Annotated in this window: 54 protein-coding genes (1 of these 54 running past the window's edge); 36 read left to right on the forward strand and 18 right to left on the reverse strand. The window is 68.2% G+C overall.

Annotated elements, in window-relative coordinates; genetic code table 11:
• Window positions 1-709: 709 nt before the first annotated feature.
• Window positions 710-1,471 carry an NPP1 family protein gene (locus ACZ7KI_RS37270; protein ID WP_470277716.1) on the forward strand — a complete coding sequence of 254 codons (762 nt, stop codon included), beginning with the start codon at window positions 710-712 and terminating at the stop codon, window positions 1,469-1,471.
• Between the two features lie 8 nt (window positions 1,472-1,479).
• Here the strand turns inward: ACZ7KI_RS37270 and ACZ7KI_RS37275 are convergent, their stop codons facing one another.
• Window positions 1,480-1,680, reverse strand: a complete 201-nt coding sequence (locus tag ACZ7KI_RS37275; protein WP_470277717.1) for a PspC domain-containing protein — start codon at window positions 1,678-1,680, stop codon at window positions 1,480-1,482.
• Window positions 1,681-1,909: 229 nt separating this feature from the next.
• Here ACZ7KI_RS37275 and ACZ7KI_RS37280 point away from each other — a divergent pair, with 229 nt between their 5' ends.
• Window positions 1,910-2,860, forward strand: a complete 951-nt coding sequence (locus ACZ7KI_RS37280; protein WP_470277718.1) for a hypothetical protein — start codon at window positions 1,910-1,912, stop codon at window positions 2,858-2,860.
• 80 nt (window positions 2,861-2,940) lie between these two features.
• Here ACZ7KI_RS37280 and ACZ7KI_RS37285 read toward each other — a convergent pair whose 3' ends face one another.
• Window positions 2,941-3,618: a TetR/AcrR family transcriptional regulator gene (locus tag ACZ7KI_RS37285; protein ID WP_470277719.1), complete on the reverse strand. Its 678-nt coding sequence runs from the start codon at window positions 3,616-3,618 to the stop codon at window positions 2,941-2,943.
• Between the two features lie 121 nt (window positions 3,619-3,739).
• Between ACZ7KI_RS37285 and ACZ7KI_RS37290 the strand changes: the two genes are divergently transcribed.
• The gene (locus tag ACZ7KI_RS37290; RefSeq protein WP_470277720.1) at window positions 3,740-5,257 is read left to right on the forward strand and encodes an MFS transporter; all 1,518 of its coding nucleotides are present in this window, start codon (window positions 3,740-3,742) and stop codon (window positions 5,255-5,257) included.
• Window positions 5,258-5,329: 72 nt separating this feature from the next.
• On the opposite strand, the gene ACZ7KI_RS37295 is transcribed toward ACZ7KI_RS37290, so the two are convergent.
• From ACZ7KI_RS37295 to corA, 3 genes are all read right to left on the reverse strand, one after another.
• Window positions 5,330-6,169: a chromosome partitioning protein ParB gene (locus ACZ7KI_RS37295; protein WP_470277721.1), complete on the reverse strand. Its 840-nt coding sequence runs from the start codon at window positions 6,167-6,169 to the stop codon at window positions 5,330-5,332.
• Complete coding sequence (locus tag ACZ7KI_RS37300) at window positions 6,166-6,813, reverse strand: metallophosphoesterase family protein (RefSeq protein ID WP_470277722.1); 648 nt, start codon at window positions 6,811-6,813, stop codon at window positions 6,166-6,168. The genes ACZ7KI_RS37295 and ACZ7KI_RS37300 overlap by 4 nt, the downstream gene beginning before the upstream one ends.
• A 175-nt stretch (window positions 6,814-6,988) precedes the next feature.
• Window positions 6,989-8,077: a magnesium/cobalt transporter CorA gene (gene corA, locus ACZ7KI_RS37305; RefSeq protein WP_470277723.1), complete on the reverse strand. Its 1,089-nt coding sequence runs from the start codon at window positions 8,075-8,077 to the stop codon at window positions 6,989-6,991.
• Between the two features lie 248 nt (window positions 8,078-8,325).
• On the opposite strand from corA, the gene ACZ7KI_RS37310 reads away from it, so the two are divergent.
• Complete coding sequence (locus ACZ7KI_RS37310) at window positions 8,326-8,904, forward strand: MaoC family dehydratase (protein WP_016331476.1); 579 nt, start codon at window positions 8,326-8,328, stop codon at window positions 8,902-8,904.
• Between the two features lie 33 nt (window positions 8,905-8,937).
• Window positions 8,938-10,041: a DUF2332 domain-containing protein gene (locus ACZ7KI_RS37315; RefSeq protein ID WP_470277724.1), complete on the forward strand. Its 1,104-nt coding sequence runs from the start codon at window positions 8,938-8,940 to the stop codon at window positions 10,039-10,041.
• A gap of 107 nt (window positions 10,042-10,148) precedes the next feature.
• Here the strand turns inward: ACZ7KI_RS37315 and ACZ7KI_RS37320 are convergent, their stop codons facing one another.
• Window positions 10,149-10,577, reverse strand: a complete 429-nt coding sequence (locus tag ACZ7KI_RS37320) for an NUDIX hydrolase (protein WP_470277725.1) — start codon at window positions 10,575-10,577, stop codon at window positions 10,149-10,151.
• A 138-nt stretch (window positions 10,578-10,715) separates the two neighbouring features.
• On the opposite strand from ACZ7KI_RS37320, the gene ACZ7KI_RS37325 reads away from it, so the two are divergent.
• From ACZ7KI_RS37325 to ACZ7KI_RS37355, 7 genes are all read left to right on the forward strand, one after another.
• Window positions 10,716-10,925: a hypothetical protein gene (locus ACZ7KI_RS37325; protein WP_465504951.1), complete on the forward strand. Its 210-nt coding sequence runs from the start codon at window positions 10,716-10,718 to the stop codon at window positions 10,923-10,925.
• A 23-nt stretch (window positions 10,926-10,948) separates the two neighbouring features.
• Complete coding sequence (locus tag ACZ7KI_RS37330; RefSeq protein WP_465504794.1) at window positions 10,949-11,509, forward strand: PH domain-containing protein; 561 nt, start codon at window positions 10,949-10,951, stop codon at window positions 11,507-11,509.
• 220 nt (window positions 11,510-11,729) lie between these two features.
• Window positions 11,730-12,593 carry a PHP domain-containing protein gene (locus tag ACZ7KI_RS37335; RefSeq protein ID WP_470277726.1) on the forward strand — a complete coding sequence of 288 codons (864 nt, stop codon included), beginning with the start codon at window positions 11,730-11,732 and terminating at the stop codon, window positions 12,591-12,593.
• Complete coding sequence (locus ACZ7KI_RS37340) at window positions 12,590-13,219, forward strand: MarC family protein (RefSeq protein WP_061988327.1); 630 nt, start codon at window positions 12,590-12,592, stop codon at window positions 13,217-13,219. Before ACZ7KI_RS37335 ends, ACZ7KI_RS37340 begins: the two co-directional genes overlap by 4 nt.
• A gap of 545 nt (window positions 13,220-13,764) precedes the next feature.
• A complete protein-coding gene (locus ACZ7KI_RS37345; RefSeq protein WP_470277727.1) occupies window positions 13,765-14,634 on the forward strand; it encodes a RecB family exonuclease in 870 nt (289 codons plus the stop codon).
• A 27-nt stretch (window positions 14,635-14,661) separates the two neighbouring features.
• Window positions 14,662-15,006: a hypothetical protein gene (locus ACZ7KI_RS37350; protein WP_470277728.1), complete on the forward strand. Its 345-nt coding sequence runs from the start codon at window positions 14,662-14,664 to the stop codon at window positions 15,004-15,006.
• Window positions 15,007-15,120: 114 nt separating this feature from the next.
• Entirely contained in the window at window positions 15,121-15,765 is a 645-nt protein-coding gene (locus ACZ7KI_RS37355) for a hypothetical protein (protein WP_470277729.1), read from the forward strand.
• Window positions 15,766-15,804: 39 nt separating this feature from the next.
• On the opposite strand, the gene ACZ7KI_RS37360 is transcribed toward ACZ7KI_RS37355, so the two are convergent.
• Both ACZ7KI_RS37360 and ACZ7KI_RS37365 read right to left on the reverse strand, forming a co-directional pair.
• Window positions 15,805-17,199: an Rv3212 family protein gene (locus ACZ7KI_RS37360; protein ID WP_470277730.1), complete on the reverse strand. Its 1,395-nt coding sequence runs from the start codon at window positions 17,197-17,199 to the stop codon at window positions 15,805-15,807.
• 35 nt (window positions 17,200-17,234) lie between these two features.
• Window positions 17,235-18,872 carry a DEAD/DEAH box helicase gene (locus ACZ7KI_RS37365; protein ID WP_470277731.1) on the reverse strand — a complete coding sequence of 546 codons (1,638 nt, stop codon included), beginning with the start codon at window positions 18,870-18,872 and terminating at the stop codon, window positions 17,235-17,237.
• 432 nt (window positions 18,873-19,304) lie between these two features.
• Between ACZ7KI_RS37365 and ACZ7KI_RS37370 the strand changes: the two genes are divergently transcribed.
• The 3 genes from ACZ7KI_RS37370 (at window position 19,305) to ACZ7KI_RS37380 (ending at window position 21,682) form a co-directional block, all read left to right on the forward strand.
• Window positions 19,305-19,958, forward strand: a complete 654-nt coding sequence (locus tag ACZ7KI_RS37370; protein ID WP_061988445.1) for a ferritin-like fold-containing protein — start codon at window positions 19,305-19,307, stop codon at window positions 19,956-19,958.
• 98 nt (window positions 19,959-20,056) lie between these two features.
• Window positions 20,057-20,287 carry a DUF3107 domain-containing protein gene (locus tag ACZ7KI_RS37375; protein WP_005167610.1) on the forward strand — a complete coding sequence of 77 codons (231 nt, stop codon included), beginning with the start codon at window positions 20,057-20,059 and terminating at the stop codon, window positions 20,285-20,287.
• A 114-nt stretch (window positions 20,288-20,401) separates the two neighbouring features.
• Window positions 20,402-21,682 (forward strand): acyltransferase family protein, encoded by a 1,281-nt coding sequence (locus ACZ7KI_RS37380; RefSeq protein ID WP_470277732.1) that lies wholly within the window; start codon window positions 20,402-20,404, stop codon window positions 21,680-21,682.
• Window positions 21,683-22,582: 900 nt separating this feature from the next.
• Here the strand turns inward: ACZ7KI_RS37380 and ACZ7KI_RS37385 are convergent.
• The gene (locus tag ACZ7KI_RS37385) at window positions 22,583-22,909 is read right to left on the reverse strand and encodes a DUF4873 domain-containing protein (RefSeq protein ID WP_061988315.1); all 327 of its coding nucleotides are present in this window, start codon (window positions 22,907-22,909) and stop codon (window positions 22,583-22,585) included.
• Window positions 22,906-23,685: a TetR/AcrR family transcriptional regulator gene (locus ACZ7KI_RS37390; RefSeq protein WP_465325348.1), complete on the reverse strand. Its 780-nt coding sequence runs from the start codon at window positions 23,683-23,685 to the stop codon at window positions 22,906-22,908. Before ACZ7KI_RS37390 ends, ACZ7KI_RS37385 begins: the two co-directional genes overlap by 4 nt.
• A 52-nt stretch (window positions 23,686-23,737) precedes the next feature.
• On the opposite strand from ACZ7KI_RS37390, the gene ACZ7KI_RS37395 reads away from it, so the two are divergent.
• Together ACZ7KI_RS37395 and ACZ7KI_RS37400 are read left to right on the forward strand one after the other, a co-directional pair.
• Complete coding sequence (locus ACZ7KI_RS37395; RefSeq protein ID WP_470277733.1) at window positions 23,738-24,646, forward strand: AurF N-oxygenase family protein; 909 nt, start codon at window positions 23,738-23,740, stop codon at window positions 24,644-24,646.
• Window positions 24,643-25,566, forward strand: coding sequence for an alpha/beta fold hydrolase (locus tag ACZ7KI_RS37400; protein ID WP_470277734.1), 924 nt, complete (start codon window positions 24,643-24,645; stop codon window positions 25,564-25,566). Before ACZ7KI_RS37395 ends, ACZ7KI_RS37400 begins: the two co-directional genes overlap by 4 nt.
• A 109-nt stretch (window positions 25,567-25,675) precedes the next feature.
• Here the strand turns inward: ACZ7KI_RS37400 and ACZ7KI_RS37405 are convergent, their stop codons facing one another.
• Window positions 25,676-26,212, reverse strand: a complete 537-nt coding sequence (locus tag ACZ7KI_RS37405) for a carboxymuconolactone decarboxylase family protein (RefSeq protein WP_470277735.1) — start codon at window positions 26,210-26,212, stop codon at window positions 25,676-25,678.
• 167 nt (window positions 26,213-26,379) lie between these two features.
• Here ACZ7KI_RS37405 and ACZ7KI_RS37410 point away from each other — a divergent pair, with 167 nt between their 5' ends.
• A complete protein-coding gene (locus tag ACZ7KI_RS37410) occupies window positions 26,380-27,801 on the forward strand; it encodes an amidohydrolase family protein (RefSeq protein ID WP_470277736.1) in 1,422 nt (473 codons plus the stop codon).
• A 73-nt stretch (window positions 27,802-27,874) separates the two neighbouring features.
• Here the strand turns inward: ACZ7KI_RS37410 and ACZ7KI_RS37415 are convergent, their stop codons facing one another.
• Window positions 27,875-28,498 carry a TetR/AcrR family transcriptional regulator gene (locus ACZ7KI_RS37415; protein ID WP_037316399.1) on the reverse strand — a complete coding sequence of 208 codons (624 nt, stop codon included), beginning with the start codon at window positions 28,496-28,498 and terminating at the stop codon, window positions 27,875-27,877.
• Between the two features lie 244 nt (window positions 28,499-28,742).
• Between ACZ7KI_RS37415 and ACZ7KI_RS37420 the strand changes: the two genes are divergently transcribed.
• The 3 genes from ACZ7KI_RS37420 to moeZ all read left to right on the forward strand — a co-directional run bounded on the left by ACZ7KI_RS37420 (window position 28,743) and on the right by moeZ (window position 32,152).
• The gene (locus ACZ7KI_RS37420; protein ID WP_470277737.1) at window positions 28,743-29,600 is read left to right on the forward strand and encodes an alpha/beta fold hydrolase; all 858 of its coding nucleotides are present in this window, start codon (window positions 28,743-28,745) and stop codon (window positions 29,598-29,600) included.
• A gap of 80 nt (window positions 29,601-29,680) precedes the next feature.
• The gene (locus ACZ7KI_RS37425) at window positions 29,681-30,856 is read left to right on the forward strand and encodes a DUF3152 domain-containing protein (protein WP_470277738.1); all 1,176 of its coding nucleotides are present in this window, start codon (window positions 29,681-29,683) and stop codon (window positions 30,854-30,856) included.
• 117 nt (window positions 30,857-30,973) lie between these two features.
• On the forward strand, window positions 30,974-32,152 hold the full coding sequence (gene moeZ, locus ACZ7KI_RS37430) for an adenylyltransferase/sulfurtransferase MoeZ (protein ID WP_470277739.1): 1,179 nt from the start codon (window positions 30,974-30,976) through the stop codon (window positions 32,150-32,152).
• A gap of 129 nt (window positions 32,153-32,281) precedes the next feature.
• Here moeZ and ACZ7KI_RS37435 read toward each other — a convergent pair whose 3' ends face one another.
• Window positions 32,282-33,262 carry a hypothetical protein gene (locus tag ACZ7KI_RS37435; protein ID WP_470277740.1) on the reverse strand — a complete coding sequence of 327 codons (981 nt, stop codon included), beginning with the start codon at window positions 33,260-33,262 and terminating at the stop codon, window positions 32,282-32,284.
• Window positions 33,263-33,368: 106 nt separating this feature from the next.
• Between ACZ7KI_RS37435 and ACZ7KI_RS37440 the strand changes: the two genes are divergently transcribed.
• On the forward strand, window positions 33,369-34,166 hold the full coding sequence (locus tag ACZ7KI_RS37440) for a TIGR02569 family protein (protein ID WP_470277742.1): 798 nt from the start codon (window positions 33,369-33,371) through the stop codon (window positions 34,164-34,166).
• Between the two features lie 59 nt (window positions 34,167-34,225).
• Here ACZ7KI_RS37440 and ACZ7KI_RS37445 read toward each other — a convergent pair whose 3' ends face one another.
• From ACZ7KI_RS37445 to ACZ7KI_RS37455, 3 genes are read right to left on the reverse strand one after another with little or no spacing between them, the layout of a single operon-like run.
• Window positions 34,226-36,466 (reverse strand): FtsX-like permease family protein, encoded by a 2,241-nt coding sequence (locus ACZ7KI_RS37445; protein ID WP_470277743.1) that lies wholly within the window; start codon window positions 36,464-36,466, stop codon window positions 34,226-34,228.
• Complete coding sequence (locus ACZ7KI_RS37450; RefSeq protein ID WP_470277744.1) at window positions 36,463-37,143, reverse strand: ABC transporter ATP-binding protein; 681 nt, start codon at window positions 37,141-37,143, stop codon at window positions 36,463-36,465. Before ACZ7KI_RS37450 ends, ACZ7KI_RS37445 begins: the two co-directional genes overlap by 4 nt.
• Before the next feature lie 26 nt (window positions 37,144-37,169).
• On the reverse strand, window positions 37,170-37,694 hold the full coding sequence (locus ACZ7KI_RS37455; RefSeq protein WP_465504813.1) for a PadR family transcriptional regulator: 525 nt from the start codon (window positions 37,692-37,694) through the stop codon (window positions 37,170-37,172).
• 189 nt (window positions 37,695-37,883) lie between these two features.
• Between ACZ7KI_RS37455 and ACZ7KI_RS37460 the strand changes: the two genes are divergently transcribed.
• Genes ACZ7KI_RS37460 through ACZ7KI_RS37485 form a run of 6 tightly spaced genes read left to right on the forward strand, consistent with a single transcriptional unit; the run spans window position 37,884 to window position 46,743 of the window.
• Complete coding sequence (locus ACZ7KI_RS37460) at window positions 37,884-39,953, forward strand: molybdopterin oxidoreductase family protein (protein ID WP_470277745.1); 2,070 nt, start codon at window positions 37,884-37,886, stop codon at window positions 39,951-39,953.
• Window positions 39,950-41,377, forward strand: coding sequence for an FAD-dependent oxidoreductase (locus tag ACZ7KI_RS37465; RefSeq protein WP_470277746.1), 1,428 nt, complete (start codon window positions 39,950-39,952; stop codon window positions 41,375-41,377). The genes ACZ7KI_RS37460 and ACZ7KI_RS37465 overlap by 4 nt, the downstream gene beginning before the upstream one ends.
• Before the next feature lie 47 nt (window positions 41,378-41,424).
• Window positions 41,425-42,795: a nitrate/nitrite transporter gene (locus ACZ7KI_RS37470; protein ID WP_470277747.1), complete on the forward strand. Its 1,371-nt coding sequence runs from the start codon at window positions 41,425-41,427 to the stop codon at window positions 42,793-42,795.
• Complete coding sequence (nirB, locus tag ACZ7KI_RS37475) at window positions 42,795-45,299, forward strand: nitrite reductase large subunit NirB (RefSeq protein ID WP_470277748.1); 2,505 nt, start codon at window positions 42,795-42,797, stop codon at window positions 45,297-45,299. The genes ACZ7KI_RS37470 and nirB overlap by 1 nt, the downstream gene beginning before the upstream one ends.
• The gene (nirD, locus tag ACZ7KI_RS37480) at window positions 45,296-45,643 is read left to right on the forward strand and encodes a nitrite reductase small subunit NirD (protein WP_470277749.1); all 348 of its coding nucleotides are present in this window, start codon (window positions 45,296-45,298) and stop codon (window positions 45,641-45,643) included. The genes nirB and nirD overlap by 4 nt, the downstream gene beginning before the upstream one ends.
• Window positions 45,640-46,743, forward strand: a complete 1,104-nt coding sequence (locus tag ACZ7KI_RS37485) for a uroporphyrinogen-III synthase (RefSeq protein ID WP_470277750.1) — start codon at window positions 45,640-45,642, stop codon at window positions 46,741-46,743. Before nirD ends, ACZ7KI_RS37485 begins: the two co-directional genes overlap by 4 nt.
• A gap of 77 nt (window positions 46,744-46,820) precedes the next feature.
• Here the strand turns inward: ACZ7KI_RS37485 and ACZ7KI_RS37490 are convergent, their stop codons facing one another.
• Together ACZ7KI_RS37490 and ACZ7KI_RS37495 are read right to left on the reverse strand one after the other, a co-directional pair.
• Entirely contained in the window at window positions 46,821-47,939 is a 1,119-nt protein-coding gene (locus ACZ7KI_RS37490; protein WP_470277751.1) for a DNA glycosylase AlkZ-like family protein, read from the reverse strand.
• Between the two features lie 9 nt (window positions 47,940-47,948).
• Window positions 47,949-48,344, reverse strand: coding sequence for a DUF3224 domain-containing protein (locus tag ACZ7KI_RS37495; protein WP_470277752.1), 396 nt, complete (start codon window positions 48,342-48,344; stop codon window positions 47,949-47,951).
• 62 nt (window positions 48,345-48,406) lie between these two features.
• On the opposite strand from ACZ7KI_RS37495, the gene ACZ7KI_RS37500 reads away from it, so the two are divergent.
• The 8 genes from ACZ7KI_RS37500 to ACZ7KI_RS37535 all read left to right on the forward strand — a co-directional run.
• The gene (locus tag ACZ7KI_RS37500; protein WP_470277753.1) at window positions 48,407-49,375 is read left to right on the forward strand and encodes a helix-turn-helix transcriptional regulator; all 969 of its coding nucleotides are present in this window, start codon (window positions 48,407-48,409) and stop codon (window positions 49,373-49,375) included.
• On the forward strand, window positions 49,368-50,177 hold the full coding sequence (locus tag ACZ7KI_RS37505) for a uroporphyrinogen-III synthase (protein WP_470277754.1): 810 nt from the start codon (window positions 49,368-49,370) through the stop codon (window positions 50,175-50,177). Before ACZ7KI_RS37500 ends, ACZ7KI_RS37505 begins: the two co-directional genes overlap by 8 nt.
• Window positions 50,178-50,232: 55 nt before the next feature.
• Window positions 50,233-51,522: a sensor histidine kinase gene (locus ACZ7KI_RS37510; protein ID WP_470277755.1), complete on the forward strand. Its 1,290-nt coding sequence runs from the start codon at window positions 50,233-50,235 to the stop codon at window positions 51,520-51,522.
• Window positions 51,523-53,286: 1,764 nt separating this feature from the next.
• On the forward strand, window positions 53,287-53,481 hold the full coding sequence (locus ACZ7KI_RS37515; protein ID WP_470277756.1) for a DUF3046 domain-containing protein: 195 nt from the start codon (window positions 53,287-53,289) through the stop codon (window positions 53,479-53,481).
• Window positions 53,482-53,687: 206 nt separating this feature from the next.
• Window positions 53,688-54,728, forward strand: coding sequence for a recombinase RecA (gene recA, locus ACZ7KI_RS37520; protein WP_101606377.1), 1,041 nt, complete (start codon window positions 53,688-53,690; stop codon window positions 54,726-54,728).
• Between the two features lie 26 nt (window positions 54,729-54,754).
• Window positions 54,755-55,282, forward strand: coding sequence for a regulatory protein RecX (locus tag ACZ7KI_RS37525; RefSeq protein WP_470222894.1), 528 nt, complete (start codon window positions 54,755-54,757; stop codon window positions 55,280-55,282).
• A gap of 154 nt (window positions 55,283-55,436) precedes the next feature.
• Entirely contained in the window at window positions 55,437-56,063 is a 627-nt protein-coding gene (locus ACZ7KI_RS37530; RefSeq protein ID WP_470277757.1) for a glyoxalase, read from the forward strand.
• A 50-nt stretch (window positions 56,064-56,113) separates the two neighbouring features.
• Window positions 56,114-56,423, forward strand: the 5' portion of a protein-coding gene (locus ACZ7KI_RS37535) for an iron chaperone (protein ID WP_470277758.1). It continues 137 nt past the right edge of the window; only the first 310 of its 447 coding nucleotides appear in the window; the start codon lies at window positions 56,114-56,116; the stop codon falls past the right edge of the window.

The raw sequence follows: 56,423 nt of genomic DNA on the forward strand, positions 1-56,423 counted from the left end.
CGTGAAGGCCTCCTTGAGGGACCCAGAGTCCCTCAAGGAGGCCTTCACGGACTTACCACCCACCACGCCACCTTTACCTTACCCCTCAATAGAACCCTACTTCGCACTCACGACCCCCTCGCAAAACCACGCATACCGCCCAAGTTGGACACTTACCCGTGCAAATAGAGTCCTTTGTGGACAGACCAGTCGCCGTCCCCGCTTCCGTCAGCCGGTCCGGACCCACGCCGGGGCACGCCACGTTTGGGTTACCTCTCAATAGAACAACCCAAATCACTCACGACCCCCTCGCGAAACCGTGCAAGTCGCCCAAACCGGGTACGTTCGTCTCGAAAAGTGTCCCTTATGGACAGTCAAGAGCTGGGTGAGGCCCCTATGCGTGAGCCCGTTCCCGCCGGGTCCGCCACGACACGCAAGGAAGGGGGCCTTCATGTGCTTCACGACCGGCCGCCGAGGTCACAGCCGTCCCACTGTCACCAGGGCTCACATCCGACGGTAGCGAAAGCCTCCTTCACTACCGTCAGAGTAGGCAAGGAGGCCTTCACTACCAGAAGAACGCGTACACAGGAGCGACACCGGCCCCACGTCCCGACACGTTTGACTTTCCCCTCAAATAACTTCCCCACCTTCGGCGGTTTACGATCACCGGCCGATCCGAGACCCTCAGCGCGACGCGCGGAACACCGCAACCGAGCGAAGGGCGCCTGTCTTGACGAAGAAGCTGCCACGCCGTCTCCTGCAGGGTCTCCTCGGAGCGGTTCTCCTCACCACGCTCGCCCCGGCCGTCGCCTGGGCCGAACCCCCGCAGGCCCTGCCGTCGAACGCGACCGAGGCCGACAGCACCTGGCAGCCCGCGTTCGATTACGACACCGACGGCTGCTACCCGACGCCCGCGATCTCGCCGACCGGCGCGCTCGCCCCCGGGCTCAAGAACTCCGGGGCCCTCAACGGTCAGTGCCGCGACCGATCAGACCTCGACAACACCAACTCCTACTCGCGGTCGAAGTGCAACAACGGCTGGTGCGCGTACCTGTACGACCTTTACTTCGAAAAGGACCAAGCCGTCCCGGGCATCGACTGTTGCGGGCATCGGCACGACATCGAACACGTCGTCGTCTGGGTCAGCGAAGGCCAAGCCCGGTACGTCTCGACGTCCGCGCACGGCAACTACTCCACTTACGACCGCTCCAAGGTCTCTTGGGAGGGAACCCACCCGAAGATCGTCTATCACAAGGACGGCGTGAGCACCCACTGCTTCCGCATCGCGAGCGCGACCGAACCGCCGGAGAACCACTACGGCGCCTGGCAGTACCCGGACCTCGTCAGCTGGGACGGGTTCCCGCCCGGAATCCGCGACACCCTCGTCCGCGCCGACTTCGGCAGCGCGAGCCTGGCGATCAAGGACGGTTCGTTCGCGAACAATCTGGCCAAGGCCAAGCCGGCGGGCATCCCGTTCGACCCCAACGGCTGAGGCCGGGATCAGTACTCGGACTCGGGAAGGGCGAGCCAGAGCACGAGATAGACGATGAACTGCGGACCGGGCAGCAGGCAGGACAGCACGGCGAGCAGGCGGACCTTGCCCGGCGTGGTGCCGAAGCGGTTGGCGATACCGGCGCAGACGCCGCCGATCATGCGGCCCTGTCGCGGGCGGGTGAGGCGGGTGGCTACGGGCTGGCTCACGGGTTCGTCCCTCTCGATCGTCACGGTGGGTTCTGAATCGGTGGATCCGATCCGGTGTGTGAAACCCATTTTCGTCTCGCGGCCGTCCGGCCGCATCCCACCGCGGGACGAAACGCACCCCTAAGGGCGTGAAATCGCGGTAAAGCAGCCACCTGGGAAAACGACGAAGACCCTGTGTTCTTCGCCCGTAAGGGCTGGCGTTCCCGGATCTTTTGACGATACTGCTCCGGTGCCCTCGAAGAGCCTGATCGCAGTCATCTGTGGCTTGTTCCTCGCCGCGGCCTGTGCCACACCGGAATCCGCGACCACACCGCCGCCGACTACGGACCGCGACGAAGCCCTGACCGCCTCCGCGGCGCTCGGGGAATACTCGTCGCTCGATTACTGCAGCCTCGTCGACCAGCGAAAAGTGATCGGCGGCGGAAACGCGGTCAAGCCGCCGCTGTCCTCTTTCGAGTTCTGCCGCCTGGAATTCGTCGAGGGCGCCAATCGCTACACCGTGACCACCGGCCCGATCGGTGCCGGGCAGGATCCGAACAATCAGCCCTACGAATACGGCGGACCACTGCCGGAAGGCGTCAGCGTCCAGCAATCGACGTTCAACGAGAACACCACCTGCACGCGGCTGCTGACCTTCGCCGACGGGATCCGGCTGTCCCTCGTCGTCACCTCCGACAACGTGGACGCGGCCGACCAGGCGAACCGCTGCCGGATCGCCGACGCGGCGGTGGGGAGTGCCGCGGGGGTGATCGCCGAGCACAAGGTCGGGCGACTGAACCTCGACCAGCGTTCGTGGGGCCGGGTCGCCCCGTGTGCCCTGCTCGACCAGCACGAACTCGACGCTTCCGCCGGTCCGGAGAGCAAACCCGCCCCGGAGCTGTCCGGGCACAGCTGCATCCGCGGCAAGGTCAGTGTCTCGCTGTCGGTGGGCGCGGACACCACGCCGGGCGCGACGGAGGCGCTGGGCGGGCGGCAGGTCCAGGTCACCACGTCGGGCGCGTTCTGTCAGGTGACCACGCACCGGCCGATCCCGGGCACCCCGGACCGGGTCGAGCAGGCGACACTCTCGGTGGTCGGCGTCGACGGCCCTGATGACGCTGATGCCACCGGCGACGTCGGGGGAGCGACCTGCTCGGCGGCGCGGGAGGCCGCGGTGGCGGTGTTCCCGAAGCTCCCGTAGCCCGCCACCCCCGCATTCAGAGGACTAAACGCGGTAGTTGCGCGCGCAAGGACCGCATTTAGAGGACTAAATGCGGGGAGTCAGCGGAGCTTGGGCAGCCGGAAGGAGCACATCGCCTCGTCCAGCGCTTCGGCGTCCAGCGGCGGATGCGGCAGCGGGGTGGCGCGGCCGGGTTCGGCGCGCAGGCCGTCCAGCAGCATCGCGAGACACCGGCGCCACAGGTCCGGCTGGATACTGTGCGTGAACTCGATGACCGAGCCGATCATCTGGTGCAGCAGCGGAATGTCCGTCGGTACGAAGTCCGCGCGGAGAGCGCCCGCCGACTGAGCCCGTTCGACGAGCTGTGTGATCAACGGCACCATGCGCGCTTTCGCCTCGGCGACGCGCTCGTGGCCGAAGACGTTCGACAGCATGACTTCCCGTAAACCGCGGTCGCCGGCGTGCAACTCGGCCGCGCGCCAGGTGAAGCTGACGAAGCCATCCCAGGGGTCTTCGGCGCGAAGCGCTTCTTCGGCGAACTGGCGGATCGTCTCGAACTGGTCGACGAACATGGCCTCGACCAGGTGTTCCTTGCTCGGGAACCGGCGATAGACGGTGCCGACGCCGACGCCGGCGTGATGCGCGACGTCATCGAGCGTCGCTTCGAGCCCGCGCTCGCCGAAGACGTCGCGTGCCGCCGCGATGATGCGCTGCCGATTGAGTTCAGCGTCGCGCCGCAACGGCCGCGCCGGTGCGGCGGGAGCGAGGTCCCGAGCCATCGGTCCAGCTTAACAAACAAAGTAGAGGACGCTTCTCCGCTTTTCGGGTACGTTGGCGACGAAAGGGGAGATACCTACTCCACATAGCTTCTTCGTCACTATCGGTGAGGAAACCGCCCGTATGCCTGAGTCATCCACCGCTGTCGCCACGCCGCCGGGGGACGCGGCCGCGCAGCACCCCAACCCACACCACGCCAGGAGATGGCTGATCCTGGTCGTGATCGGCCTCGCCCAGCTGATGGTGGTGCTCGACGCCACCGTCGTGAACATCGCGCTCCCGTCCGCGCAGCAAGACCTCGGCTTCTCGAACGACGCCCGGCAATGGGTCGTCACCGCTTACGCGCTCGCGTTCGGCAGCCTGCTCCTGCTGGGCGGGCGGCTCGCGGACCTCTTCGGTCGCAAACGCGCCTTCCTGGTCGGCCTCGCCGGCTTCGCCATCGTGTCGGCGATCGGCGGCGCCGCCACCAGCATCGAAATGCTGCTCGTCGCCCGCGCCGCGCAGGGTGCCTTCGGCGCTCTTCTCGCCCCGGCGGCCCTTTCGCTGCTGACCACGACCTTCACCGACCCGAAGGAACGCGGTAAAGCCTTCGGTGTCTTCGGCGCGATCGGTGGTGGCGGCGCCGCGATCGGCCTGCTGCTCGGCGGCGTGCTGACCGAATACCTCGACTGGCGCTGGTCGATGTACGTCAACATCATCTTCGCGGTGATCGCGTTCGCCGGCGCGGCTGTACTGCTGAAGAACGCCGAAAGCGAAGGTCCGCGTCCGAAGCTCGACATCCCGGGCACGATCACCGCGTCGGCCGGTCTGTTCGCGCTGGTCTATGGCTTCGCGAACGCCGAACGTGACTCGTGGTCCTCGATCTCGGTCTGGGGTTTCCTCGCCGCCGGTGTCGTGCTGCTCGCCGCGTTCGTCGTGATCCAGCAACGGGCAGCGCATCCGCTGCTGCCGTTGCGCGTCCTGCTCGACCGTGACCGCGGCGGCTCCTACCTCGCCATGTTCCTGCTCGCCATCGGGATGTTCTCGATCTTCCTGTTCCTCACCTTCTACATCCAGCTGAACCTGAAATTCACGCCGGTGCAGAGCGGGGTCGCGTTCCTGCCGATGGTCGCCACCCTGATGGCCAGCGCGACGTCGGCGACCGCCGTGCTCCTGCCGAAGTTCGGTGCGAAACCGTTGGTGTCACTGGGAATGCTGATCGCCGGACTGGGCCTGTTCTGGCTATCGGCCATCGACACCACCAGCACCTACGCCAGCGGCGTGCTCTTCCCGCTGATGGTCATGGGCGTCGGTATCGGCCTGGCCATGGCACCCGCGATGAGCGTCGCGACCTTCGGCGTCGACACGCACGACGCCGGTGTCGCGTCGGCCGCGGTCAACACCGCGCAGCAGGTCGGCGGCTCGATCGGGACCGCGCTGCTGAGCACGCTCGCCGGGAACGCCGCGACGTCGTTCCTGGTCGGTAAGACGCCTTCGCCGCAACTCGCGGCCGAAGCGGCGGTGCACAGCTACACGACCGCTTTCGTTTGGGGCGGGTGGATCTTCGTCGCGGGGGCGGTGATCTGCGGGCTGCTGCTGCGGTCGGGGGCCCCGGCGAAGGCTCCGGAGGGGGCTGAGGCTCCGGTCGCGGTGCACATGTAGGGGATGAGAGGAAGGGTCCTTTCCTTGCAAAATTTGCAAGGAAAGGACCTTTCATGGCGCGCGAGAGGGGTGTCAACGGGACTGTGACCGCACGGCTTCGAAGACCTCGTCGTCCCACCGGTGGGTCCGGATCAGCCGGTACCGTTCGCACGCCACCCACAGGTACGCCTCGGCGTCCGTGCGCGAGCCGATCATGTCGGCCTGCCGCAGCATCGCCACCACCGGTACGTACTCCTCGTCGAACCACCGTTGCGCCAACGTCGCACGGTCCGAGTAGCGGCCTTCGTCCTGCATCAGCCGGAAACCCCACGCCTCCACGTGCTCACCGAGCCGCGCGTAGTCCCACGGATCCGTGAACACCACCGAAGCCCGCGAGGGCCCGGAAAGCGGGACGCGCTCCAGGAACAGCCGCCGGTAGTCCTTCACGATCAGGTCGCCGCGGTACCGGATGCCGCTCGGGTCCAGTTTGGTCCGCACCTCGGTGACCATCGCCTCTATTGTGGACAGTCCCATCGCGTGTCCCACCGAAACGCGGTGATGCCCGTCGATGATGAAATGCAGTTCGCCGACGCGGTACACCTCGATCGGCGGGATCGATTCGCCGCGTCTGGTCGCGAGCGCCAGCCGTTCCCAGCGTTCGCGGACGCGGCCGGACGTCGGGCGGAAGCGGCGGTCGAAATCGCGGCCGCGGTCGACGCTGCCGACGATCGAGTCGAGCCGGATCACCCGCGACCCGATCCTCCGCTCGCCGAGATAGCCGAGCGCGTCGACCACCTCGTGGAACGGCAGCATGATGTTGACGTCGTCGGGCTCGCGGCGCAGCCAGGTCGCCAGCCGGGACAGGACCTGTCGCCGTCGCGCGCGGAGGAAGTCGTGCTCCGCGTCCGCCCGGGGAAAACCGGTGTCCTTCATAAGAACTCCATGATCCGGTGCCCGACCACGTTGCGTACCGTGGTTTCGCCGACCACCCGGTCCGGCACGGGTTCGCCGTGCGGGTGGATGTGCCCGTGCAGCAACCATTTCGGCCGCAGCGACTCGATCGTGCGATGGAGACAGTCGAAGCCGCGGTGCGGTGGATCCTCGCGGTCACCGCAGTGCCGTGGCGGCGCGTGGGTGAGCAGGATGTCGACCTCCCGCCCGTCCCGCCGACGGCGGAAGCGCGCCCGGCGCACGAGCCGCCGCGCACGCCGCGCCTGCTGGCGTTGCGTCCACTGGTTCGGGCCGTCGTTGTAGCGGACCGAACCGCCGAGCCCGGCGACCCGGAGCCCGCAGACGTCGACGATCCGGCCGTCCGCGTTCACCCCGCCCGCCGGGCCCGGCCACTCCGCGGGAAAACCGTCCTTCATGGACAGTCCGCCGTAACGGGTGTAGCCCGACAGGTCGGGATCGTGGTTGCCAGGGACGAACACGCAGGGCACGTCGAGCGCGCTCGCCAGGAACTCCAGGTAGTCGTACGGCAGGTCGCCGGCGCCGATGACGAGGTCGGCCGGGTGGTTGTGGACAGCGGAGGTCCACAATCGCTCTTCGACCTCGTCCGCGACGACCAGCGCCTTCATACGCCCCAGCGTAATGCCGAGCGCGCTATTTGGTGCCGTGCGCGAACGCGGGGTCCTTCGCGATGATCGCGATCACGACGCACAGCCAGACGAGGCAGAAGGCGAGAGCCCAGAACTTGAGGTTGGTCAGGATCCTTGGCATGAGGGAACTCCAGTACTACCGAAGGGAAGGTGCTCAGAGCCAGCGGTTCTTCCTGAATATTCGGTAGAGCAGGATGCAGACGCCGAAGATGACCGTCATCGCCACCGGGTAGCCGAAGCGCCAATGCAGCTCCGGCATGTAGTCGAAGTTCATCCCGTAGATGCCGGCCAGCGCGGTCGGGACCGCGATGATCGCCGCCCACGCGGTGATCTTGCGCATGTCGGTGTTCTGCTGGAGCGTGATCTTCGCCAGCGTCGCGTCCACCAGCGTGGTCAGCAGTTCGTCGAAGTTCGCGACCCGTTCCGCGACCGTCGTGAGGTGGTCGGAGACGTCACGGAAGTACGAGCGGACCTCGTCCGGGATCAGCCGCGTGTAGCCCTCGGCGAGCCGCTGCAGCGGTGTGCCCAGCGGCATGACCGCGCGCCGCAGCTCCAGCACCTCGCGTTTCATGAAGTAGATCTGCTCGGCGCTCACCTTGGAGCGCGGCGCGAAGACGTGCGTCTCCATCTCGTCGATGTCCGACTCGATCGCGGTGGTCACGTCGAGGTAGTGGTCGACGACGTGGTCGGCGATCGCGTGCAGCACCGCGGACGGGCCGAGGTCGAGCCGCTCCGGCTCCTGGTCGAGTTCGCGACGCAGCCGGGCGAGCCCCGAGTGGTTCCCGTGCCGCACGGTGATCACGAAGTCGCGGCCGAGGAACGCCATCAGCTCGCCGGTCTCGACGATCTCGTTCGCCGTCGCGGGCGACTCGTGTTCGACGTAGCGGACCGTCTTCAGCACCATGAACAGCGTGTCGTCGTAGCGTTCGAGCTTGGGCCGCTGGTGCGCTTCGAGCGCGTCCTCGACGGCCAGTTCGTGCAGGCCGAAGGTGTCCGCGATGCCCTGTATCTGGACCGCGTCCGGCTCGTGCAGGCCGATCCAGACGAATCCGGCGTGCCGTTTGCGCACCTCTTTGATCGCCTCGGAGTGCGACCACCGGCCGGGCAGGCGCTTGCCCTCCACGTACACCGCGCAATCGACGACGTACGCCGAAAGGGGGACGGGCAACGGGCGTTCGGGGACGCTCTTGGCGCGGCCGTTGCTCCGGCCGCGAAGGCCGCCGAGCGAGGGAATGGCAGGCATGGGATCTCCTGGGCAGACGTCGTGCGTTGTGCGCGAAGACGACGGGCCAAGCGGTCGGGGGGCCGCTCGGCTAGGCCAGCGTTCCCGGTTTCGTCAGCCCTACCAGGTGGGGAACCGGCGAGACGTGAAAGCGGGAACGCTGCGACTACTAGGAAGCGGACTATCGCCACTGGACATCGGGTTCCTCACCTCCTCGGCTCGGCGGACGGTTACGCAGTGGTGTGGGTCGCGTTGACGACCCGACACCAATGGTCGAGGGTACTCCTCAACACGAAGGCCTGTCGTTCCAGGCTCACGCCGCGTTACTCGTGCAGGAGGAATGGGTGCAGTTCGGTCGCTATTACGAAGAGTTCGAGGTCGGCGCGGTCTACAAGCACTGGCCGGGCAAAACGGTCACCGAGTACGACGACCACCTGTTCTGCCTGATCACCATGAACCACCATCCGCTGCACCTCGACGCGCACTACGCCGAGGAAACCACCGACTTCGGCAAGAACGTCGTGGTCGGCAACTACATTTACTCGCTGCTGCTCGGGATGTCGGTGCCGGACGTGTCCGGCAAGGCGATCGCGAACCTCGAGGTCGAGTCGCTGAAGCACGTGAAGCCGACCTTCCACGGCGACACCATCTACGGCGAGACCGAGGTGCTGGACAAGACGCCGTCGAAGTCGAAGGACGATCGCGGCGTCGTCTACGTCGAGACGCGCGGGTACAAGCAGGACGGCACGATCGTGTGTGTGTTCCGTCGCAAGGTGATGGTGCCGAAGCGGTCCTACGGTGACACCAGGGGCGGTGAACAGCCCGGCCGCCCCGTTCCGCACGAATAATGGGTGTCACGAACGGGAAGAGGGAGCGCGTCGATGCCCATCGGGCTGGATGAGATCAAGAGCAGGCTGCGGAAGTTCGCGACGGTCGAGGCGGCCGGTGTTTCGCCGCTGTACGAGCACCTGGCGGCCAAGGCGGCCGAGGACGACGACGTCGCCGGGCTGCTGACCGACGCCCGCGGCGGCGAGGCGCGCGGGACGCTGCTGATGGCGACCGCGCACCGGCTCATCCAGGCCGACCCGATCCACCCGCTTTCGCGGTACTACCCGTCCGTCGGCGGCTTCGACGGCGTGGACTCGGAGACGTGGCCGCTGTTCCGCTCGTTCCTGCTGGAGCGGGCGGACAAGGCGCGGGCGATCATCTCTTCGCGCTACACGCAGACCAACGAGGTCCGCCGCGCCGCGCTGCTCTACCCCGCCGTCACGACGGCGGCGAAGGAGGCGGGCGGCAAGATCGCGTTGCTGGAGGTCGGCTGCAGCGCGGGGCTGCTGCTCGGATTGGACAAGTACGCCTACCGCTACCAGTGCGACGGCGGCGAGCAGCTCACCGCCGGGCCCGCGAAGGCCGCTGTCGGCCTGCACTGCGCGCTCGACCTCGCCCCCGGCGCCGTCACGCCGAAGGTGCCGAAGAAGCTGGCGATCATCGCCCGCGCCGGTCTCGACCGTGCCCCAGTAGACCTGAGCGACGAAGACGAACTGGCCTGGCTCGAAGCCTGCGTCTGGGCCGACCAGCCGGACCGGATCCGGCTGCTGCGCACGGCCGCGGCCGCGCAGGGCAAGCAGCGGCCGGAGCTCATCACCGGCGACGCCGTCGACGACCTCGCCTCGGCCGCCGCCACCCTGCCCGCCGACGTGCCGCTGGTCGTGCTGACCAGCCACGTGCTGGCGTACTTGGGGGAGCGGCGAGCGGACTTCGTCGACGCGCTCCGGAAGCTGGCGGGGGAACGGCCGCTGTGGTGGGTGAGCGAGGAGTTCTACGGCGCCGCCTTGGAGCCGTTGCTGCCCGGGCGGGCCGAACTGGCCGACACCAACGGGACGGCTGTTCTCGGGCTCGTCCGATGGGAAGGCGACACGCCGGAGGTGCGAGCGCTCGCCAGGACGGCGCCGCACGGGCAGCGGATGACTTGGCTGCCGGTTTAGCCTTTTTGCCTGCTGGAGAAGATGTCGGTAAAGCATCGCGGAGGATAATTTTCACCTCTCGCGCTGCTTTATCCTCACGTCATTTGCCAAATCGAGCACGGCATTTGTCACGCCCGGGAGATATTCCCGGTCGGCAACACACCCCAGTCGCGGAGAGTGACGAACAGGAGTTCGGCCAACCGGCCGTCTTTGTCGAGTTCGATCAAGGTGCGGGCGTCGAACCAGCGGGCGTCGTCGGCGTCGTCACCGGCACGGAGAGTGCCGCCGGTGACCGCGCAGGCGTAGTCGTGGATGTCGTACGGGCCGCGCCGCACGTTGCCGACGAATGTGCCCGGCGTCACGTCCAGTCCGGTCTCTTCCCGCATTTCACGGATCACGGCCGCTTCGTCCGATTCGCCGGGTTCGACCCGTCCTCCGGGGACGGACCAGAGTCCACGTCCGGGTTCATTCGCCCGCCGGATCAGGAGGATTCGCCCGTGTTCGTCGTGGACGATCCCGCCGACACAGCGGACGGTGCTGTCCGAAACGGTGTTCATTCCCGAATGGTAGACGCGGACGTCCTGACAACGACTGTCCTATACACGGAGAGTAGCCGTACGGTACACTTCCCCTCGCCGGCTGACCCAAGCGCGGGACTTCCCTCCCGCGCGGGTGGAAGGTGCGGTACAAAATGAATGGTCAGTATCCGCAGTCAGTCACCGCAAGAGACAGGATTGATCGCTGTGAACGCGAAAAAGCTCCTCACTTTCGCAGGAATCGCGTTGGTGCTGTTCTTCGTGATCGCGCAGCCAGGTCAGGCCGCGGGCCTCGTGGGAAACATCATCGGCTTCCTGCGTGACTCGGCCGAATCAGTGATCACCTTCGTCAGCAACGTCTTCAGCTAGCGGACGGCGGATACTCTATCGGTATGTTCGCCCCACGCGATCCAGACGAGTATCTCCTCGACACCGAGCGGCGGGTCATCAGGATCCGCCGGCACTGGGCTGTGCTGTTGTGGGACACCTTCGAGGCGGTCGCCCTCCTGGCGATCTGCGTCCTGGTGTCCTACCTGCTGCCGCCCGCCGCGTGGGTGATCCAGAACATCCTGTGGTACGCCGCGTTGCTGGTCGTCCTGCGGTTCGCGTACATCGTGATGGAGTGGTGGGTCGAGCGGCTGGTCGTCACCGACAAGCGGTTCGTGATGACCACCGGCGTCTTCACCACGAAGGTGCTGATGATGCCGATCACCAAGGTCACCGACCTCACCTACGAACGTTCGGCGTGGGGCCGGATGATGGGGTACGGCACGATGGTGGTCGAGTCGGCCGGTCAGATCCAGGCGCTGAACCGCATCGACTACCTGCCGCGGCCGGAAGAGTTCTACGACACGATCTCCGAACTCGTCTTCGGCGACAAGCAGAAGCAGGCCGAGCGTTTCTCGATGATCAAGGCCCAGCGTGCCGCCCGCGGCAAGAAGAAGGTCGGCTAGTCGCTGGTACCGACTCAGTCCTGACTCAGGTCTGACCCGGCTGAGCGCAGGTACCGACTCAGCGGTGACCCAGGTCTTTTGATCTTTTGGAGTCGCGCGCCTTTTGGCCGCCAGGCCTCAGGGGTGCGATGGCAGGGCGCCCTTACCGCGATGGCGACGCAGGGCACTTTGTCGCGCCCTGGCAGCGCGGCCCTGACCAGCGCGATAGACAATACAGCTGATGCGCATCGACCTGCACGCCCACTCCACCGCCTCCGACGGCACCGACAGCCCTGCCGGGCTCGTCGCTGCCGCCGCGAAGGCGGGCCTCGACGTAGTCGCGATCACCGATCACGACACCACGGCCGGCTGGGCCCCGGCCGCCGAGGCACTGCCGCCGGGCCTTTCCCTGGTTCCCGGCGCCGAGCTGTCCACGATCTCCGTCGATCCGGTGACCGGGCGGCACGTCAGTGTCCATCTGCTCGCGTACCTCTTCGATCCCGAGTCGGCGGCGCTCGTCGCCGAGCAGACCCGGCTGCGGTCGGAGCGGCGGTGGCGGTTGCGGGTGATGGCCGAACGGATGGCGGCCGACGGTCTGCCCGTCGATCCCGACGAGGTCATGTCGCTGCTGCCCGAGGACGGTTCGGCCGGACGGCCGCATCTCGCGCAAGCCCTGGTGCGCGCCGGGGTCGTCTCGTCGGTGAACGAGGCCTTCGGGAGCTATCTCGGCAACGGCAGCGGGTATTTCGTGGCACGGCAGGACACGGCGGTGGAGGACGCGATCGACATGATCGCGGAAGCGGGCGGGGTCACCGTGATCGCGCATCCCTTCGCCTACACGCGGGGCGCGACCATCACCGTCGACGTCCTCGCCGATCTCGCCCGGCGTGGCCTGACCGGGGTCGAGGTCGACCACCCGAATCACGACGAAGAGACCCGCGTCCAGCTGCACGGGCTCGCGGGGGAGCTGGGACTCGTGCGCACCGGGTCGAGCGACTACCACGGCACGAACAAGACCATCGACCTCGGCGACGAGACCACCGACCCGCTCGCGCTGGAGGAACTCGTCTCGCGGTCGACCGGGTACGAGGTCGTGAAGCGGTGACGATCACGGACTTCTTCGACGCGCGCCTGTTCATGAGCGCGACGATCACGCTGATCGTCATCATGGACCCGCCCGGCACGGTGCCGGTGTTCCTGAGCCTGACCGGCCGCAAATCCGTGGCGTTCCGCGCCAAGGCCGCGCGGCAGGCGGTGCTGGTGTCGCTGCTGGTGATCTCGCTGTTCGCCGTGGCGGGACAGGCGATCCTGTCGTATCTCGGCATCGGCATCCCCGCGCTGCAGGGCGCTGGCGGGCTGTTGCTGCTGCTGATCGCGTTGCAGTTGCTAACCGGCAAGACCGGCGGCGAGGCCGAGGCGGCGAGCGACGACGTCAACGTCGCGCTGGTACCGCTCGGGACGCCGCTGCTCGCCGGTCCCGGTGCGATCGCCGCGACCATCGTCTTCGTACGGCAGGCCGACGGGCACGTGGGCGCATACGTGGCTCTCGCGCTTTCGATCGTGACGGTGCACTTCGTGCTGTACCTGTGCATGCGGTACTCGGGCGTGGTCATCCGGCTGATCAAGGAAAGCGGGATCACGCTGCTGGCGAAGATCGCCGGTCTGCTGCTGGCCGCGATCGCCGTCGAACTGGTGGCGAACTCGGTGAAGGGCTTCATCGCGGGGACCTGACCTGCGGGACGGCCCTCCGGCGATAGCAAAGGTCCCTTGCTCTCTTTTCGGGCTTCCGGTCTCGGTCGCTGTGCCGTGAAGGCCTCCTTCCCTACTTTGAAGGTCAGGGTCCCGGCAAAGTCGAGATCTTGCAGGTCAGGTGACTGTTCCCGCATTGTCGCGTGGGCGCGCACCCCCTGGGGGCCGGTTCGGTTTTGCGAAAGCCTCTTCCGCAACCTTAAACGTTACGAAAGAGGCGGTGTGAGCCGGGAAATCGGGAGCCGGGCATGCCCCCAATGCGGCATTGGGGACGGTGAGCGTCCCCAATGCCGCATTGGGGACATCAGATCGCAGCGCGAGCCGATACCGCACGCAACACGCCACGTTTGAAGGTAGTGAAGGAGGCCTTCACGGACTCTGAGTCGCTCAAGGAGGCCTTCACGGACCGGCGCACGCTCGGCAGGGGGTCGGCGGCCGGGCGATAGCAAAGGTCCCTTGCTCTCCTCCTGGGGATCCCCTCGAAAAGTGTCGGTGGGGGTGCGTAGCGTTGCGGGCGGGGTGATCCGATGGAGCAGATTGGTTTCGACTTCGGCGTCGAGGCGCCGCGCAAGCTGACGAAGGTCTCGCCCGCGCGCCTCGCGACGTTCGAAGATTGCCCGCGCCGCTATCGCATGTCGTACCTCGACCGCCCGTCCCCGACCCGTACCGGGGCGTGGGCGCACAGCACGCTCGGCGCGGTGGTGCACAACGCGTTGCGGGCGTTGTTCGACCTGCCGGTGGTCAAACGCGTGCCGCAGCGGGCGATGGCGCTCGTCGCCGAGCACTGGAAGGACGCCGGGTTCGAAGACACCGACCAGGCAGCCCGGTATCGCGCCCGCGCGAAGGCCTGGGTCGCGGATTACGTCGAGCACAACGACGTCAGCGTCGATCCGGTCGGGCTGGAGCGCTGGGTTTCGGCGCCCGTCACGCTCGAACCGGGCAGCGGGCCCAGCCTCATCATCGAGGGTCGCGCCGACCGTATCGACCAGCGCGGCCGGGAACTGGTGATCATCGACTACAAGACCGGTCGTCGTGAGCCGGACGAGTACGAGGCTCGGTCTTCGCAGGCCTTGGCGCTGTACGCCGTCGCGGCCGCCCGGACGCTGCGCACACCGTGCTATCAGGTCGAGTTGCATCACGTGCCCACCGGCACCATCGCGGCAGCCGAACACACCGAGCAGAGCCTCAAACGGCATCTCCAACGCGCCGACGAGACCGCCGGGGATCTGCGGCTGGCAACGGATACCCTGAGCGCGGGCGGCGACGAGGACGTGTTGTTCCCGGCGCGCCCTGGCCGCCGTTGCGCCTGGTGCGATTTCCGGCCCAGTTGCGCGGCGGGTCAAGAGGCCGGCCCCGCGGCTCAGCCGTGGGAGCTGCTGGCGCCCCTGAAATCCTGAGACCTCGACGATTGGACAGGCGAGGACGTGTCGTCACCGGACACCGAAGAGCTCGCGACCACGCCGCTGCCCGTGAGCCCGGACGAGCCCACGGCGACCCGACGCGGAAATTTCTGGCGCGGCCTGACCGGCTCGCTCGCGGCCGGGATGGTCGTGCTCGCGACGTGCGTCCTGGTGATCGCCGGGATCTGTCTCTTCACCGCCGCGCCAGGGCCGGGTCCCTTGATGTTGATCGGCCATCCGGTCGCGGCGGTGCTCGCCGTGTTCGCACAGCGGACCGCTGATGCGCGGAATGGCCGCGTCGCGGGCTTCGCGGGTCTCGTCGTCGTGGTGAGCGTGACGGCCGCGCTGAGCCTGTTCTGGTGGAGCTGACCGCGGCAGGAAAGTGCCACCCTGCCCAAAAACCCCTTCGGTCCCTGGAAACTCTGTATCACCGGGCACGTCGTGGAAGACCACGCTGTCCAGCGAGGACGAAGGGCACCGTTGATGACCTACCCACCCCAGCCAGGACAGCCCGACCACGGCCAAGGCGGGCAGCAGTACCCAGGGCAGCAGCCCCCACAGCAGCAGTACCCGCAGGGCGGCTACGACCAGAGCGGCGCGTACCCCCAGCAGCAGTATCCCGGCTACGGCCAGCAGCAGTACAGCCAGAACCAGCAGTACGGACCGGGTTTCGGCGGGCCGCCCGCGCCACCGAAGAACGGCAAGACCGGCCTGCTGGTCGGCATCGCCGCCGCTGTCGTCGTGGTACTGGTCACGCTGGGTATCACCGGATTCGTCGCTCCCGGTTTCTTCCTCGGCGACGACAAGGCCGACAAAGCGGCAAGCCCGGAAGAGACCGCGCGGGCGGTCGTCGCGGGCATCAACGCCCACGACAAGACCGCGTTGAGGGCGCTCAAGTGCGTGAACGCCGACAAGGACATCGACCAGGCCATCGATCAGGTCGACGAAACGGCGAACGCGACGCTCGGCGAACTCGCCAAGGTCTCCGAAACCGAGTACTCGGTGGTCGTCGAGGTGAGCGTCAAAGGGCGATCCCGCACCGCCGCGGGCACGCTCGCTGACGAGGGCGGTCGATGGTGCTGGAAGGAACTCGGCCGACCCCGTGCCAAGACCTCGGTGCCGGGATGACGGCGCGGAGAGCAAGGGACCTTTGCTATCGCCCGCCGGTCACTTGAGGGCGGCCAGTGTGGCGCCGCGCTGCTCCAGCAGCACCGGCCCGACCGAAGCGAGCCGCACGGGGCCGCTGTAGCCGTGCCTGTCGACGCCGACGGTGCGGATCGTGGTGCCGGTCAGCTCGTCGAGGACGGCCAGACCGCCCTGGATCGGCACGACCAGCTGATCCCCGAAGGTCACGCCAGGGCCGACGGCGTTGTTCAGCGACCAGCGCGGCGTGAGGTCGTCCCGCGAGAAGGCCATGGTCTTCGAGCCGGTGAACCAGTAGACGCCCTGTGCGGTCCACGCGGTCGCCATGATCCCGCCCACCGGGTCCTGCGCGATGTCCGCGGCGGGCACGTCGAGCGGGTACGCCGACTTCTGCGTTCCGTCGGCACCGTAGATGACCAGCAGTTTCTGTTCCGGCAGCGCGATCAGGGCGAGGTCGCCGGACATCGCGACGACCTTCGCGTTCTTCCCGGCGAGCACGCTGCTGTAGTCGACCTTCGGTTCATCGGCTTCATCGTTGGTCGCGCGGTAGACGGTGAAGCGGTCGGCCGGGTCGCCGGGGCAGCGTTCGATCACGCCGATCTTCCCCGACGCGGCGGCCACCGTGCCGTAGGTGCAGCCTGACCGGGGTTGCTTGTTCGGCTGGACGACGGCCGGGACCTCGCCGTACTCCATGCTCTTGACCAGGTCGTCGCGCCAGGTGTTGAGCAGCTTTTTGCCGGTCGTGGTGACGTGCGAGCCGTCGACGACCAGGCGGGTGCCGAGTTCGGCGTCGCCGTTGCGCTGCGCGGTCCGGCGTCCGGTGCCCGTGTCGAGCTGGGTGACCTCGCTGCAGCCGGTGTCCTTGCGGTACACCGCGTCCACCTTGATCCCGGCGAGCGCGACGGTGCACAGCTCCAGATCGCGGGAGTAGCGCCATCGGACGGTGCCCGTCAACGGATCCCGGCCGAGTACCTCGCCCTTGTCGGCGGTGACGACGCTGTTGGCCTCACCGATCGGGACGGGCGTCGCCGAACTGGGTGCCTGCCACAGCTCGGTCAACGAGCCGGGCACTTCTGCCGGGGACAGGGGGAGCGCGGGCGGCACGGTGGCGGCGACCTGCGCGACCGTGGCCGCGTTGTCGCTGTTCACCCCGATGACGACGCCGGTAACGGCGACGACCACCACGATCGCGGCGGCGAACGCACGGTCCCGCGTGCGGTTCCACGGCGACCGCCTGGCGCGTTTCCCGCCCAGCGGCGGCTCGGTGGCCACCGGCGGGGCGGGTTCGGCGTCCAGCACGTCTTCGGTGCCGATCGCGGCCGTCGTCTCCGGCTCGTCGCCGTTCGACGCCTGGTCGGGTTCAGCGGGCACGTGCCGCGCCGGATCGTTGTCCGGCGCGGCTTCCCAACGTTCGTTCACGTGCCCTTAGCTCCCCATGTCCGCGCTGAAGGTGCTCAGTCTGCCGACGCAGGTGTATCAGAAGTCGCCGAGGGACGGCGACGGCGGCGTCGTCGAGCCGGACGCTCGGCGCTGTCGCCTGCTTCCTTCTCGACCGCGGGACCGCTGACCTCGGGGCTCGGCTTCGCGGCGCCACGGCTGCGGCGACGTGTGCGAGTGCGGCCTTCCGAGGAGCCCTCGCCTTCAGTGCCTTCGGCGGAAGTCGAAGCCGCCGCCGCGGCGTCCGCGGCCTCGATCTCGGCGGCCGCGTCGGCTCCACCACGGGTCCGCTTACGCGGCGCGCGGGCGCGCTTGCGGGGCGCCTCTTCCTCGGCGGGGGCACCGCCCTTGGCGCCACGGGGGCCACGGCGCTTGCCGCCCAGGTCCTCTTCGACCTCGGCCGAGAGACCCGCGCGGGTCCGCTTCCCCAGCGGGAGACGCCCGGTGGTGCCCTCGGGGATGCCGAGGTCGTCGAACAGGTGCTTCGACGACGAGTACGTCTCGACCGGATCGGGCATGTCGAGGCCGAGGGTGTCGGAAATCAGCTTCCAGCGCGGCATCTCGTCCCAGTCGACGAGAGTGATCGCGACACCGGTGCGCCCCGCGCGGCCGGTGCGGCCGATGCGGTGGACGTAGTTCTTCTCGTCCTCCGGCGTCTGGTAGTTGATCACGTGCGTGACGTCGTCGATGTCGATACCGCGGGCGGCGACGTCGGTGGCGACCAGCACGTCGACCTTGCCGGCGCGGAACGCGCGCAGCGCCTGCTCACGGGCGCCCTGGCCGAGGTCACCGTGCACGGCGGCGGCCGCGAAACCGCGTTCCACCAGCTCGTCGGCGACCTTCTGCGCGGTGCGCTTGGTGCGGGTGAAGATCATCGTCAGGCCGCGGTCCGCGGCCTGCAACGCGCGGGCGACCAGTTCGGGCTTGTCCATCGAGTGCGCCCGGTAGACGAACTGGGTGGTGCGCTCGTGGATCGCGCCCGCGTCGTTCTCCTCGGCGCGGATATGCGTCGGCTGGGTGAGGAACGTGCGGGCCAGCGTGATGATCGGCCCCGGCATGGTCGCCGAGAACAGCATCGTCTGCCGCTTGTCCGGGACCATCCGCAGGATGCGCTCGATGTCGGGCAGGAAGCCCAGGTCGAGCATCTCGTCCGCCTCGTCCAGCACCAGACCGCGGACCTTGCCCAGCACCAGGTGCTTCTGCTCGGCCAGGTCCAGGAGACGGCCAGGAGTGCCGATGACGACGTCGACGCCCTTGCGGAGCGCCTCGATCTGCGGCTCGTACGGACGGCCGCCGTAGATGGCCAGCGTGCGGATGCCGAGGTGCTTGCCCGCGCCCTTGAGGTCGTTCGCGACCTGGACGCACAGCTCACGGGTCGGCACGACGACCAGCACCTGCGGGGTGCCGTCACCGGGGACCTCGACGCGGTGCAGCAGCGGGACACCGAAGCCCAGCGTCTTGCCCATACCGGTGCGGGCCTGGCCGATAAGGTCGTCGCCTGCCATGGCCAGCGGCAGGGTCAGTGCCTGGATGGCGAAGGTACGCTCGATCCCGGCCTCGCTCAGCGCCTTCACGATCTCCGGCTTGACGCCGAAGGATGCGAAGGAGGGGGACTCGGGTTCAACCGGGGCGCCCGCCTGCAGCGGGTGCGACACGTCCAGCGCCGCGGGGCCGGTCTCGCTGTGTTCCAGCGCGACTGCCTCCGGGACTTCGGTCGTGGTGTTCTCGACGGCTGTGGATTTGTTCGTGGTCAGGGTGCTCGCCTCTCTCGTGACCAGCGCGCACTGCCCTGGTCACCGGATCGACACTCGACCACGAGGTTTCGCTCGGCTCCGCGCTACTGGCGCTGAAGCGGCCCTTCGTGGGAATGCCGCAGGATGGCGTGCACGCACATCATTCTTGTGCTGACCGGGGCCGCACCGGCTGTCCTTCAGCCGCAGCAGCGTCCCGGTCCGGACGGAAGATCCGTCGTTTCCGTCGGCCAGTCTACCTGGTCTGCGGTTTTGCGATAGTCCCCGCCGCGCCGAGGAGGGTGGGATCGGTCTCTTCCCCACCCCGAAGGTGTGTTCGGCGATACCCTCTTCGCCGTGACGGAGGCAAAGCAGATCAGCGAGGGCGTAGTCGATTTGCTCGGCGTACTCGCCTACGGGGAATTGTCCGCGTTCGACCGCATGGCCGAGGACGCGCGCACCGCGCCGACGCTGTCCGGCCGGGCCGCGCTGGCGTCCATGGCCGCCGCCGAGATCGGGCACTACGACCTGCTCACCAAGCACCTCGCCGGGCACGGCATCGCGATCGAAGACGCGATGCGGCCGTTCGTCGGGCACATCGACGCCTGGCACGCCTCCACCAAGCCGCGTTCGTGGCTGGAGTCGCTGGTGAAGGCCTACGTCGGCGACGGGCTCGCGGCGGATCTCTACCGCGAGATCGCCAGCTGGCTCGACCCCGAGACCAAGGACCTGGTGCTCACCGTGCTCGCCGACACCGGGCATTCGGCCTTCGCCGAGCGCGAAGTCGCGGCCGGGATCGAGGCCGACCGCAAGGCGAAGGACAAGCTCGCGCTGTGGGGCCGCCGTCTGCTGGGCGAGGCGCTGACGCAGGCCCAGTACGTCGTAGCCGAGCGGGACGGGCTCGCCGAACTGATCGTCGAAGGCTCCGGTGATCTTTCGGGAATCGCGGCGCTCTTCCGCCGGTTGCAGCAGGGGCACACCAAGCGCATGCAGGTGCTCGGGCTCGGCTGAGGTACATCCGAAGCACTCTTTCCCGCTGAGGATGCGTCAACACAAGTCGGCTAGCCTTGGTTCATCATTGATTTCGAACTTTCAAGCGGAGGTCCCACGTGGAGGTCAAGATCGGCATCAAGGACACGCCGCGGGAGCTCGTGGTGTCCAGCAGCCAGTCGCCCGACGAGGTCGAGGAACTGGTCGCGAACGCCTTGAGGGCCGGCGACGGGATCTTCCGCCTCGACGACGAAAAGGGCCGCAAGTACATCGTGCCCACCGACCGCATCGCCTACGTGGAGATCGCGCCGTCGGACGTCCGCAAGGTCGGTTTCGCCGTCGGTGGCTGACCCGATCGGGTAGTAGTCGCATGTCACAGCGGCGTCACCACTGCGTCTCAGCTCGCTCTCAGATTTGATCGTCACGCTGATGCGGGGACGGCAGGGGGCTAGCCGAGAGATGAGGTGGACGGCGTCACTGTGATCGACCGCGCGCTGGTGGACGGCGCGCGCACGGTTCCCGAACATGGCAAGCGGGTCGCGGGGCGGCTGACCGGTATCGACGTCGCCCGCGGCCTGGCCGTACTCGGCATGTACGCGGTGCATGTCGGCCCCGATCCCGCCAAAGGCGGCGTCGGGGTGCTGTTCAAACCTTTCGAAGGCCATTCGGCGGCGCTGTTCGCGGTGCTGGCGGGTGTTTCGATCGCACTCATGTCCGGCGGGCGACGGCCGAAGCAGGGCCGGGCCCGGACGCGCGTCGCGCTCAAACTGGCGACGCGCGCGCCGCTGCTGGTGGCGCTGGGGCTTTGGCTGACCAGCCTCGAAACCGGCTACATGGTGATCCTGGCCTACTACGGCGCCTGTTTCCTCTTCGCGATCCCGTGGCTGCGGGCGGGCGCGAAGACGCTGGCGATCGCGGCCATCGTCGTTGCTGTCGCCGCCCCGCTGCTCTCGCATCTGATCAGGGCGCAGCTGCTGCCTCGTGACCTGCTGTTCTTCGCGCCCGACCTGACCGCGGACGACATCACGTCGACAGGGCTGCTGAAGGCCGCGACCGTGCTCGTCCTGACCGGCACCTTCCCCGCGCTGACGCTGATGGCGTACGTGTTCGCCGGGATGTCGATCGGGCGGATGGACCTGACCTCGCGCAGCGTGTGCCGCCGCCTCTTCTTCGGCGGATCGGCGCTCGCGGTGGGCGGATACTTCGTGTCCTGGCTCGCGACCGGGCCGCTCGGCGGCATGCAGGCGGTCTACCGCTCGCTGGAGCCGGCCGCGGCGCAGATGGGGATGACACCGTCCGAGTTCTTCCGGCTCCACCAGACCTGGATCCACGGCACGCCGCCGACCACCAGCTGGGCCTGGGAACTGCTGCCGACCGGGACCTCGTACACGCCGTTCGACCTGGTCATCTCGATCGGGATCGCGGCGGCGGTGATCGGCGGGTGCCAGCTGCTGATGCCGAAGTTCGAGCGCGTGCTGCGGCCGCTTTCGGACCTGGGTGGGCGGGTGCTGAGCGCGTATGTGCTGCATTTCGTGGCGATCGCGTTGCTGTGGGACGAGAGCGACGGCGATTCGATCTTCAGCGTGCTGCACTTCGTCGAGTTCTCGGTGGTCGCGCTGACCGCGGCCGTGCTGTGGCGGAAGTTCATCGGGCGCGGGCCGCTGGAATGGGCGATGAACAAGCTGTCGAGCTGGCCGAAGTACGTGGGAGCCGTCGTGCGGATACCGGCGCAGCGGCGCGGCTGACCTGCGGAAAGAGAGCAAGGGACCTTTGCTATCGCCTCGGCGGCGACACCAAAGGTCCCTTGCTCCAGGCCTTGAGTCTGACTGCCTTTCGCGCCGGAGCCGAATCCGTGAAGGCCTCCTTCCCTACCCTCAAAGTCAGGGTCTCGGCAAAGTCGCGGTCTTGCAAGTCAGGCGACTATTCCTGCACTGTCACGGGCCGCGCACCAGCGGTTGATCAAGGGCGAGCCGGGGTAGGGCAGGTCTGATTCTGGACGCCAGTCGGGCTTCAGTGTCCACAAGGGACACCGCCAGCCGATCGACTGTCCGATTGATGCCGCTATATACGTTTCCGTGCGGGGTCGTGAGTGTTAATGAGGGTTAGAACGACCCACATCACTCACGACCCCCTCGCAAAACCCCGCAACTCGCCCAAATCGGGCACGCTTGTCCCGAGAAGTGTCCCTTATGGACAGTCGGGAGCCAGGTGAGGCCCCTTTACGTGCACCCGCTCCCGCCGGGTCCGCCACGACACCGTTTGCCTTGAGCCGCTCGAGTAATGGAGCCGACCAGCAGTTATGCGACTTTGCCGGGACCCTGCCTTGATAGTAGGGAAGGAGGCCTTCATTACGTTTGACCTGTGGGCCGTCGGGTGGTGCGGTCACCTCGTCGATGAAGGACTTGGGGACGTTGAGCGTCCTGATTCCTTCATTGACGAGCCACTGCCACGCAGGGTGCGGCTCTCGGGGTGCGAGCGGGAGCCGTGGGTAAGCAAGTACGGGTCCCCAAGGAGGCCTCCACGGACCGCGCCGACAAAAGCATCGCGACCTGCCCAAACGCGCCCGAAACAGCTCCGTCCGCCGACCTGAAGTTCCTGGCATCGGCGCCTAGCGCGATGAAGGGGGCCTTCACTTCCCAAAGGCTTCAGGCGTTCAGCTCGTTGAGTTCTTCCAGGCTGGTCGGCACGTGGAACGGCGGCGTGCTGGTGCCCATGATGCGGTAGCGGTCCCACGGGTCCGGGTCGGAGAGCTCGCCCTTCGCGCTGTACTCGCCCGCGCGGATCTCGACGGCGGTCTTCTTGCCGCCGGCGGCCGCGGACACCTGTTCGTTGGTGGCCACCCGGCCGTACCAGCGGTAGTACCCGTCGATGGGCTGGAAGTAGCCTCGCAGCTCGACCGTGGCCGGGACCTCGGTCCCGTCGATCACGAGGACCGCTTCGCCGGAGTAGCCGTCTTCGTCGTGCTCGCTCATTGACCCTCCACCTGTTTCTCCTGGCTCTTGCGCATCTGGACGACCTTGTTCTCTTCGAGCGGCAGGTTCGGGTCGATGACGATGCCCTGCTGCCGGGAGAGGCCGTCGATCGCGGCCCAGATGATCTGTGTCAGGTACTCGACGACGCTGTCGCGGCCCATCGAGCGCCGGTCCAGCCACCATTCGCCGGTGCTCTGCACCATGCCGACGATCCCGTGCGCCCACGGTTCGGCGGCGCCGGAGTCCATGTTGAACATCCGCATGTAGTCGCCGAGCAGCGCGGTCAGCGCGGTGGCGATGAGTTCCTTGTCCTCGGCGACGACGTCGGATTTGACGACCACCTTCTCCTGCAGGCCGCCGCGCGCGAGCAGGCGGTACAGGTTGGGGTGCTCCTCGATGACGCTGAAGAACGCGTCGAGGGCCATCCGGATGCGGGGGACCGGGGCGAGTTCGGCGTTGATGGCCGGGATCAGCCGCTGGAAGAGGATCTCCGTACCGCGTTGCCCGAGTGCGACGTACAGGTCGGCCTTGTCGTCGAAGTGCCTGTACAGCACGGGTTTCGTGACGCCGGCTTCGGCGGCGACGTCCTCCATGCCGAGGTCCGGGCCGTGGGTGTCGAGTGCCCGGAGGGCGGCCTCGACGAACTCCGCGCGGCGCGCGATCCGGTGCTTGCGCCAGCGGTCGCGGCGGGCGTCACCCGTGTCGGCTTCGTCCGCCGTGGGGTGCTTGCTCGACTGCTTGCTGTTGCGCTTGACACGTTCGATCACCCGAGTCATGCTACCAGAGGTAACTGTTACCACGAGTTACAGATAGGGGTGTGTGTCGGCAATGACGCGGGCGCTGAAGGAAACGGACCGGGAGAAGACAGCCGAGCGGCTGCTCAAGTCCTCCGCCAACAAGTTCTACGACCCCGACGTCGACATCGACTGGAACGCTCCGCTCGTGGACGGGAAGCGCTACATCCCGGCACATCGTTCCTCGCTGTACGGCACGAAGCTGTGGGATTCCCTCTCCGAGGAACAGCGCATCGAACTCGGCAAGCACGAGGTCGCCAGCGTTGCCACGACCGGGCTGTGGTTCGAGATCCTCCTGATGCAGATGCTGCTCAAAGAGGTCTACGACGAAGACCCGACCAGCTCGCACGCGCAGTACGCGCTGACCGAGATCGCGGACGAATGCCGTCACTCGACGATGTTCGCGCGGATGGCGGCGCGGATCGGCTGCCCGTCGTACGGGCCGGTGCCGTGGCTGCGGCGACTGGCGAAACTGATGCCCTCGATCAGCTACGGGCCCGCGCGCTACGGCGCGATCCTCGTCGCCGAAGAGGTCCTCGACCGGCTTCAGCGCGAGCAGATGAACGACCCGGAGATCCAGCCGCTGGTGCGTATGGTCAACCGGATCCACGTACTCGAGGAAGCCCGGCACGTCACCTTCGCCCGCGAAGAGGTGACTCGCGGGATGGCGAAGCTGTCGAAGAAGGAAATCGTCTACCAGCAGTTCATCATCGCGCTCATCTCGTACTTCGTGACGCGGGCCTTCATCAACCCGCATGTCTACAAGGCCGTCGGTATCCGGCCGCGCGATGGTGTCGAGGCCGCGCTCAACAACCCGAACTGGCGCGAAAGCATCCAGTGGGCGGGCGAGAAGATCATGCCGTTCCTGCAGGAATCCGGGCTGGTCGGCAAGCCCGGTATGTACTTCTGGCGCAAGTCGTTCCTGCTGCCGGGGAAACGATGAGGAGCGTCAAGCAGCGCGGCGTCGTTTCCTGGGACCCGTCGCGCGAACATCGCTTCGTGACCAGTGACGGCACCGCTCTCCACGTCGAGACGAGCGGTCCGGCCGATTCCGAGCTCACGCTGGTGCTGGTGCACGGCTGGACACAGGACCACCGCACCTGGGACGGCGTGGTCTCGCGGCTCGGTGATTCGGTCCGGACCCTGCGCTACGACCTGCGCGGGCACGGCGGTTCCGCGCCGGCGAAACCGGGCACGGCCACGATCCCGACCCTCGCCGACGATCTCGCCGAACTGATCGCGGACCGCGTACCCAACGGCCCGATCGTGCTCGCGGGACATTCCATGGGCGGGATGACGATCATGGAGCTGTCCAGGCGGCACCCCGAACTCGTGTCCCGGCGCGTCGCCGGTGTCGCGTTCGTCGCCACGTCGTCCGGTGAGATGGACCGGATCACCCTCGGCTTGCCGGGGATCGCGGGCAGCGGCGCGGCGAGGTTCGAACGGCGGCTCGCGAAGCTGCTCGCGAAGAACCGCCGGGACGCCTTGCCGTTGCCGCTGTCCGTGGTGCGTCCCGGCGCGCGGCTGCTCGTCTTCGGGCGCAAGCCGCGACGGGCGGACGTGGACTCGGTCGCGGAGCAGCTGCTGTGCGCGCATCCCGCGAGCGTCGCCGGGTTCCAGGACGCGATCTCGCGGCACGACTGCCGCGTCACGCTCGCCGCGCTGGCGGGGACGCCGGTGACCGTGCTGGCGGGGGAGCAGGACCGGCTCTGTCCGCCGCCGCACGCCAAGGTCATCGCCGACGCGCTGCCGGAGGCCGAGTTCGTGCGCTACCCGGGTGCCGGGCACATGCTTCCGCAGGAACGGGCACAGGAGGTCTCGGACCGCATCGCGGCACTCGTGCGCCGCGTCGCGAGGGTCTGAAAAGGGAGCAAGGGACCTTTGCTATCGCTTTCGGTGGGGCGAGCGATAGCAAAGGTCCCTTGCTCCCCGCGCTGATCGGACGGGCGGCCGGTGCTCACCGGCCGGTCCGCTAAAGGTGTGTGTAGCCGATTTCCCTGAGGCGGACGCCGGTCGCCCGGTAGGCGTCTTGGTCGTCCGGAGCGACTGTGGCCAGCCCGTCGACGTAGCGGTTGAACATGCAGAACGCGGCTGCGATCAGCACCGTGTCGTGGACCTCGAGGTCTGTCGCGCCCTCCGCGCGGGCGGCGGTGACCAGGTCTTCGCTGACCGATTTCCCGCCTTCGCGAACAGCGAGCGCGACGTGCAAAAGCGCCTTCACCTTCGCCGACACGGGTGCAGCATCGACGTCCTTCCAAGCCGCTTCGACGACCGGCATACCGCCCTCAAGTGCTTCGGCGGCGACGGCGCCATGACTGCGTGAGCAGAAGGTGCAGTCGTTTCCGCGCGAGACCACCGTGGCGATCAGTTCGCGTTCTCCCACGCTGAGGCTGCTCGGCCCGCGGAGCAGGACTTCGGCGAGTTGCCCGAGCGGCGCGGCGGTCTCCGGCCGGAAGGCGAACAGACCGGTGATGCCGGGCAGGTTCTCGTCGAGAGCGATATGGGGCATGGGCTACTCCTCGCGGATTTGCCGAAACGGTCTCCGAAGTCCTATCCGAAACCCGGCCCATCGCGGTGCCGCTGGACGGACCAAAGCGAGAGCAAAGGTCCCTTGCTCTCGTGCGCGGTCCGCTAGCGTGATCTCGCAACGCTGCTTTCGACTGGGGAGTTGGAACGATGAAACAGCGCGGATCCATCCTGTCCGTCTTCACCCTCACCCTCGCCGTGGTCCTCGGCGCCGCCCTGCTCAACGGCCTCGGCGGCAAGTCCGTCGAAGCCGGGAGCGACGCGGAATTCACCGGCGCCGGTCACGTGGTCATCCGTGACGCCTCGATGGTGCTCACGATGGACCCGAGTCTCGGCGAAGGTCCGCTCGGCGCGCTCGCCGACGCCGACGTCGTGCTGGAAGGCACCAAGATCAAGCAGGTCGGCAAGGACCTCCAGACCGGTGACGCCCGGGTCGTCGACGGTCGCGGCAAGATCGTGCTGCCCGGGTTCGTCGATCTGCACAACCACCTGTGGCAGTCGCTCATCCGCGGCTGCGCGGCCGACAAGGAACTCATCGGCTGGCTCGGCAAATGCGTCATCCCGTTGTACCGCGCGCCGGTGACCGACGCGGACGCGTACGCGGGCATCAAGCTCGCGGCCGCCGACGTCGTCTCGACCGGGATCACCACGGTCACCGACTGGTCGCACGCGTTCAACACCGACTTCGCCAAGGGCGGTCTCCGCGCGCTCGGTGAGTCGAAGCTGCGGTTCACCTTCTCCTACAACGGCAACACTGACCCCGCATTGCAGGACGAGATCCGCCGAGTGAAGCGCGAGGTCATCGACCCGAACCCGTTGGCCCGGCTGCAGATCGGCACGCATCCGTCCACCGGGAACTTCCCGAGCGTCGAGGCGTCGGAGAAACTCGCGCGCGAACTCGGTGTCCCGCTGAACGTCCACCTGCTCGAATCGAAGGCCGACCTGACCGCGGGCCAGATGGACGCGCTCCGGCGGGCTAACGCGCTGCATCCGGGGCTGGTCGCGAACCACGTCATCCAGACCACCGACGCCGACCTCGACGAACTCGCGGCCGCTGGGGTCGGTGTGGCGCACAACCCGCTGTCGAACATGCGGCTCGCGTCGGGCGTGATCCGGTTGCCGGAGATGAAGAAGCGGAACATGAAGGTCGGCCTCGGCCTCGACGGCGGCACCAACGACACGAGCGACATGTTCAACGTGATGCGCGCGGCCGTCGGTCTCCAGCGGGCGACCACGACGGATCCGGCGGTCTACCCGACGACGGCGGACGTCCTGCGCATGGCGACCCTCGGCGGCGCGGAAGCGCTCGGGATGGACAAGGAGATCGGGTCGCTGACGCCGGGCAAGCGGGCGGACCTGCAGCTGGTCGACGCCCAGTCGGTCAACTTCGCGCCGAAGGTGGACTGGGTGAACCAGCTGGTCTTCAACACCCAGCCCGCGAACGTCTCGTGGGTGTTCGTCGACGGCCGCGCTCTCAAGCGCGAAGGACGCGTCGTCGGTCTCGACACCGCGAAGGTCGTCGCTGACGCTCAGGCCGCCGCGGACCGCATCAAGAAGCTCCTGCCCCAGTAATCACACGCGTTTCGTCCTCTACTTGCGGTAGTTGCACGCGCAAGGATCGCAAGTAGAGGACGAAACGCGGGGGTCAGTGCTGCAGCGGGAAGCCACCGCCGATGCCTCGCCAGGCGAGGTTGGCGGTGAGGGCGACGGCCTCTTCGCGGCTCATCGACTTGTGGTGCGCCAGCCAGAACCGGGCGCTGACCTGCGAGAGACCCACGAGGCCGACCGCGAGCAGCCGCGCCTTGTCCTCGTCGAGGCCGGCGTCGGCGGTGATGGTCTCGGTGATCGCGTCGACGCTGGCCGAGGTCGCCCGGTCCACCGCCTCCTGCACGGCGGGCTCGCCGCGCAGGTCGGACTCGAAGACCATGCGGAAGGCGCCGGCGTCACCGTTGACGAAGTCGAAGAACGCGCCGACGGTCGCCGGGACGCGCTGCTTGTTGTCCGTCGTGGAGTCGAGCGCTTCCTTGACCCGCCGCACCAGTTCGTCGACGTGGCTCTCCAGCAGCGCGATGTAGAGGTCGAGCTTGCCGGGGAAGTGCTGGTAGAGGACCGGCTTGCTGACTCCGGCCTCTTCAGCGATTTCGTCCATCGCGGCGGCGTGGTATCCGTTCGCGGCGAACACCCGCTGCGCGGCGGCCAGCAGCTGGGCGCGGCGTTCCGTCCTGGGCAGGCGGACGCCTCGCGCCTGCAGTCGCGCCATTTCGGTCATCGTTCCTCCAGTCGAGCGGGGCTCCGCCGGGCGGGGTCACCGCCGCGTGAAGTGAACTCGAGATTACTCGCCGGTACGGCCGGACCGCCAAGGGTCGGGCATCCTTGATGCTGTGTCTTCTTCAGTTTCTCGCGCCGCCGGGGACCGCCCGCCACTGACCCACGTACCGCTGTCGCGCAGGTCATTGCCGTCGCTGGACCCCGCGCCGTCACCTTGGCCCGGGGAAACAATAGGTGTCGGCGGGGTGAAATTGCACATCCGCCGGACTCCAGGCGGCCCTGAGACGGCGGTCTACGTCCACGGGCTGGGTGGTTCGTCCACGAACTGGACCGACCTCGCCGCGCTCTTGGCGCCTCAGGCAGGCGGCACTTCGATCGATCTGCCGGGGTTCGGCTATTCGGAGCCGCCTGACGGATTCGACTTCAGTCTCGACGCGCACGCGGAGATCGTCGCGCGGCACATCGAAAGCCTCGAAACCGGGCCGGTGCATCTGTTCGGCAACTCGATGGGCGGCGCGGTCGCGCTGCTCGTCGCGGCACGTCGTCCGGAACTGGTGAAGACACTGACGCTGATTTCGCCCGCGATGCCGGATCTTCGCCCCAGCATGAAACGCCTGTCCGACCCGCGGATGGCGTTCGCGTACCTGCCGCTGATCGGCCCGCGGGTGCGTCGTCAGCTGGCCGCGCTCGGCCCACGTGAACGCGCCATGCAGGTCATCAAGCTGTGCTTCGCCGACCCTTCGCGCTTCGCCGAGAGCAGGCTGAACGAACTGGAGGAGGAGCACAGCGCCCGCGCCGAATTCGCCTGGGCCGCGCTCGCGCTGGCCCGCAGCACGTTCGGCATCTTCCGGACGTGGTCCGCCCGCGGTCCCGCGTCGCTGTGGGCCGTCGCGCCGACGGTCACCACGCCGACGCTCGTGGTGTGGGGACAGCACGACCGGGTGATATCCGTCCGGCGCGCCGAGCGCACCGCTCGGCTACTTCCGCACGCCCGGTTGCTCGTCCTCCCCCGAACCGGCCATGTGGCGCAGATGGAACGCCCGAATGTCGTAGCGAAGGCCGTTTTGGGGATGTGGGAATCGGTCGAATCGGGCACCTGGTAGCCCATTCGGGTGCGCGCAACACGCCGCGCGAAGCGCCGGTCGCTCACAACATCACAGTTCGGTTATGGCACCCTGGTGCCGTGGACCGGGTGAAGCAAGACGCGCAGGGCGAAGGTCGGCGGTCTCAGTACTCCGCATCCGCCCGTCGTTCGGCGCGCCCGCAGCCCCGCACCTCCGATGTCCCGCGCACCGGCCAGTACCGGCCGACGCCGCCGCCGTCGCAACGCCTGGACGAAGATCGCTACCGGCCCGGTACCCGCCGGACCAGCGCCCAGCCGCTCAGCGCGTCCTGGAAGCCGCACGAGCCCGCCGCGAAGGCCGCCGACCGCAAGAGCAAGAGCAAGAGCAGCGGCGGCATCGGCCGGTTCGCCAAGACCTACGGCTGGCGGGTGTACGCGCTGCCGATCCTGGTGGTGATCACCGCGCTGGTGGTGTTCAACACCGCCACCGGCCCGCCGGAGCCGATCGCCTCCGACGGGACGAGCCTCGCTTCGGCCGACGGTTCCGCCGGCAACGGCGGTGAGCCGGGCTCGGGCGTCGACGGGGGCGGCGACGTTCTTCCCGAAAATCCGGCCAAACCGGTCGATCTCAAGATCCCGACCGCGGACCTGCCCAAGGGTGGCAACTTCACCGAGTCCGGGAAGGGCACCTATCACGTGGTGCCGGGATCCGGCGAGAAGGTGGGCACGGGGCAGCTGTTCACCTACACGGTCGAGGTCGAGGACGGCATCGATTCGGCGAGCTACGCCGGCGACGACAGCTTCGCCACGATGGTGCAGGACACCCTTTCCAATCCCAAGAGCTGGACCTGGGACGGCAAGAAGGCGCTCCAGCGGGTCGACGCGAGTTTCCCGAACCCCACCTTTCGCGTGAGTCTCACCACACCGAACACGACGCACCGCGCGGACGTCTGCATGTTCCAGATCACCTACGAGACCTCGTGTTACCGAGCGAGCTTCGACAAGCGCGTGGTGATCAACCTCGCCCGCTGGGTACGCGGCGCGATGGCGTTCCAGGGTGACATGACCGGGTATCGCCAATACGCCATCAACCACGAGGTCGGCCACGCCCTCGGCGGCAAGCACGTCGGTTGCCCGGTGGACGGCGGAATCGCGCCGGTGATGATGCAGCAGACGTTCGGCGTCTCCAACGACTTCGTGGCGCAGCTGAACAATCTCCCTGGCGGTGACCGCGGCAAGGTGCCCGCGGACGGCAAGGTCTGCAAACCGGGCTCCTGGCCGAACCAGACACCCTAGTCCCGCCATCCCATCTGCTGGAATTTCCCAGGATCTGAAACAGGGGAAGTCGTTTCCGCCTGTCGTTGTTGTAGATACTGGGATGCGACCCGCGATCCACGCGAGATGGAGGACCCGATGTCAGGCACGCTGCCGCCGCTCGTAGAGCCGGCCGCCGAGCTCACCAAGGAAGAGGTGGCCCGGTACAGCCGTCACCTGATCATCCCGGACGTCGGGGTGACCGGGCAGAAGCGGTTGAAGAACGCCAAGGTGCTGGTCATCGGCGCCGGTGGCCTCGGCAGCCCCGCGCTGCTGTATCTGGCCGCGGCCGGTGTCGGCACGCTCGGCATCGTCGACTTCGACGAGGTCGACGAATCGAATCTGCACCGCCAGGTCATCCACGGCCAGTCCGACATCGGCAAGCTCAAGGCCGCGTCGGCACAGGAGACGATCGCCGAGATCAACCCGTTCGTGAAGGTGCACCTGCACACCGACCGGCTCGAGTCGTCGAACGCGCTCGAACTGTTCGAGCAGTACGACCTGATCCTCGACGGCACCGACAACTTCGCGACGCGGTACCTGGTCAACGACGCCGCCGTGCTCACCGGCAAGCCCTACGTGTGGGGCTCGATCTACCGGTTCGAGGGCCAGGCGAGCGTGTTCTGGGAGGACGCGCCGAACGGCAAGGGCCTCAACTACCGCGACCTCTACCCCGAGCCGCCGCCGCCCGGCATGGTCCCGTCGTGCGCCGAGGGTGGCGTGCTGGGTGTGCTGTGTGCGTCGATCGGTTCGATCATGGTCAACGAGGCGATCAAGCTGATCACCGGCATCGGCGAGCCGCTGCTGGGCAGGCTCGTCAGCTACGACGCGCTCGAGATGAAGTACCGCGAGGTCAAGATCCGCAAGGATCCGGAGACCCCGAAGATCACCGAGCTCATCGACTACGAAGCGTTCTGTGGTGTTGTGTCCGACGAAGCCGCTTCGGCCGCTTCGGGCCACACGATCACTCCGGCGGAGCTCAAGGCCAAGTTCGACAAGGGGGAGAACTTCGCCCTCATCGACGTCCGCGAGCCGCACGAGTACGAGATCGTGAGCATCAAGGGCGCGACGCTGATCCCGAAGGACAAGATCCTCTCGGGCGAGGCGCTGTCGGAATTGCCGCAGGACAAGCCGATCGTGCTGCACTGCAAGTCCGGTGCGCGTTCGGCGGAGGCGCTGGCGGCACTGCACAAGGCCGGGTTCAAGGACGCGACCCACCTCGGTGGCGGCGTGCTGGCCTGGGCGCGGCAGATCGACCAGAGCCTGCCGACCTACTGAGGCTCCGGTTCCTTGCTGCTGTCGTGACGTTTCGGGCCGTGAAGGCCTCCTTGAGGGAATCAGAGTCCCTCAAGGAGGCCTTCACGGCCCCGCCGTGGCCAGGCGATAGCAAAGGTCCCTTGCTCCCGCTCAGCCGCCGAAGCCGATCGAGCCGCCGGTGAAGATCGCCCGCACGAATCGCGCGTATCCCGCGGGTACGTCGGTCCGGTGCCCGCCGCTCGCCTTGGGCAGCGCCGCCATGATCTCGGCGTCGGTCAGCGGATGCGTCTTCGCGGCCAGGTCCCGCAGTTCCGACGGCTTCCAGTTGTGGTTGCCCGCGAGGTGCAGTGACACCGCACCGCGTCGCTGGATGAACTCGATCCGGTCGGCGTTCTGGCGCAGGAACTCGCCTTCGCCGACCTGAGTGCACGTCGCGTTCTCAAACCGCCAGTCCGTCTTCACCGACGTCTCGCAGCTCTCGACGGCGTCGGTCACGAAGGTCCACACGGGCGAGACCCACAGCATGGGGCTGTACTCGAGAATCAGCGTGCCGGAGTCTTCGGTCGCCTTGCCCGGAAGGCGTTGTGCGCCGAGATCGGCCGCGAGGGTGCGTTCGTGCGGGATGCCGGTCGAGGCCAGCCGTCGGGCGGCGGTGTCTTCGGGGAGCGCGGCGGGGACGGCGATGCCGCCTGCCACCAGTGCCACGCCGAGGATCGCGGCGCCGGTCCGCACGCGCCAGTCTCCGACGAACAGGCCCGCGACGATCGTCACCGGTAGTCCGAGGAACGGCACCGCCACCCACTCGGCGGGCTCGAAGGCTTCCGCCACTTCCACCACGAAGATCGCGCCGAGAACACCGGAAATCCCGACGACGAACGCCCACGCCAGCCTCGGCCACGGCCGCACCGTCAGGGGCGAGACGTTCCGCGCGGCGAAACCGGCCAGGTACGCCGTCGCGATCGACACGATCGGGACGGGCAACGCCAGCCAGGGAACGTGCAGGAAAGCGGCGAGCACGAGCAGCCAGCCGACGGTGATCGCGCCGAGGGTGCCCAGCAGCCACAACGATCCGAGCTGGAGGGCGACGAGCTGTCCATCGGTGAGCCGACCCTGGGCCGTTCGGGGGACCATGGCCGAAGAATGGCAGGTCAGAGTGATGTTGTCTTGAGTATCGCTACTCAAGTGACCAGCGCGTCTTCTCGTTAGTGGCGCGGAAGACGAGGTAACGTCCCGTGCCGTGCGTGCCACCCTAGAAAGCCCTCCGGAACACGTCTGTTCGGCGTTCGGCGGACGTGACGGTGACGCGGAGCCGCTGCCGGGCACCACCGCCTGGCGCTACGGCGATCTCGTCCTGAAGCCGGTCGTGGACAAGTCGCGGACCCTGTGGACGGCCCGGGCGCTGGAAGCCGTGAACGAGCCCGGGCTGCGGGTCGCGAAGCCGGTCCGGTCCAGCGACGGCCGGTGGGTGGTCGGTGGCTGGTCGGCGAACCGGTTCGTGTCCGGGACGGCCGAGCACCGGTACGACGAGGTCGTGCACGCGGCGATCAAACTGCACCGTGCGACGGCGGGGTTGCCGCGACCGGATTTCCTGGGACGCCGCACCGACATCGAGGCACTGGCCGACAAACTCGCCTGGGGCGAAGCGGATGTGCCGCTCGATGAGAACAAGGGCGGCCGCTGGTTCGAGGTACTGGCCGGTTCCCGAAGACCGATCAAGCTGCCGGACCAGGTCGTCCACGGGGAGCTGCTCGCCGGGGTGCTGTTCGACGGTGACGAGGCGCCCGGGATCGTCGATTTCGTTCCGTACTACCGGCCCGGTGAATGGGGTGCCGCGATCGTCGCGGTCGACGCGCTCGCCTGGGGTGGCGCCACCATCGAACTCCTCGAACGCTGGGCGCATCTCCCGCAATGGCCCCAACTTCTCCTGCGGGCCGTCCTCTTCCGCTTGGCCGCCAACGCCCTCGACCCTCGGTCGACGCGAGCGGCGCACGACGGGCTCCGCGCCGCGGCCCGCGATGTGAGCGCTGTGCTGTAAGTCCGTGAAGGCCTCCTTCCCTGCTTTCAGCGTAGGGAAGGAGGCCTTCACGGACCGGCCTACTCGGTCCGCAGGCTTTCCAGCCGCGCGGCCGAGCGCACCGACGGGAACGCCGACGCGGTCACCACGAGGACCACCGCGACAGCGGCGGCGGCGAGAGCGCCCACACCCGCCCAGTCCACGACCAGCGGATTCGTCAGCAGGCGGGTGGCCAGCGCGGCGATGCCGACCCCGGTCGCGACCGCGACCACCACCCCGAGCAGCAGCGGAATCCCGTTCTGCCACAACAGGGACCGCATCACGACGCGGACCGGCACCCCGGTCGCGGCCAGCGCCGAAATGGCCCGGCGCCGCTCCCGCACCTGTTCCTGGGCGAGCACCAGAAGGCTCACCCCGGCCAGCAGGAGGATCAGCAGCGCGCCGGCGAACAGGCCGTCACGGACGTCGCCGAACATCCTGGCCTCGTCCGTCAGCTTCTTCCCGTCCATGGTGATCACCTGCGCGCGCCAGGCGAAGGGGGCGATGGCGTTGCGGACCCTTTCGATGAAGTCCGGGTCCGCGGCCGACGGCCGCAGGGACCCGCTGGCCCCGGCCCCGGTCAGGTCGATGCCCGCCGCTGCGGCGGGAGTCAGCAGGAGCTGCGCGCCCGGGTCGAAGGCGGAGCCGTCCGGCTGGACCGCGGCCGGCTTCGGGGCGGCCGGAAAGGTCCAGCGCTGTTCCCGTTTCGCGTCGTCGACCAACGTCACCGTCTGTCCACTGTGGAATTTGGCGCCCCGTTGCCCGTCGGCCAAGGTGAAGATATCGCCGTCGGCGCACGCCGGTGTCTCCGCCAAGGCCCGGATCGTGGCGCAGTCCGCGACGCCCACGATGACGCCGGGGTCGTTGACGAGCAGGGTCCGGAGCGACCGGAAGTCCTGTGCGCCCGGGATCTCCCGCACCGCGGCCAGCACCTTGTCCGCGGGCGCGCCATAGGAGTTGACCTGGATGGTGTCGCTCGGTGAAGCGGGACGCGAGGCATAGAACGCTGCCTGCCCGGCCAGCAAGGACTGCAGTGCGATCGCCCCGGCCACCACGACGCAGAGCCCCGCGACGACACGGGAAGGTGTCCCGCTGTCGGACTGCAACCGCCGGATGGCGAGCTGGAACGCGGGCGGCCCGCCCCGGATCCGCGAGACCGCGCGGTCCAGTAGCCACGGCAGCAGCGCCGGGATGCCGACCAGCAGCGACAACGCGCCCGCCATCATCGCGGCACGGGCGAGCTCGCTTCCGATGGCGTAGTCCGGGACCAGCAGGGCGATACCCGCGACGACGAGCAGGAGCCGCCACCACAATCGCCGGCGGACCGGTGACGCCTCGCGGACCGTGCCGAGCGGTTCGACGATCGTGTGGCGCTGCGCGGCCAGTGTCGTCACCACGGTCAGCGCCGGGACGACCAGCGCGATCAGGACCACCAGCGGCCACGACGGCGTCAGATCGGCGGGGAAGATCCCGAAGCGGAACACCTGCAGATCCGCGACCCGGTCGCGCAGGAGCAGGAACAGCCCGGCCCCGGCGAGCAGGCCGGTCGCCGCGCTCACCAGCGTTTCGGCCGCGGCCACCCGCCGGACCTGCCAGGCTGTCGCGCCCGCCAGCCGGAGCGCGGCGAGCCGCCGGTCCCGTTCCGCGCCGCCGACACGGGAACTCGTGCCGATGAAGATGAACACCGGCGTGAGCAGGGCGACGATCCCGATCAGCAGCACCACCAGGACGCCGACGGGGAGCGGTTCGCTCGGTCCGGTGCCGCCGAAGGCGTAGATGGGGTTTCCCGGTAAGGACCCGTCCATACCCAGGTAGGCGGTCAGGTCACGCGGGTTCTGCAAGGCCTCGACCTTGATGAGCCCGGCCGGTTCGCCCGCGAACCGCGGCCGCAGGAGCTCCCCGGCGTCCGAGTCGAGCAGTTCCTTCAGCCGGGGCGAAACGACGACCTCGCCCGGCGCGGGAATCCGGTCGAGCCCCGGCGGCACCGGTGAGTCCGGTCCGGTCGCGTGCACGTACCTGAGCCCGATCGGCTCGCCGCGGAACTCGGTCGTCCGCTCCGTGAAGGTCAACGGGGAGACACCGGACGTCACCTGAAAGTTCGCGTAGGCGGCGTTCTCGCGCTGTTGCCTGCTTTCGTAGGCGTTGCCCACCGACGCGGCGACCAGCAGGATCGCCACCGCGAGCCCGATCCCGACGGTGCCGAGCACCAGCCTGACGATCGAGCCCCGGCCGCCCCCGACGGCCAGCCGGAACCCCAGCGTCAGATCTTCCCACCGGCTCATCGGGTCACCGCCGGTTCGCGGGTCTTGCCGTCCCGCACGATGACCTCCCGGTCGGAATACGCCGCCACCCGCGGTTCGTGGGTGACCAGGACGACGGCGGCGTTCGTCTGCTTCGCGGTCTCCGAAAGCAGCCTCATCAGCAGCTCGCCGCTGAGAGAGTCCAGTGCGCCGGTCGGTTCGTCGGCGAAGATCACCGACGGTTCGGTGATCAGTGCCCTGGCCATGGCGACCCGCTGGCCCTGCCCGCCCGACACCCGGCCGGGCGGATTACCCGCGACGTCGCCGACCTCGAGCCTGCCTAGCCAGGTTTCGGCGAGCCGTTCCGCCGGACGGCGTTTCATCCCGCCGAGCCGCAGCGGCAACGCGACGTTCTCCAGGCAGGTCAGCTCGGGGACGAGCTGGCCGAACTGGAAGACGAAGCCGAATTCGGTGCGCCGCAGAGCGCTGCGTTCGGCGTCGGACATGGCCGACAGCGCGCGGCCGCGGAACAGCACCTGCCCCTCGTCCGGGCGGATGATGCCGGACAGGCAGTGCAGCAGGGTCGATTTGCCGGATCCCGACGGCCCCATGACGGCGACGATCTCGCCTTGCGCCAGTTCGAGCCCGGCCCCGGCCAGTGCCTGGTCAGGGCCGAATGCCTTATGCAGGCCCAGGCCTTGTAACAACGATGTTTCCACTGGAAGTCCCCCGGATTGTGGGCGGCTCAGCGCCCGAGCTGGCGCGCGAGATCATCGAGACGGGCGGCCGTGAGTTCCAGCCACCGCAGATCCGCTTCGAGATGGAACAGCGCGTGATCGCAGATGAGCTGGTCGGCGAGGTCGCCGGTGGTCTTGCGTGCGGTGAGCTCGCGCATGACGCGGAGGTGGGAACCGCGCTGGGCGTCGAGCAGGTCCTGGGCGCCACGGCCGGACATCAGCGCGAGCACCACCTTGGTGTAGAGCGTGTTCTGCAGGTAGACGGAGGGATTTTCCGGGCTTTTCAGCCATTCCTCGACGTTGCTGACCCCGGCGTCGGTGATGGCGTACCGCTTCCGGTCCGGCCCACCGCCCGCTTCGACGCCGTTCTCTTCCACCAGCCCGTTTTTCAGGAGCCGGTTCAGCGTCGAATAGACCTGCCCGTAGTGCAGTGGGCGGTCTTGCCGGAACTGTTTGTCGTAGAGCTGTTTGAGGTCGTAGCCGTGCTTGGGGCCGGCTTCCAGCAGACCGAGCAGGGTGTTCCCGATGGACATGCGGTGACTATACACAGGGTGTATACGCCGGGTCTATACATCGTGTGTATAGCTCTCGACCTGCTGCCCTGACCTCACGGTGTGACCTTCGCCGTCGGCAGGCAATGTCAAACGCCTGAAACATTCAGGAGTTTTCAGGTAACACGGCCTACCTACCTTCAAGCGCAATCGACGCCTTAGGAGGTGCCCGTGCCGCTCGCCGCCCCCACCACGACCGCGGTGGACACGCACTGCCCGTACTGCGCCCTGCAGTGCGGGATGAGCCTCGACGGCGCCCGCGTCGCCCCGCGCGACTTCCCGGTCAACGCCGGTGGTCTGTGCCAGAAGGGCTGGACGTCGGGAGAACTGCTCACCTCGCCTTCCCGGCTGACCACGCCGCTGATCAGGGTCGACGGCGAGCTCCGGCCCGCGAGCTGGGAGCAGGCGCTCGACCTCGTCGCACGACGGCTCACCGAGATCCGCGCGGCCAAGGGAGCCGATTCGGTCGCCGTCTTCGGCGGCGGCGGGCTCACCAACGAAAAGGCCTACCTGCTGGGGAAGTTCGCCCGGGTCGCGCTGGGCACCTCGCAGATCGACTACAACGGCCGGTTCTGCATGTCCTCGGCGGCCGCCGCCGGGATCAAGGCGTTCGGCGCCGACCGCGGGATGCCGTTTCCGGTCACCGACCTAGCCGGCGCCGACGCCGTCCTGCTGATCGGCGCGAACCCGGCCGAGACGATGCCGCCGTTCACCCAGCACCTGCGCGGCGCGGATCTGATCGTCGTCGACCCGCGCCGGACCGCGACCGCCGAACTGGCCGGGCTGCACCTCGCGCCCGCGCCGGGTACCGACCTCGCGCTCGCGCAAGGGATTCTGCACGCCGTCGTCGCCGACGGGCTGCTGAACCAGTCCTATGTGGACGAGCGCACGAACGGCTTCGAAGAGCTGTGGCGCTCGGTCGCGGCATGGTGGCCGGAGCGCGTCGAGCAGATCACCGGCGTCTCTGCGGCCGACCAGCGCAGGGTCGCCGCCAAACTCGCCGCCGCCCGCAACGCCTACATCCTCACCGCGCGCGGCACCGAACAGCACGCCAACGGCACCGCGATGGTCAACGCGTGGATCAACCTGGCGCTCGCGCTCGGCCTTCCCGGCCGGGCGGGGTCCGGATTCGGCTGCCTGACCGGCCAGGGCAATGGACAGGGCGGACGCGAACACGGCCAGAAGGCCGACCAGCTGCCCGGCTACCGCAAGATCGACGACCCCGCCGCGCGCGAGTACGTCGCCGGGGTCTGGGGCGTGCCCGCGGAATCCCTGCCGGGGCCGGGCCGTTCGGCGGTCGAACTGCTCGAAGCGCTGGGCACCGAAGACGGACCGAGCGCGCTGATGGTGTTCGGCAGCAACGTCGTCGTCTCGGCGCCCGGCGCCGGACGCGTCCAGGACAAGGTGTCCTCTTTGGACTTCCTGGTCGTCTCGGACCTCGTGCTGTCGGAGACCGCGGCGATGGCCGACGTCGTCCTGCCGGTCACCCAGTGGGCCGAGGAGGACGGCACGATGACCAACCTCGAAGGCCGGATCCTGTTGCGCCGCAAGGCGATCGATCCGCCGTCCGGAGCGAGGACCGATCTCTCCGTGCTTTCGGAACTGGCCAAGCGCCTCGGCCAGCCCGACGGGCGCTTTCCCGCCGACGCGGAGACCGTCTTCACCGAACTCCGTCAGGCGTCCAAAGGCGGCGTCGCCGACTACTTCGGCGTCACCTACGACCGGCTCCGTGACGGCGAAGCGCTGTACTGGCCGGTTCCGGCGGAAACGCATCCCGGTACGCCGCGGATGTTCCTCGACTCTTTCGCCCACCCGGACGGCCGCGCGCGGTTCGTGCCGGTGGACCACGTCGGCCCGGCCGAGCTGCCCGACGACGAATTCCCCTTGCAGGCCACCACGGGCCGGGTCCTGCAGCACTACCAGTCCGGGGCGCAGACCCGGCTGGTCAAGGAGCTGAACGACGTCGTAGCGGAGGCCTTCGTGGAAGTTCATCCGGACACCGCCGCCCGGGCGGGACTGGCCGAGGGCGACCTCGCGGTCGTGCGGTCGCGGCGCGGGGAGACCCACGCCCGGATCCGCTGCGTCGCGTCGCTGCGCCCGGATCTGGTGTTCCTGCCGTTCCACTTCCCCGGCGAGGGCCGGGCGAACCTGCTGACCAACCCGGCGCTCGACCCGACCAGCCGGATGCCCGAGTTCAAGGTGTGCGCGGTCGCGCTCGCCCCGGCCGAGGCGGTCGCGTGAGCGCCCGGTCGGTGGTCATCGCCGGATACGGGATGGCGGGCGCGCGGCTGGCCGACGACATCCGCCGCCGCGATCCCGACGGTGAACGCGTCCGGCTCACCGTCGTCGGCGCGGAGACCCACACCGCCTACAACCGGGTGCTGCTCTCGTCGGTGGTCGCCGGGACCATGCGGCCCGAGGTCGTCCGGCTCCACGACGACGATTGGCCCGCCCGCACCGGGGCCGACCTGCGGCGCGGGGTCGCCGCGACGTCGATCGACCGGGCGGCGCGGCGGGTGCACCTCGACGACGGGTCCACTGTGGACTACGACGCACTCGTGCTCGCCACCGGCGCGAACCCGTGGATGCCGCCGGTCGAAGGGCTCGAACCCGGCCCTGACGTCGTCGCGTTCCGCACCCTCGACGACTGCGCCCGCATCCTCGACGCCGCCAAACTGGGCGCCCCGGTCGCCGTGCTCGGTGGCGGCCTGCTCGGCCTGGAAGCGGCGCGCGGCCTCGCGGGGCGCGGAAACCTCGTCACCGTCGTGCATCCGATGCCGCACATCATGGAACGTCAGCTGGACGCGGAAGCCGCGCGGGTGCTGACCAGGAAACTCGAAGAACTCGGTGTCGGGTTCCGGCTCGGCGTCGGTGCCGCGCGGTATGTCAGTGGCGACGGGCTCAAACTCGACGATGGCACGCACGTGCCCGCCGATCTCATCGTCGTCTCCACCGGGGTCCGGCCCGAGACGAAACTGGCCGTGGACGCCGGATTGACCGTCGAAGGCGGCATCGTCGTCGACGATCTGCTGCGGACCAGCGACGGCCGGATCCACGCGATCGGTGACTGCGCGAAGCACCCCGGAGCGTTCGGCGGACTCGTGCAGCCGGCGTGGGAACAGGCCGCCGTCGTCGCGGATCTGGTCACCGGAACGAAATCCGCGTCGCGCTACCGCGGCACCCAGCCGGTGACCCGGCTCAAGGCGCGCGGGATCGACCTCACCGCCCTCGGCGAGACGATGACCGGCGCGGACGATCCGACCGCCGAAGTCCTCACCTTCAGCGACCCGGCGGGCTGCCGCTACGGCAAGCTCGTCCTCCGGGAAAATCGCGTGGCAGGCGCGATCCTGCTCGGCCTTCCCGACGCGGCCGCGACGATCACGCAGTTCTACGACCGGGGCACCCCGGTGCCGGAAGACCGGCTCGCCGTCCTTTTGGGACGCGCGCTGCCCGCCGGGGCGCCGTCGGCGTCGAGCCCGGCCGATCTGCCCGCGTCGGCGGTCATCTGCCGCTGCAACGCGGTGACCAAGGGACGGCTCGTCGAGGCTTGGCGCGCCGGCGCCACCGACGTGCCCGCCCTCGCCGGAGCGACCCGCGCGACGACCGGCTGCGGCGGCTGCAAGGACGCCGTCAGCGGGGTCGCGAGATGGCTGGCCGCGCAGTGATCCGGCTGAAGGAAACCCGAACGACGTCCACCAAGAAGGAGGCCCCCATGACCGCCGGGAGCGTTCACCGCGGCAAGCGCTGGATCGAGCACTGGGATCCCGAGAACGAGCAGTTCTGGGAAGAGACCGGGAAGAAGATCGCGCGGCGGAACCTGTGGTTCTCCGTTCTGGCCGAGCACATCGGCTTCTCCGTCTGGACACTGTGGTCGGTCATGGTCCTGTTCATGGGCCCGCAGTACGGGTTCTCGGCCGCCGACAAGTTCCTGCTCGTTTCGACCCCGACGCTGATCGGCGCGCTCATGCGGCCGCTCTACACCTTCGCGGTGGCGAAGTTCGGTGGCCGGAACTGGACGATCGTCAGCGCGCTGCTGTTGCTGGCACCCACCATCCTGGCCGCGATCGCGATGGAGCCGGGCACCTCGCTCGGCACGTTCCTGCTGATCGCCGCGCTCGGCGGGGTCGGCGGCGGGAACTTCGCGTCGTCGATGACCAACATCAACGCCTTCTACCCCGAGAAGCACAAGGGCTGGGCGCTCGGGCTCAACGCGGGCGGCGGCAACCTCGGGGTGGCGGCGATCCAGCTGATCGGCCTGCTGATCATCGGCACCGTCGGCGCGACCGCGCCCCGGCTGGTGCTGGCGATCTACATCCCGCTGATCGTGGTCGCCGCGGTCTGCGCGTACTTCTTCATGGACAACCTCGCCTCGATGAAGGGCGACACCAAGGCGATGCGCGAGGTCGTCAAGGACCCGCACACCTGGGTGATGTCGTTCCTCTACGTCGGCACGTTCGGTTCGTTCATCGGCTACAGCTTCGCCTTCGGCCTGGTGCTGCAGAACCAGTTCGGCCGTACTCCGCTGCAGGCGGCGGCGGTGACGTTCCTCGGGCCGCTGCTCGGGTCCTTCTCGCGGCCGACGGGCGGCTGGCTGGCCGACCGGATCGGCGGCGGCAAGATCACCTTCGTGACGTTCGTCGGGATGGCCGCGGCGACCGTGGTGCTGATCCTGGCGTCGACGTCGAACTCGCTGGCGCTGTTCACCGTCGCGTTCATCGTGTTGTTCGTGCTGACCGGGATCGGCAACGGCTCGACGTACAAGATGATCCCGGCGATCTTCCGCGCCAAGGCGAAGGTCGCGATCAGCGAAGGCGCCGACGAGACCCTCGAACTGCTGAAGGCGCGCAAGCTTTCCGGCGCGTTGATCGGGTTGGCCGGTGCGATCGGCGCGCTGGGCGGGTTGTTCATCAACCTGGCGTTCCGGCAGTCGTTCGCGGACACCAAGAGCGGGGTGCCGGCGTTCATCGCCTTCCTCGCCTTCTACGGACTGTGCTTTGCCGTCACGTGGGCGGTGTACCTGCGGAAACAGCAGGCGGAGGTGGCGAGCACCCGAGGTCTGGCGCTCGCCGGGGCGGAGGTCTGATGCGGAAACTCGTCGTCGCGGGACATGGCATGGTCGCGCACCGGCTCGTCGAAGCCGTGCGCGCGGAGGACAAGACCGGCGAATGGCAGGTGGTGGTCCTCGCCGAGGAGGCGAGGCCCGCGTACGACCGCGTCGCCCTGACGTCCTATGTGGACACTTGGGATCCGGCTTCGCTCGCCCTCGAAGGCGCCGACTACGCCGACGACCCGCAGGTGGAACTGCGGCTCGGTGACGCGGTGACGTCGGTGGACCGGGACCGCAAGGTCGTCGTCACCGAGTCCGGGTACGAGCAGCCGTACGACGCGCTCGTCCTCGCGACCGGCTCACGGCCGTTCGTCCCGCCGGTGCCCGGTCACGATCTCCCGGGTTGCTTCGTCTACCGGACGATCGAAGACCTCGACGCCATCAGGGAAGCCGCTCAGCGGCCCGGCCGCGGCCGTCGTTCGGCGGTCGTCATCGGTGGCGGCCTGCTCGGGCTCGAAGCCGCGAAGGCGTTGCGGGACATGGGTCTCTCGCCGCACGTGGTCGAGATGGCGCCGCGGCTGATGCCGCTGCAGGTCGACGAGGGCGGCGGTGGCCTGCTCCGGCGGCTGATCACCGACCTCGACGTGACCGTCCACACGGGAACGTCGACCGACGCCATCGAACCGGACGGCGCGCGGTACATCGCCAAGCTCGGCAACGGCACCGAACTCGACGTCGACCTGGTCGTGTTCTCCGCCGGGATCCGGCCGCGCGACGACCTCGCCCGCTCGTCCGGCCTGGAGGTCGGCGCCCGCGGCGGGATCCTGGTCGACGAGTCCTGCCGGACGTCCGACCCGTCGGTGTACGCGATCGGCGAATGCGCCGCCGTGGCGGGAAAGGTGTACGGCATCGTGGCGCCCGGCTACGCGATGGCGGAGATCGTCGCCGCGCAGCTGACCGGCGGCGAGGGCACGTTCCCCGAGCCGGACATGTCGACGAAGCTCAAGCTCATGGGTGTCGACGTCGCCAGCTTCGGTGACGCGCACGCGGCCACCGAGGGTGCGCTGGAGGTCGCGTTCAACGACGCGGTCGCCGGAACCTACAAGAAGCTCGTGATCTCAGACGACTCGAAGACGTTACTCGGCGGGGTGCTGGTCGGCGACGCGAGCGAGTTCAACACGCTGCGCGCGATGGTCGGGCGGCCGTTGCCCGCCGAACCTGGTGCGATCCTCGCCCCGGCGGGCGGTGGTTCGGCGGTCGGGGTCGACGCGCTGCCGGACGCCGCGCAGATCTGTTCCTGCAACGCGGTTTCCAAGGGCGCGATCACGCACGCGATCACCGAAGAGGGTTGCGATTCGGTCGCCAAGATCAAGGGCTGCACGCGGGCCGGGACGGCGTGCGGGTCGTGTGTCCCGCTGCTGGGCAAGCTGCTGACGGCTTGCGGCGTCGAGCAGTCCAAGGCGCTGTGTGAGCACTTCTCGCAGTCGCGTGCGGAGCTGTTCCAGATCCTGCAGGCCACGCGGATCAGCACGTTCAGCGAGATGATCGACCGGTACGGCAAGGGAACCGGATGCGCCATCTGCAAACCGGCGATCGCCTCGATCCTGGCCACGCTGGGCAACGGGCACATCCTCGCCGGTGAGCAGGCGACCCTGCAGGACACCAACGACAAGTTCCTGGCGAACCTGCAGCGCAACGGCACCTACTCGGTGGTCCCGCGGATCCCCGGTGGTGAGGTCACGCCGGAGAAACTCATGGTCATCGCGCAGGTGGCGATGGACTTCGGGCTGTACACCAAGATCACCGGCGGACAGCGGATCGACCTGTTCGGCGCCACCGTCGACCAGCTTCCGCTGATCTGGCGGCGGCTCGTCGACGCCGGGTTCGAGTCGGGGCACGCGTACGGGAAGTCGTTGCGCACGGTCAAGTCCTGTGTCGGTTCGACCTGGTGCCGCTACGGCGTCCAGGACAGCGTCGGGCTCGCGATCGAACTGGAACTGCGGTACCGCGGTCTGCGCTCGCCGCACAAGCTCAAGTCCGCGGTTTCGGGCTGTGCTCGGGAATGCGCCGAGGCGCGGAGCAAGGACTTCGGCATCATCGCCACCGACAAGGGCTGGAACCTCTACGTCGGCGGGAACGGCGGTGCGACCCCGCGGCACGCGGATCTGCTGGTGTCCGAAGTGGACACGGAGACGCTGATCCGCACGATCGACCGGTTCCTGATGTTCTACGTCCGCACGGCCGACCGGCTGCAGCGCACCGCGCCGTGGGTCGAGGAGATGGAAGGCGGCCTCGACCACCTGCGCGCGGTGATCGTCGACGACAAGCTCGGCATCTGCGAGGACCTCGACGCCGCCATGGCCAAGCACGTCGGCGACTACGCCGACGAATGGCGTGGGGTACTGGAGGACCCGGAGAAGCTGGCGAAGTTCAGCTCGTTCGTCAACGCGCCGGGCACGCCGGACCCGACGATCGCCTTCCGCACCGAACGCGAACAGAAGGTGCCCGTCCTGCTGGGCATCCCGGAGGTGAAGCAGTGACGACCTCGATCGAGCGCACCTGGACCGCCATCTGCGCGGCGGGCGCGGTAGCCGAATGGTCCGGCGTCGCCGCCCTGCTCGACGACGGCGTGCAGGTGGCGATCTTCCGGTTGCCGGGCGACCGGTGGTACGCACTGTCCAATTTGGACCCGATCAGCGGTGCCGCGGTGCTCTCGCGGGGGATCGTCGGCGACGCCGGCGGTGTCCCCGTGGTGGCTTCGCCGGTGTACAAGGAACGTTTCGACCTGCGGACCGGCGAATGTCTCGACGCCGAGGGTGTCTCGGTCGAGGCGTACCGGGTCCGGGTCACCGGCGGTGTCGTGGAGGTGGAAGCTTCACCGTGACAGAAGTCCTTCCCCTGGCGGGATTCGTCATCGGTATCACGGCGGCGCGACGAGCTGACGAGCTCGGCGCGCTGTTCGTGCGTAAAGGTGCGACCGTGCGGTACGGCCCGGCGATCCGGATCGTGCCGCTTTCCGACGACACGGAACTGCGGTCGGCGACCATGCGGCTGCTGGAAGACCGGGTCGACGCCGTCGTCGCGACGACCGGGATCGGCTTCCGTGGCTGGATCGAGGCCGCCGAAGGCTGGGGACTGGGGGAGGAGCTGCTGGATCGGCTCGGGAAGTCCGCGCTGCTCGCTCGCGGTCCGAAGGCGAAGGGAGCGATCCGTGCGGCCGGGCTCTCGGAGGACTACTCGCCGGGTTCGGAGAGCAATGCCGAGGTCCTGCAGCATCTGCTCGAGTCCGGGGTGGACGGTCAGCGGGTCGCGGTGCAGTTGCACGGTGAGCCGCTTCCGTACTTTGTGGACAGTCTGCGGGACGCGGGTGCCGAGGTGATCGAGGTGCCGGTGTACCGCTGGGTCGGGCCGACCGACCCCGGCCCGCTCGACCGGCTGCTGGACGCGGTGCTCGACGGCTCGGTGGACGCGTTGCCGTTCACCAGCGCGCCGGCCGCCGCGTCCATGCTGGGGCTGGCGAAGCGGACCGGTCGGCTTTCGGGAATCGTTCAGGCGCTGGAAAAGCGGGTCGTGGTGGCGTGTGTCGGGCCGATCACCGCGGGGCCGTTGGCCGCGCTCGGGATCCCGACGGTCCAGCCGACTCGGGCGCGGATCGGGGCGTTGGCGCGGACGGTGTCCGACGCGCTCGAAGCCCGCTCGCCACGGCTGACCGCGGGCGGGCGGAGCATCGAACTGCGCGGGCAGGCGGCACTGGTGGACGGTCAGTGGTGTGACATCGCGCCCGCGCCGATGGCGCTGCTGCGGGCACTGGCGGAGGCGCCGGGCCGGGTGTTCTCCCGGCGGGAACTGGTCTCCGCGTTGCCCGACGGTGGCGAGGAACACGCCGTCGAGACCGCCATCGGACGACTGCGGAACTCACTGGGGTCACCGAAGCTGGTCCAGACGGTGGTGAAACGGGGATATCGCCTGGCCGTCGACCCGTGACCTTCGCGTTTCGTCCTCTGAATGCGGTACTTGCGTGTGCAACTACCGCATTCAGAGGACGAAACGCGGGTGGTGGGTCAGGAGAAGGTGACGCGGAGATCGGGGAATTCCCGGGCCGCGGCGACCCGGCCCGCCTCCTCCTCGGCCGCCTTCCGCACGGCCGGGCGGAGCGCGTCGAACGGGGTCACCGTGAAGTCGAGCCGCTTCTTCCCGCTCGCCTTGGCCCGCCAGACCCCGGCGATCTCGCCGTCGGCCAGCAACGCGCCCGGATTGCCGAGGATCTTCCAGACTTCCTTCTGCCGGGCCTTGTCCGGCACCAGCACGGCGCGATCCCGCGCCTGGACGAACGGGTCCAGCGGCGGCAGCAGGCGGACCACGTCCGGCTCCGGCGGGTTCTCCAGCAAAGGCAGGCGGTCTTCCGGCAGGAACGCCTTCTTGCCGTCGACACGGACCTCGACCAGCTTGTCCGGCCACATCGCGTCTACACCGGTTCGCGTCGTCCCGACGTAGGCGGCGGCGTCGCCGGGAGCGGCGGGGCCGTTGATCCGCAGGTAGCCCTCGACCACCCGCGTCGCCGCCTTGGCATCGGGAGCGGTCTTCAGGCGGCCGCGCTTTTCCAGCGGCGCCAACGTCGCCGGGCTGGCGCCCGGTTCCAGCCGGACCCCGGCGTGGATCGACGCGACCCGCATCAACTGCTCGTAGATGTGCACGACCCCGCAGCCGCGGCAGGCGTACGACAGGCCGTCGGGGATCAGTTTCGTGACCGCGCCGCTCACCGTGCCCTTGGGCTGTCGGCCGGTGACGACCTCCCGGATCGCCTTCGCGGCGGTGAACAGAGCGTCCGTCGCGGACCTGCCCGCGTCCTCGACCTGCTTGCGCTGCCACAGGATCCTGGCCATCGCGTCCTTCTCGTCGAGCGGCACGAGCGCTGCCCTGATGGCGTCCAGTTCGGCGCGGCGATGGAAATGCGGCGCGCCGCGGTGCGTCCAGGCGAGCACGAACCGTCCGTCTTCCCAGACCGCCGGGGTGATGTCGCCGTCGATCCGGGCGGCGAGACCGAGCAGCGCGGTGTCCCGCATCGAGTCCTGCAGACCGAGGTCGAATACGGTCGCCGCGGCCGCGTCCGTCTCCTCACGGTGCAGTCCGTGCGCCGCGATCCGGTACGCGAGCACCTGCTGCCGGTCGACCTCGAGCACCTGTCCTCCTTAAAGCGCGTAATCGAACGTGTAGGACATCGTCGGCTCACCGAGGACGCCCGTGGTGGTACCGGTGCCGCTGATCCCGGCGAGTTCACCCGTTCCGGAGCCTTCGACCACCGAGAACGTGGACGAGATGCCCTTCGCGTCGAAGCCGGTGTCGTGCTTGATCACGAAGCTGCCCTTACGTCCGTCCACGCTGCCTTCGACGCGTTCGAAGCCCGGCGCGGTCGTGCCGCCGCCGTCGTAGCCCTCACCCGCGTAGTACAGCAGGTAGTCGACGATCGACTCGCCTTCGATCAGCCCGCTGTAGGCGAGCGTGGCGTGCGCGTAGGCGACGCGCGGCCCGCCGTCGGTGCCGCTGACGATGTTCTCTTCCCAGTTCTTCATGGCGAACGTGTTCATGGGACTCACCCTGACAGCCAAACCTGTCAGAACATGTCAGGTTTTTCGGCGATACTGGATTCATGCGTGCGAGCAGACTCCTGTCGGTCCTCCTCCTGCTGCAGAACCGCGGCCGGATGACGGCCGAGGAGCTGGCCGCCGAGCTGGAGGTGTCGGTCCGGACTGTCTACCGCGACGTCGAGGCGCTGTCCGCGGCCGGCGTGCCGGTGTACGCCGATCGCGGGCGCACGGGCGGATATCAGCTGGTCGACGGCTATCGCACCCGGCTGACCGGGCTCACCGAGGAGGAGGCGCAATCGCTTTCGCTCGCCGGTCTGCCCGGCGCGGCCGCCGAACTCGGGCTGGGCACCGTCCTCGCCGCCGCGCAGCTCAAACTGCACGCGGCCATGCCGTCGGAACTGCGCGCCGGGGCGAGCAAGGTCTCCGAACGGTTCTTCCTGGACGTCCCGGGCTGGCACCGCGGCATCGAGAGCCTGCCGCGACTGTCCGAACTGGCCGACGCGGTGTGGCATACGCGCCGGATCAAGGTCCGGTACGAACGATGGGGGCAGCGGAAGGTCGAGCGTGTCCTCGATCCGCTGGGCCTGATCCTCAAGGCGGGGAACTGGTACCTCGCGGCACGGTGCGAGGGGAACGACCGGACCTACCGGGTTTCCCGCATCGAGGAGCTCGAAGATCTCGGCGAGACCTTCGAACGGCCGTCCGACTTCGACCTCGCGCGCTACTGGCACGAGTGGTCGGAACAGTTCGAAAAGCGGATGTACTCGCGGGTGGCGGTGGTCCGGCTGAACGAGTTCGCCCGCATACTGTTGCCGTTCTATCTGGGCGCGGTCGGCGTGCGGGCGCTGAGGGAAGCAGATGCCGAGCCGGATGAAAACGGTTGGCTGACGATGGAACTTCCCGTGGAACCGGGAGAACCGGCCGTCGGTGAACTGTTGCGCTTCGGCGGGAACCTCGATGTGCTCGAACCGCCGGAGCTGCGCGAGCGGCTGGCGGAGGAGATCAGGAAGATGGGCGCGCGTTATGGCTGACCTGGACGGCATCACGATCGGGATCACCGCGGAACGGCGGGCCGACGACTTCGTCGCGGCACTGGAACGGCACGGCGCGACCGTGCTGCACGCGCCCACCATCCGCATCGTGCCGCTGCCGGACGACACCGAACTGCGCGCGGCGACAGACGCCGTGCTGGCCGCGCCGGTCGGGTTCACCGCGGTCACCACCGGTGCCGGATTCCGCGGCTGGCTCTCGGCCGCCGAAGGCTGGGGCCTGCGTGAACCGCTGCTGGAACGGCTGGGGGCGTCGCGGATCTTCGTGCGCGGGCCGAAAGCGGCCGGTGCGGTACGCGGTGAAGGTCTTCGTGAGGAATTCTCCGCGCCGGAAGAGAGCAACGCCGAACTGTTCGAGGGATTGCGCGACGCCGGGGTCCGCGGTGCGCGGGTCGCCGTTCAGTTGCACGGCACCCTGCTGCCCGAACTCACCGGGCTGCTGCGGGAGTCCGGCGCGGACGTCGTCCAGGCGCAGCCGTACCGCTGGCTTTCGCCGGAGAACGTCGAACCTGTGCACGCTCTCGTCGAAAGTGTGGTCGCCGGGCGGGTGCACGCGCTGGCGTTCACCTCCGCGCCCGCGGCGACGAATCTCCTCGCGCTGGCCGGATCGCGTCGCGAGGAACTTCTTGCCGCGCTGCGAGGTCCGGTGTTGTGCGCGTGTGTCGGACCGGTGACCGCCGCGCCGCTGGAAGCCGCCGGGGTACCGACCGTCCAGCCGGAGCGGCAACGTCTCGGCGCGTTGGTGAAACTTCTCGTCGCGGAGCTGCGCATTCGGCCGTCTTGACGGGGATGACCCGCTTTGCCAGGCTCGACATACCGGACGCACGGAAAGGCGGCGGATGTCCGAGTCGCAATCGGTCACCTTCGTGCGCGCCATGTTGCGAAAGGGATCTTCGGTGCTGGGCGCCAGCCCGCCCGACGAAGCACCCGACCCCGATTCCGTGCCCGATTGGCGCTATCGCGAGGATTCCGCGGATTCGCTGCTGATGCGCGCGATCCGCTATTCCTCGCTCGGCCCGATCTTCTACCGCGTGGCCGCCTTTCCCAAGGTGTACCTCGGTTTCCTGGTCGCGAACGGCTCGGCCGCAATCGTCCCGGTGCTGAGCACGACGATCCTGGCGGTGCTGCTGAACGTCTTCGCCGTCTGGTGGGTGGTGCGGGGCCGCGGCATCCGGGCGAAGACGTCCGGGCGGCTGATGTACGCCGATCTCGCGGTGGGCGTGGTGCTCGCGACGTTCGTGGCCGCCACCGCGCCTGCCGAGATCCAGCCGTTCGCCGTCGACGTCGCGTGGACGTGGCTGGTCGGCACAGTGGCGTTGTGGACGTTGTCGTTCGGGCTGCCCGCCGCTTTCCTGCTGTTGATCGCGGCTCTTCCGTTCCGGGTGTTCCTGACCTGGATCGGCGGGCTCCCGCTCGACGACCCGCTCGCGGTGAGCCGTTCGGTTGGCTGCATGGTCGCGCTCGTCGTGGCGATGGTGACCACGGCGGGGATCCTGATCCTGCTCGGCGTCGGGACGCGGTTCGCGCTGGGGATCGGGATGCGTCGCGGTCAGCGCACCGAGCGGCTGCGGACCCGGCGGGTCATGCACGACTCCGTGCTGCAGACGTTGGAAGCGATGGGCATGGAGGCGCCCGACGACGATTCCGCGGCCGCGGAACGACTCGCGGAGATGCGCGCGACGGCGCGGGCGCAGGCCGCCGAACTGCGGCGCGAACTCACCGGCCCGGAAGCGCCGTCGGCCCGCGGCCTCGCGGCGGACCTCGCCGAGGTCGCCACCGAAATGGCACGCGACGGCCTCCGCACCCAGCTCGTCGCCGCCGAGACCGAGGAGGACTACCGCCTCACGCACGCACGCCGGACCGCCATCCGCGACGCCGTTCGCGAAGCACTCCGAAACACTGTGAAGCACGCCGGGACCAAGCAGGTCGTGCTTCGCGTCGAAGAGCGCGAAGGCGGTATCGCGGTCATCGCGCGGGATCAGGGGACCGGCTTCAGCATGCTGGACCGGCCGCCAGGCTTCGGGATCAGCCAGTCGATCATGGCGCGGCTCGCGGAGGTCGGCGGGCGGGGGACGATCGACTCGCATCCGGGTCGGGGGACCCGGGTGACGCTCTGGGTGCCGCACTGAGTCGTGGACTTGGATGCGCGCCCTTTGAGTGACATCCGAGCGGTGTCATCCCTTGTGTCTATGAAGGAATTGGGACGTTGAGTGATGCTGTTGGTTTATTCGGGTTCGGGCGGTTTCGCGTGATCAGACGGAGGACACGCGTGATCAGACGGAGGACACGCGTGTCTGGACGGACGGCACGCGTGCAGCCGGGTTCCGCCGCGTGTCGTCTGTCTGGACACAGGTGCCCTCCGTCTGATCACGCGTGTCGTCCCTTCAAGCACACGAGATCGCCATCCGATCACGCAGGTCTTCCCTCAGAGCGCGCGACGACCAGGGGATCCTGCGCTCAACACGAATAAACCAACAGCATCGTTGAGTGTCCCAATTCCTTCACAGACACCCTCGATGGCCCGCCGAATCACCGCTCAGGGACTGGTCGGACGTAGGGAAGGGACCTTCAGGGCCTCTGCTGTGGCGCGTGAGACTTCTGTGACACCTGGGGTGACCTCGGTGGTCCGTGAAGGCCTCTTTGAGGGAATCAGAGTCCGTGAAGGCCTCCTTCACTACCTTCAGGGTCAATGCCAGGAACTTAAGCGACGGTTCCTGAGGCTCTCCAACTGTCCATAAAGGATTCATCGAGAGCCGATTCGTCCGATTGATCACCCTTTGCCCGTGTTATCAAGTCCGTGAAGGCCTCCTTGAGGGACTCTGAGTCCCTCAAGGAGGCCTTCACGGACCATCGACACCATCGACCTTCGTGGGCGAACAGTCGCTGCCCGAACGGACGGTACGTACTGGAGCCGGGCTACCCGACCTGGGCGAACATGTCCGACACGCGACCGCCCCGCCGGCCTTAAGCTCCTGGCATTGCGGCTCAGTCGAGGGAAGGGGGCCTTCACGGACCGCCGAGGGACGGAGCGGCAGCAGCGATAGCAAGGGACCTTTGCTCTCGCCTGGTCCGGACACCGGACTGTTGATCATGATGGAGCTCCACGGCGCGGCGCTCATCGTCGGCGCGAGCATGCCTACGTAAGTGGTAGCAAAGGTCCCTTGCTCTCTTTTCGCAGGTCAGCGCGGCGACCGTGTGGATTTTGGGACATCTGACGTCCTGAAATCCACACGGTCAGTAGGCGTCGCTACGCGGAGTGAGGGGTGTGTGGAAATAGGGACACTCAACGTCCCTATTTCCACACACCCCCTTACCCCGCGACACGTTTGCCCTATTCCGCTATGCCGGTTCCGTGCGGGTCGCGAGAAGCGTCTCTGGTGGACAGTCGAGCGTGGGCGATCCTGTCAGGGGCGTGGTGAGGTGGCGACGATGAAGGAATTGGGACGTTGAGTGTCGTGGTTCCTTCATCGTCGATTTTCGGCGACCTGGAGGCCGTCGGGAGAGCCCTACCCCGACTTTGCCGGGACCCTACGCTCAAGGTAGGGAGTCCTTCAAGGGTGACCCGCATTTGTGTACCTGCGCCTGACTTGCACGAGGGTGGTGGTCGTCGCCCCGGTCTCACACCTTGATCAACGGAAGATCCGGGACACTCAACGTCCCCGATCTTCCGTTGATCAAGCTCGTGTCCCTCACGATCTGCGGACCGGCGACCGAGCGGGGAAGGTTCCGGCCGTCCAACGGCCGGAATCCTCCCCACCCGACTACACCGGCCACCCGCACAAGCTCCACACCAGTGGGTAAACAAATACAAGTCCCTCAAGGAGGCCTTGACGGACTGCGTGAAGGGGGGCCTTCACGCGTTTCGGGCCGGGCTCGGGGCTAGACTCCGCCCGATGCGTATCACGGTCTTCCGGCGGCTGATGGCCGACGAATTCGGTCCCGGACGTGCGGAAACCCTCTCGAGGGATCACGTCTTCGGCGAACTCGGGGGCCGGACCGTCGAACAGGCCCTTGACTCGGGAATCTCGGCCAAGGACGTCTGGAAGGCGGTCTGCGACGCCTTCGAGATCCCGCCGGAGCGGCGCTGACCTCGGGATGAAGGCGAGCACCCTAGCGCGACGGCGTGTCGGTCACCGGCTCGAACACACGTTCGTCTATGGTGTTGTCCACAACGGGGTCAGCGATCCACAGCTTGGGCGCGAGGCCTGGAATTGTCGGTGGTCGCCCGTAGCGTCGAGCCCGACAGCTCAGAACTGAAACAAGCCCTACCGGCTCAACCAACGAGGTGGACTCCATGGCACCAGCAGCACCCGACAAGGACAAGGCCCTCGAACTGGCCCTCGCCCAGATCGACAAGCAGTACGGCAAGGGGTCGGTCATGCGCCTCGGCGAAGAGGGCCGCGTGCCGATCGAGGTCATCCCGACCGGTGCCATCGCGCTCGACGTCGCGCTCGGGATCGGCGGCCTGCCCCGCGGCCGCGTCATCGAGATCTACGGTCCGGAGTCCTCCGGTAAGACCACCGTCGCGCTGCACGCGGTCGCCAACGCGCAGCGGAACGGCGGCATCGCCGCGTTCATCGACGCGGAGCACGCGCTGGACCCGGATTACGCCCAGAAGCTCGGCGTCGACACGGACGCGCTGCTGGTCTCCCAGCCGGACACCGGTGAGCAGGCGCTCGAGATCGCGGACATGCTGATCCGCTCCGGCGCGCTCGACATCCTGGTCATCGACTCGGTCGCCGCGCTCGTGCCGCGAGCCGAGATCGAGGGCGAGATGGGTGACAGCCACGTCGGTTTGCAGGCGCGGCTGATGAGCCAGGCGCTGCGGAAGATGACCGGTGCGATGAGCAACTCCGGCACCACCGCGATCTTCATCAACCAGCTGCGCGAGAAGATCGGCGTCATGTTCGGCTCCCCGGAGACCACGACCGGTGGTAAGGCGCTGAAGTTCTACGCGTCGGTCCGGCTGGACGTCCGCCGGATCGAGACGCTGAAGGACGGCGGCGAGCCCGTCGGTAACCGCACCCGCGTCAAGGTCGTGAAGAACAAGGTCGCGCCGCCCTTCAAACAGGCCGAGTTCGACATCCTGTACGGCAAGGGCATCTCCCGCGAGGGCTCGCTGATCGACATGGGTGTCGACCAGGGCATCCTGCGCAAGTCCGGTGCCTGGTACACCTACGAGGGCGACCAGCTGGGGCAGGGCAAGGAGAACGCGCGCAAGTTCCTGCTCGAGAACCCGGACATCGCCAACGAGGTCGAGAAGCGCATCAAGGAGAAGCTCGGCATCGGCGCCGTCGTCGACGCCGAGGCCGCCCCGGCGCCGGTCGACTTCTAGGAGGAACGGGTTTGCGAGCGCCCAAGGTGGATCCGGCGGAGTTGCCGCCGGACGAGCGGAGGAAGAAGGCCAAGGAGATCTGCTTCGATCTCCTGGCCGCGCGCCCGCGCTCCACGGAGGAATTGCGTCAGGCTCTCAAGCGCAAAGGCTTCGACGAGGAGACGACGGAGACCCTGCTCGGTAAGCTGGACCAGGCAGGGCTTGTCAACGACGCCGAGTTCGCTGAAATGTGGGTTCGTTCCCGCCATGCCAACATGGGCCTGGCACGGAACGCGCTCGTGGCCGAACTCAAACGCAAAGGAATAGATGGGGATATCGCCGTCCAGGCCGCCGAAGAGGTGGACCGAGAGGCAGAGGAGCAGCGCGCCCGAGAGCTGGTACGCAAGCGTATGCGCTCCTTGGGCAACGTCGACGAACAGACGGCGATCCGTCGCCTGCTGGGCGTCCTCGCCCGCAAGGGCTATCCCCAGGGGCTGGCCTACACCGTGATCCGCGACGAACTCCGCGAGTTCGGTGCCGAGGCCGCCCTCTTGGACGACCCCACCCTCGACTGAGTCGCCCCACACCTGAGCTGCTCTCACCGGTCGAGCGGGCCTTCGTGCCCGCCGGCCGGTGTTCTGCTGTCTGCGCAAGGCGCTGACCAGCGCCGATACGACCGATCAGGAATCAAGAAGCACCGCGTGCCCGCCGCGAAATAGCGTTACCGGCATGAACTTCATCGACGCCATCACCCTCGAAGTGGCCGACACCGCGGCCGCCGAACACTTCTACACCACCGCCTTCGGCCTCGGCTCCCAGTTGCGTCTGCGGGCCTCGCAGGAGCCCACAAGCGGCTTCCGTGGCTACACCCTTTCCCTCACGGTGTCGCAGCCCGCCAACGTCGACGCCCTGATCGAAGCCGCCCTCACCGCCGGCGCGACCGCGATCAAGCCCGCCGCGAAGTCGATGTGGGGCTACGGCGGTGTCGTCCAGGCCCCGGACGGCGCGATCTGGAAGATCGCCACCTCGGCGAAGAAGAACACCGGCCCGGCCACCCGCGAGTTCGACGACATCGTGTTGCTGCTGGGTGTCGCCGACATCTCCGCGAGCAAGAAGTTCTACGTCGAGCACGGTCTCACCGTGGGCAAGAGCTTCGGCCGCGTGTACGTGGAGTTCGAATCCGGGTCGAGCCCGGTCAAGCTGGCGCTGTACCGGCGCAAGGCCCTGGCCAAGGACGCCGGCGTCGCCCCGGAGGGCACCGGATCGCACCGGATCGCGGTCAGCGGCCCCGCCGCGCCGTTCACCGACCCGGACGGCTTCCGCTGGGAGACCTCCACCCTCGCCGCCCAGTCCTGATGTGCCACTACCGGATGCCCCCGCTCGCCGCCTACCGAGGAGAAAACGCCATGAGCACCACCACTTACGAAGGATTCTCGGCCGAAGAGAAGGCCGCGATGAAGGAACACGCCCAGGACATGAAGAAGGCGGCCCGCCGCAGTTCGGCCGCAGACAAGGCCGCGGCCGCCGAGCAGGATGTGGTCGAGAAGATCGCCGAGATGGCCGACGACGACCGCGCGCTGGCCGAACGCGTCCACGCCATCGTCAAGGCCAACGCCCCGATGCTCGCGCCGAAGCTCTGGTACGGCCAGCCCGCCTATGCCCTCGACGGCAAGCTCGTCTGCTTCTTCCAGCCCGCCGCCAAGTTCAAGACGCGCT

Source organism: Amycolatopsis sp. NPDC039088 (genome assembly GCF_055598845.1).

Coding starts and splice junctions, on each gene's coding strand:
- ACZ7KI_RS37285 (WP_470277719.1), bottom strand. CDS start 3,618: ATGGCTCGGGACCTCGCTCCCGCCGCACCGGCGCGGCCGTTGCGGCGC.
- ACZ7KI_RS37290 (WP_470277720.1), top strand. CDS start 3,740: ATGCCTGAGTCATCCACCGCTGTCGCCACGCCGCCGGGGGACGCGGCC.
- ACZ7KI_RS37295 (WP_470277721.1), bottom strand. CDS start 6,169: ATGAAGGACACCGGTTTTCCCCGGGCGGACGCGGAGCACGACTTCCTC.
- ACZ7KI_RS37300 (WP_470277722.1), bottom strand. CDS start 6,813: ATGAAGGCGCTGGTCGTCGCGGACGAGGTCGAAGAGCGATTGTGGACC.
- corA (WP_470277723.1), bottom strand. CDS start 8,077: ATGCCTGCCATTCCCTCGCTCGGCGGCCTTCGCGGCCGGAGCAACGGC.
- ACZ7KI_RS37310 (WP_016331476.1), top strand. CDS start 8,326: ATGGTCGAGGGTACTCCTCAACACGAAGGCCTGTCGTTCCAGGCTCAC.
- ACZ7KI_RS37315 (WP_470277724.1), top strand. CDS start 8,938: ATGCCCATCGGGCTGGATGAGATCAAGAGCAGGCTGCGGAAGTTCGCG.
- ACZ7KI_RS37320 (WP_470277725.1), bottom strand. CDS start 10,577: ATGAACACCGTTTCGGACAGCACCGTCCGCTGTGTCGGCGGGATCGTC.
- ACZ7KI_RS37325 (WP_465504951.1), top strand. CDS start 10,716: ATGGTCAGTATCCGCAGTCAGTCACCGCAAGAGACAGGATTGATCGCT.
- ACZ7KI_RS37330 (WP_465504794.1), top strand. CDS start 10,949: ATGTTCGCCCCACGCGATCCAGACGAGTATCTCCTCGACACCGAGCGG.
- ACZ7KI_RS37335 (WP_470277726.1), top strand. CDS start 11,730: ATGCGCATCGACCTGCACGCCCACTCCACCGCCTCCGACGGCACCGAC.
- ACZ7KI_RS37345 (WP_470277727.1), top strand. CDS start 13,765: ATGGAGCAGATTGGTTTCGACTTCGGCGTCGAGGCGCCGCGCAAGCTG.
- ACZ7KI_RS37355 (WP_470277729.1), top strand. CDS start 15,121: ATGACCTACCCACCCCAGCCAGGACAGCCCGACCACGGCCAAGGCGGG.
- ACZ7KI_RS37385 (WP_061988315.1), bottom strand. CDS start 22,909: ATGAGCGAGCACGACGAAGACGGCTACTCCGGCGAAGCGGTCCTCGTG.
- ACZ7KI_RS37390 (WP_465325348.1), bottom strand. CDS start 23,685: ATGACTCGGGTGATCGAACGTGTCAAGCGCAACAGCAAGCAGTCGAGC.
- ACZ7KI_RS37395 (WP_470277733.1), top strand. CDS start 23,738: ATGACGCGGGCGCTGAAGGAAACGGACCGGGAGAAGACAGCCGAGCGG.
- ACZ7KI_RS37400 (WP_470277734.1), top strand. CDS start 24,643: ATGAGGAGCGTCAAGCAGCGCGGCGTCGTTTCCTGGGACCCGTCGCGC.
- ACZ7KI_RS37405 (WP_470277735.1), bottom strand. CDS start 26,212: ATGCCCCATATCGCTCTCGACGAGAACCTGCCCGGCATCACCGGTCTG.
- ACZ7KI_RS37410 (WP_470277736.1), top strand. CDS start 26,380: ATGAAACAGCGCGGATCCATCCTGTCCGTCTTCACCCTCACCCTCGCC.
- ACZ7KI_RS37415 (WP_037316399.1), bottom strand. CDS start 28,498: ATGACCGAAATGGCGCGACTGCAGGCGCGAGGCGTCCGCCTGCCCAGG.
- moeZ (WP_470277739.1), top strand. CDS start 30,974: ATGTCAGGCACGCTGCCGCCGCTCGTAGAGCCGGCCGCCGAGCTCACC.
- ACZ7KI_RS37435 (WP_470277740.1), bottom strand. CDS start 33,262: ATGGTCCCCCGAACGGCCCAGGGTCGGCTCACCGATGGACAGCTCGTC.
- ACZ7KI_RS37445 (WP_470277743.1), bottom strand. CDS start 36,466: ATGAGCCGGTGGGAAGATCTGACGCTGGGGTTCCGGCTGGCCGTCGGG.
- ACZ7KI_RS37455 (WP_465504813.1), bottom strand. CDS start 37,694: ATGTCCATCGGGAACACCCTGCTCGGTCTGCTGGAAGCCGGCCCCAAG.
- ACZ7KI_RS37470 (WP_470277747.1), top strand. CDS start 41,425: ATGACCGCCGGGAGCGTTCACCGCGGCAAGCGCTGGATCGAGCACTGG.
- nirB (WP_470277748.1), top strand. CDS start 42,795: ATGCGGAAACTCGTCGTCGCGGGACATGGCATGGTCGCGCACCGGCTC.
- ACZ7KI_RS37495 (WP_470277752.1), bottom strand. CDS start 48,344: ATGAACACGTTCGCCATGAAGAACTGGGAAGAGAACATCGTCAGCGGC.
- ACZ7KI_RS37500 (WP_470277753.1), top strand. CDS start 48,407: ATGCGTGCGAGCAGACTCCTGTCGGTCCTCCTCCTGCTGCAGAACCGC.
- ACZ7KI_RS37505 (WP_470277754.1), top strand. CDS start 49,368: ATGGCTGACCTGGACGGCATCACGATCGGGATCACCGCGGAACGGCGG.
- ACZ7KI_RS37510 (WP_470277755.1), top strand. CDS start 50,233: ATGTCCGAGTCGCAATCGGTCACCTTCGTGCGCGCCATGTTGCGAAAG.
- ACZ7KI_RS37515 (WP_470277756.1), top strand. CDS start 53,287: ATGCGTATCACGGTCTTCCGGCGGCTGATGGCCGACGAATTCGGTCCC.
- recA (WP_101606377.1), top strand. CDS start 53,688: ATGGCACCAGCAGCACCCGACAAGGACAAGGCCCTCGAACTGGCCCTC.
- ACZ7KI_RS37530 (WP_470277757.1), top strand. CDS start 55,437: ATGAACTTCATCGACGCCATCACCCTCGAAGTGGCCGACACCGCGGCC.